Origin of the sequence: Polynucleobacter sp. HIN11, from assembly GCF_030297675.1 — a bacterium.
Taxonomy (GTDB): domain Bacteria; phylum Pseudomonadota; class Gammaproteobacteria; order Burkholderiales; family Burkholderiaceae; genus Polynucleobacter.
Genome location: NZ_AP028142.1, coordinates 1,200,633 through 1,258,303 on the forward strand (window position 1 = coordinate 1,200,633; position 57,671 = coordinate 1,258,303).

55 protein-coding genes and 3 tRNA genes (2 of these 58 cut by a window edge) are annotated in these 57,671 nt (G+C 49.2%); 21 read left to right on the forward strand and 37 right to left on the reverse strand.

What is annotated here, in order from left to right:
- The 3 genes from QUE60_RS06280 to acs form a co-directional block, all read right to left on the reverse strand.
- Positions 1-283: the 5' portion of a hypothetical protein gene (locus tag QUE60_RS06280; protein WP_286226432.1), read on the reverse strand. Its footprint begins 200 nt before the window's first position; the window shows 283 of its 483 coding nt (coding positions 1-283); its start codon is at positions 281-283; its stop codon lies beyond the left edge, outside the window.
- Positions 284-364: 81 nt separating this feature from the next.
- Positions 365-455, reverse strand: a tRNA-Ser gene (locus tag QUE60_RS06285).
- A 58-nt stretch (positions 456-513) separates the two neighbouring features.
- The gene (gene acs, locus QUE60_RS06290) at positions 514-2,487 is read right to left on the reverse strand and encodes an acetate--CoA ligase (protein WP_286226433.1); all 1,974 of its coding nucleotides are present in this window, start codon (positions 2,485-2,487) and stop codon (positions 514-516) included.
- A gap of 149 nt (positions 2,488-2,636) precedes the next feature.
- Between acs and QUE60_RS06295 the strand changes: the two genes are divergently transcribed.
- From QUE60_RS06295 to QUE60_RS06315, 5 genes are read left to right on the forward strand one after another with little or no spacing between them, the layout of a single operon-like run.
- Positions 2,637-4,160, forward strand: a complete 1,524-nt coding sequence (locus QUE60_RS06295; RefSeq protein ID WP_286226434.1) for a fumarate hydratase — start codon at positions 2,637-2,639, stop codon at positions 4,158-4,160.
- Between the two features lie 21 nt (positions 4,161-4,181).
- Complete coding sequence (gene murI / locus QUE60_RS06300; RefSeq protein ID WP_286226435.1) at positions 4,182-4,979, forward strand: glutamate racemase; 798 nt, start codon at positions 4,182-4,184, stop codon at positions 4,977-4,979.
- Between the two features lie 2 nt (positions 4,980-4,981).
- Positions 4,982-5,695 (forward strand): energy transducer TonB, encoded by a 714-nt coding sequence (locus QUE60_RS06305; RefSeq protein WP_286226437.1) that lies wholly within the window; start codon positions 4,982-4,984, stop codon positions 5,693-5,695.
- A 1-nt stretch (position 5,696) separates the two neighbouring features.
- Positions 5,697-6,389, forward strand: coding sequence for a MotA/TolQ/ExbB proton channel family protein (locus QUE60_RS06310; RefSeq protein WP_286226438.1), 693 nt, complete (start codon positions 5,697-5,699; stop codon positions 6,387-6,389).
- A gap of 2 nt (positions 6,390-6,391) precedes the next feature.
- Entirely contained in the window at positions 6,392-6,808 is a 417-nt protein-coding gene (locus QUE60_RS06315; protein ID WP_286226439.1) for an ExbD/TolR family protein, read from the forward strand.
- On the opposite strand, the gene QUE60_RS06320 is transcribed toward QUE60_RS06315, so the two are convergent.
- Entirely contained in the window at positions 6,805-7,401 is a 597-nt protein-coding gene (locus QUE60_RS06320) for a phospholipase D family nuclease (RefSeq protein WP_286226440.1), read from the reverse strand. The two genes, QUE60_RS06315 and QUE60_RS06320, sit on opposite strands and share 4 nt — an antisense overlap.
- A 164-nt stretch (positions 7,402-7,565) precedes the next feature.
- On the opposite strand from QUE60_RS06320, the gene QUE60_RS06325 reads away from it, so the two are divergent.
- Positions 7,566-8,249: a formylglycine-generating enzyme family protein gene (locus QUE60_RS06325; RefSeq protein ID WP_286226441.1), complete on the forward strand. Its 684-nt coding sequence runs from the start codon at positions 7,566-7,568 to the stop codon at positions 8,247-8,249.
- Between the two features lies 1 nt (position 8,250).
- Here QUE60_RS06325 and QUE60_RS06330 read toward each other — a convergent pair.
- Positions 8,251-8,340: transfer RNA gene (locus tag QUE60_RS06330), tRNA-Leu, on the reverse strand.
- 234 nt (positions 8,341-8,574) lie between these two features.
- Here QUE60_RS06330 and QUE60_RS06335 point away from each other — a divergent pair.
- From QUE60_RS06335 to QUE60_RS06360, 6 genes are all read left to right on the forward strand, one after another.
- Positions 8,575-9,720: a TRAP transporter substrate-binding protein gene (locus QUE60_RS06335; protein WP_286226442.1), complete on the forward strand. Its 1,146-nt coding sequence runs from the start codon at positions 8,575-8,577 to the stop codon at positions 9,718-9,720.
- A 109-nt stretch (positions 9,721-9,829) separates the two neighbouring features.
- Complete coding sequence (locus QUE60_RS06340) at positions 9,830-10,405, forward strand: TRAP transporter small permease subunit (protein ID WP_286226443.1); 576 nt, start codon at positions 9,830-9,832, stop codon at positions 10,403-10,405.
- 5 nt (positions 10,406-10,410) lie between these two features.
- On the forward strand, positions 10,411-12,336 hold the full coding sequence (locus QUE60_RS06345) for a TRAP transporter large permease (RefSeq protein WP_286226444.1): 1,926 nt from the start codon (positions 10,411-10,413) through the stop codon (positions 12,334-12,336).
- A gap of 57 nt (positions 12,337-12,393) precedes the next feature.
- Positions 12,394-14,868, forward strand: a complete 2,475-nt coding sequence (locus QUE60_RS06350) for a penicillin acylase family protein (RefSeq protein ID WP_286226445.1) — start codon at positions 12,394-12,396, stop codon at positions 14,866-14,868.
- Positions 14,869-14,916: 48 nt separating this feature from the next.
- Positions 14,917-15,321: a surface-adhesin E family protein gene (locus tag QUE60_RS06355; RefSeq protein WP_286226446.1), complete on the forward strand. Its 405-nt coding sequence runs from the start codon at positions 14,917-14,919 to the stop codon at positions 15,319-15,321.
- Positions 15,302-15,712: a hypothetical protein gene (locus tag QUE60_RS06360; RefSeq protein ID WP_286226447.1), complete on the forward strand. Its 411-nt coding sequence runs from the start codon at positions 15,302-15,304 to the stop codon at positions 15,710-15,712. Before QUE60_RS06355 ends, QUE60_RS06360 begins: the two co-directional genes overlap by 20 nt.
- Positions 15,713-15,716: 4 nt before the next feature.
- Here QUE60_RS06360 and QUE60_RS06365 read toward each other — a convergent pair.
- The 12 genes from QUE60_RS06365 to scpB form a co-directional block, all read right to left on the reverse strand.
- Positions 15,717-15,792: transfer RNA gene (locus QUE60_RS06365), tRNA-His, on the reverse strand.
- A 25-nt stretch (positions 15,793-15,817) separates the two neighbouring features.
- The gene (gene dusA, locus QUE60_RS06370) at positions 15,818-16,903 is read right to left on the reverse strand and encodes a tRNA dihydrouridine(20/20a) synthase DusA (protein WP_286226448.1); all 1,086 of its coding nucleotides are present in this window, start codon (positions 16,901-16,903) and stop codon (positions 15,818-15,820) included.
- 4 nt (positions 16,904-16,907) lie between these two features.
- Positions 16,908-17,324, reverse strand: a complete 417-nt coding sequence (locus QUE60_RS06375) for a type II toxin-antitoxin system VapC family toxin (protein ID WP_286226449.1) — start codon at positions 17,322-17,324, stop codon at positions 16,908-16,910.
- A complete protein-coding gene (locus QUE60_RS06380; RefSeq protein WP_286226450.1) occupies positions 17,324-17,575 on the reverse strand; it encodes a type II toxin-antitoxin system Phd/YefM family antitoxin in 252 nt (83 codons plus the stop codon). Before QUE60_RS06380 ends, QUE60_RS06375 begins: the two co-directional genes overlap by 1 nt.
- A gap of 65 nt (positions 17,576-17,640) precedes the next feature.
- Positions 17,641-19,464 (reverse strand): translational GTPase TypA, encoded by a 1,824-nt coding sequence (typA, locus tag QUE60_RS06385; protein WP_286227500.1) that lies wholly within the window; start codon positions 19,462-19,464, stop codon positions 17,641-17,643.
- A 23-nt stretch (positions 19,465-19,487) separates the two neighbouring features.
- Positions 19,488-20,411, reverse strand: coding sequence for a tRNA pseudouridine(55) synthase TruB (gene truB, locus QUE60_RS06390; RefSeq protein WP_286226451.1), 924 nt, complete (start codon positions 20,409-20,411; stop codon positions 19,488-19,490).
- A gap of 5 nt (positions 20,412-20,416) precedes the next feature.
- Positions 20,417-20,773 (reverse strand): 30S ribosome-binding factor RbfA, encoded by a 357-nt coding sequence (gene rbfA / locus QUE60_RS06395; RefSeq protein ID WP_286226452.1) that lies wholly within the window; start codon positions 20,771-20,773, stop codon positions 20,417-20,419.
- 5 nt (positions 20,774-20,778) lie between these two features.
- Complete coding sequence (gene infB, locus QUE60_RS06400) at positions 20,779-23,475, reverse strand: translation initiation factor IF-2 (RefSeq protein WP_286226453.1); 2,697 nt, start codon at positions 23,473-23,475, stop codon at positions 20,779-20,781.
- Between the two features lie 10 nt (positions 23,476-23,485).
- Positions 23,486-24,964 carry a transcription termination factor NusA gene (gene nusA, locus QUE60_RS06405; RefSeq protein WP_108508796.1) on the reverse strand — a complete coding sequence of 493 codons (1,479 nt, stop codon included), beginning with the start codon at positions 24,962-24,964 and terminating at the stop codon, positions 23,486-23,488.
- Positions 24,961-25,452 carry a ribosome maturation factor RimP gene (gene rimP / locus QUE60_RS06410; RefSeq protein ID WP_286223261.1) on the reverse strand — a complete coding sequence of 164 codons (492 nt, stop codon included), beginning with the start codon at positions 25,450-25,452 and terminating at the stop codon, positions 24,961-24,963. The genes nusA and rimP overlap by 4 nt, the downstream gene beginning before the upstream one ends.
- Before the next feature lie 174 nt (positions 25,453-25,626).
- Positions 25,627-27,282 carry a pseudouridine synthase gene (locus QUE60_RS06415; RefSeq protein WP_286226454.1) on the reverse strand — a complete coding sequence of 552 codons (1,656 nt, stop codon included), beginning with the start codon at positions 27,280-27,282 and terminating at the stop codon, positions 25,627-25,629.
- Positions 27,269-27,898: an SMC-Scp complex subunit ScpB gene (gene scpB / locus QUE60_RS06420; protein ID WP_286223263.1), complete on the reverse strand. Its 630-nt coding sequence runs from the start codon at positions 27,896-27,898 to the stop codon at positions 27,269-27,271. The genes QUE60_RS06415 and scpB overlap by 14 nt, the downstream gene beginning before the upstream one ends.
- A 199-nt stretch (positions 27,899-28,097) precedes the next feature.
- On the opposite strand from scpB, the gene QUE60_RS06425 reads away from it, so the two are divergent.
- A complete protein-coding gene (locus QUE60_RS06425; RefSeq protein ID WP_286226455.1) occupies positions 28,098-28,982 on the forward strand; it encodes a patatin-like phospholipase family protein in 885 nt (294 codons plus the stop codon).
- A 2-nt stretch (positions 28,983-28,984) separates the two neighbouring features.
- Here the strand turns inward: QUE60_RS06425 and QUE60_RS06430 are convergent, their stop codons facing one another.
- The 5 genes from QUE60_RS06430 to QUE60_RS06450 all read right to left on the reverse strand — a co-directional run bounded on the left by QUE60_RS06430 (position 28,985) and on the right by QUE60_RS06450 (position 35,279).
- Positions 28,985-29,638, reverse strand: coding sequence for a C40 family peptidase (locus QUE60_RS06430; RefSeq protein WP_286223265.1), 654 nt, complete (start codon positions 29,636-29,638; stop codon positions 28,985-28,987).
- A gap of 91 nt (positions 29,639-29,729) precedes the next feature.
- A complete protein-coding gene (locus QUE60_RS06435; protein ID WP_286226456.1) occupies positions 29,730-31,385 on the reverse strand; it encodes an ABC transporter ATP-binding protein in 1,656 nt (551 codons plus the stop codon).
- Positions 31,382-32,407, reverse strand: a complete 1,026-nt coding sequence (locus tag QUE60_RS06440) for an ABC transporter permease (protein ID WP_286226457.1) — start codon at positions 32,405-32,407, stop codon at positions 31,382-31,384. Before QUE60_RS06440 ends, QUE60_RS06435 begins: the two co-directional genes overlap by 4 nt.
- On the reverse strand, positions 32,404-33,465 hold the full coding sequence (locus QUE60_RS06445; RefSeq protein ID WP_286224750.1) for a microcin C ABC transporter permease YejB: 1,062 nt from the start codon (positions 33,463-33,465) through the stop codon (positions 32,404-32,406). The genes QUE60_RS06440 and QUE60_RS06445 overlap by 4 nt, the downstream gene beginning before the upstream one ends.
- 8 nt (positions 33,466-33,473) lie before the next feature.
- The gene (locus QUE60_RS06450; protein WP_286226458.1) at positions 33,474-35,279 is read right to left on the reverse strand and encodes an extracellular solute-binding protein; all 1,806 of its coding nucleotides are present in this window, start codon (positions 35,277-35,279) and stop codon (positions 33,474-33,476) included.
- 132 nt (positions 35,280-35,411) lie between these two features.
- On the opposite strand from QUE60_RS06450, the gene fabI reads away from it, so the two are divergent.
- The 6 genes from fabI (at position 35,412) to QUE60_RS06480 (ending at position 41,753) form a co-directional block, all read left to right on the forward strand.
- Positions 35,412-36,197, forward strand: a complete 786-nt coding sequence (gene fabI, locus QUE60_RS06455; protein ID WP_286225033.1) for an enoyl-ACP reductase FabI — start codon at positions 35,412-35,414, stop codon at positions 36,195-36,197.
- Between the two features lie 32 nt (positions 36,198-36,229).
- Positions 36,230-37,552 (forward strand): chromate efflux transporter, encoded by a 1,323-nt coding sequence (gene chrA, locus QUE60_RS06460; RefSeq protein ID WP_458574808.1) that lies wholly within the window; start codon positions 36,230-36,232, stop codon positions 37,550-37,552.
- Positions 37,553-37,596: 44 nt separating this feature from the next.
- A complete protein-coding gene (locus QUE60_RS06465; RefSeq protein WP_286223270.1) occupies positions 37,597-38,472 on the forward strand; it encodes an HTD2 family dehydratase in 876 nt (291 codons plus the stop codon).
- Between the two features lie 2 nt (positions 38,473-38,474).
- The gene (locus tag QUE60_RS06470) at positions 38,475-39,848 is read left to right on the forward strand and encodes an MmgE/PrpD family protein (protein WP_286226459.1); all 1,374 of its coding nucleotides are present in this window, start codon (positions 38,475-38,477) and stop codon (positions 39,846-39,848) included.
- An 11-nt stretch (positions 39,849-39,859) separates the two neighbouring features.
- Positions 39,860-40,705 carry an HpcH/HpaI aldolase/citrate lyase family protein gene (locus QUE60_RS06475; protein WP_286226460.1) on the forward strand — a complete coding sequence of 282 codons (846 nt, stop codon included), beginning with the start codon at positions 39,860-39,862 and terminating at the stop codon, positions 40,703-40,705.
- Positions 40,706-40,766: 61 nt separating this feature from the next.
- On the forward strand, positions 40,767-41,753 hold the full coding sequence (locus QUE60_RS06480) for a Bug family tripartite tricarboxylate transporter substrate binding protein (RefSeq protein ID WP_286223273.1): 987 nt from the start codon (positions 40,767-40,769) through the stop codon (positions 41,751-41,753).
- Between the two features lie 57 nt (positions 41,754-41,810).
- On the opposite strand, the gene QUE60_RS06485 is transcribed toward QUE60_RS06480, so the two are convergent.
- Genes QUE60_RS06485 through QUE60_RS06495 form a run of 3 tightly spaced genes read right to left on the reverse strand, consistent with a single transcriptional unit; the run spans position 41,811 to position 45,447 of the window.
- Positions 41,811-42,488, reverse strand: coding sequence for a hypothetical protein (locus tag QUE60_RS06485; RefSeq protein ID WP_286226461.1), 678 nt, complete (start codon positions 42,486-42,488; stop codon positions 41,811-41,813).
- Positions 42,485-43,759: an exo-alpha-sialidase gene (locus tag QUE60_RS06490; protein WP_286226462.1), complete on the reverse strand. Its 1,275-nt coding sequence runs from the start codon at positions 43,757-43,759 to the stop codon at positions 42,485-42,487. The genes QUE60_RS06485 and QUE60_RS06490 overlap by 4 nt, the downstream gene beginning before the upstream one ends.
- On the reverse strand, positions 43,750-45,447 hold the full coding sequence (locus QUE60_RS06495; protein ID WP_286226463.1) for an ArnT family glycosyltransferase: 1,698 nt from the start codon (positions 45,445-45,447) through the stop codon (positions 43,750-43,752). The genes QUE60_RS06490 and QUE60_RS06495 overlap by 10 nt, the downstream gene beginning before the upstream one ends.
- Positions 45,448-45,667: 220 nt before the next feature.
- Between QUE60_RS06495 and QUE60_RS06500 the strand changes: the two genes are divergently transcribed.
- Both QUE60_RS06500 and QUE60_RS06505 read left to right on the forward strand, forming a co-directional pair.
- Entirely contained in the window at positions 45,668-46,006 is a 339-nt protein-coding gene (locus QUE60_RS06500) for a c-type cytochrome (RefSeq protein WP_286226464.1), read from the forward strand.
- 14 nt (positions 46,007-46,020) lie between these two features.
- The gene (locus QUE60_RS06505; protein WP_286223278.1) at positions 46,021-47,298 is read left to right on the forward strand and encodes an NAD(P)/FAD-dependent oxidoreductase; all 1,278 of its coding nucleotides are present in this window, start codon (positions 46,021-46,023) and stop codon (positions 47,296-47,298) included.
- 48 nt (positions 47,299-47,346) lie between these two features.
- On the opposite strand, the gene QUE60_RS06510 is transcribed toward QUE60_RS06505, so the two are convergent.
- The 12 genes in view from QUE60_RS06510 to bchL are tightly spaced (at most 26 nt apart) and all read right to left on the reverse strand, a layout consistent with a single transcriptional unit that may run on beyond the window.
- Entirely contained in the window at positions 47,347-47,844 is a 498-nt protein-coding gene (locus QUE60_RS06510; RefSeq protein ID WP_286223279.1) for a TspO/MBR family protein, read from the reverse strand.
- Complete coding sequence (locus QUE60_RS06515) at positions 47,841-49,046, reverse strand: geranylgeranyl diphosphate reductase (RefSeq protein ID WP_286223280.1); 1,206 nt, start codon at positions 49,044-49,046, stop codon at positions 47,841-47,843. The genes QUE60_RS06510 and QUE60_RS06515 overlap by 4 nt, the downstream gene beginning before the upstream one ends.
- On the reverse strand, positions 49,043-50,401 hold the full coding sequence (locus tag QUE60_RS06520) for a BCD family MFS transporter (RefSeq protein WP_286223281.1): 1,359 nt from the start codon (positions 50,399-50,401) through the stop codon (positions 49,043-49,045). Before QUE60_RS06520 ends, QUE60_RS06515 begins: the two co-directional genes overlap by 4 nt.
- A gap of 1 nt (position 50,402) precedes the next feature.
- The gene (gene chlG, locus QUE60_RS06525) at positions 50,403-51,305 is read right to left on the reverse strand and encodes a chlorophyll synthase ChlG (RefSeq protein WP_286223282.1); all 903 of its coding nucleotides are present in this window, start codon (positions 51,303-51,305) and stop codon (positions 50,403-50,405) included.
- Positions 51,287-52,042, reverse strand: a complete 756-nt coding sequence (gene puhE, locus QUE60_RS06530; RefSeq protein ID WP_286226465.1) for a putative photosynthetic complex assembly protein PuhE — start codon at positions 52,040-52,042, stop codon at positions 51,287-51,289. The genes chlG and puhE overlap by 19 nt, the downstream gene beginning before the upstream one ends.
- A 12-nt stretch (positions 52,043-52,054) precedes the next feature.
- The gene (gene acsF, locus QUE60_RS06535) at positions 52,055-53,143 is read right to left on the reverse strand and encodes a magnesium-protoporphyrin IX monomethyl ester (oxidative) cyclase (RefSeq protein WP_286223284.1); all 1,089 of its coding nucleotides are present in this window, start codon (positions 53,141-53,143) and stop codon (positions 52,055-52,057) included.
- Between the two features lie 14 nt (positions 53,144-53,157).
- The gene (gene puhC / locus QUE60_RS06540) at positions 53,158-53,613 is read right to left on the reverse strand and encodes a photosynthetic complex assembly protein PuhC (protein ID WP_286226466.1); all 456 of its coding nucleotides are present in this window, start codon (positions 53,611-53,613) and stop codon (positions 53,158-53,160) included.
- Positions 53,610-54,305 carry a photosynthetic complex putative assembly protein PuhB gene (puhB, locus tag QUE60_RS06545; protein ID WP_286226467.1) on the reverse strand — a complete coding sequence of 232 codons (696 nt, stop codon included), beginning with the start codon at positions 54,303-54,305 and terminating at the stop codon, positions 53,610-53,612. Before puhB ends, puhC begins: the two co-directional genes overlap by 4 nt.
- Before the next feature lie 5 nt (positions 54,306-54,310).
- A complete protein-coding gene (gene puhA, locus QUE60_RS06550; protein ID WP_286225045.1) occupies positions 54,311-55,081 on the reverse strand; it encodes a photosynthetic reaction center subunit H in 771 nt (256 codons plus the stop codon).
- A 26-nt stretch (positions 55,082-55,107) separates the two neighbouring features.
- Positions 55,108-56,538: a BCD family MFS transporter gene (locus QUE60_RS06555; RefSeq protein WP_286226468.1), complete on the reverse strand. Its 1,431-nt coding sequence runs from the start codon at positions 56,536-56,538 to the stop codon at positions 55,108-55,110.
- A gap of 8 nt (positions 56,539-56,546) precedes the next feature.
- Complete coding sequence (gene bchM / locus QUE60_RS06560) at positions 56,547-57,245, reverse strand: magnesium protoporphyrin IX methyltransferase (RefSeq protein WP_286225047.1); 699 nt, start codon at positions 57,243-57,245, stop codon at positions 56,547-56,549.
- 13 nt (positions 57,246-57,258) lie between these two features.
- On the reverse strand, positions 57,259-57,671 hold the end of the coding sequence (bchL, locus tag QUE60_RS06565; protein ID WP_108508824.1) for a ferredoxin:protochlorophyllide reductase (ATP-dependent) iron-sulfur ATP-binding protein. Its footprint extends 493 nt past the window's final position; only the last 413 of its 906 coding nucleotides appear in the window; its start codon lies off the right edge, out of view; it ends in the stop codon at positions 57,259-57,261.

Consider the following 57,671-nt stretch of genomic DNA (forward strand, 5'->3'; position numbering starts at 1 on the left):
TCAACAAAACAACGACGCCTACGTAGACAATCGAGCGAGGCAGAATCTGCCCAATAAGCGGTTTATCACGCTTACTCTCGATCGGATACAGCATCTGGCCCATGAGCATGAATTTGGCGCACAAGAATGCTTTCACTAAAGCCAAACCAATATGAATATAGGGAAAGCCTTGTAAGCGCTCAACTGAGAAACTTAGAAATGCGAGCGAACAGAACCAGATTGAAAAATAAATGAACAAGATCAGTATTTTTTTGATCTCTTCACCAAGCCGGTTTTTGTTCACATGGGGATGCATACAGATAATTTAACTGAATGGCCTGAAAGCTGAAAGGTGGATCGGGTATAAAAAGCGCGTCATACCACTTGGCGGAGAGGGCGGGATTCGAACCCGCGGTAGGCTATTAACCTACACACGCTTTCCAGGCGTGCGACTTAAACCGCTCATCCACCTCTCCGAAACCGTTCATTATACGGTTCGAAGAGTAGCGGATGATTTCTGTTGCTTTTATGAGCTTACAGTGACTTCTTTAATTGCTCCAAGATCGCTGGATTCTCAAGCGTGGAGGTATCCTGCGTGATGTCCTCACCCTTGGCAATCACGCGTAAGAGTCTGCGCATAATCTTTCCAGAGCGGGTCTTTGGTAGGTTATCGCCAAAGCGCACATCCTTCGGTTTTGCAATCGGGCCAATCTCTTTGCCCACCCAATTGCGTAACTCGGTCGCAATCTTCTTGGCCTCCTCCCCCTCGGGCCTCTTGCCTTTGAGAACCACAAAAGCGCAAATCGCTTCACCGGTCATGTCATCAGGGCGCCCTACAACAGCAGCTTCTGCCACTAAAGGATTGGCAACCAGGGTGGATTCGATTTCCATGGTCCCCATGCGATGGCCTGAAACGTTGAGAACGTCATCGATACGGCCAGTGATGGTGAAGTAGCCCGTATCCTTATTCCGAATCGCGCCATCACCCGCCAAATAAAGTTTGCGCCCAAACTCGTCTGGAAAATACGCTTTGACAAAGCGGTCAGGGTCACCCCAAATCGTACGGATCATCGAGGGCCAAGGACGCTTCACAACCAAAATACCGCCCTGCCCATTTGGCATGTCGTTACCCGTTTCATCCACAATCGCAGCCATAATGCCGGGCAATGGTAAGGTGCAAGAGCCAGGAACCATGGGGGTTGCACCGGGCAGCGGGCTAATCATATGACCACCGGTTTCGGTTTGCCAGAAGGTATCGGCAATCGGACAACGTGAGCCACCAATGTTCTCGTAGTACCACATCCAGGCCTCTGGATTAATCGGCTCACCCACTGATCCCAACAGACGTAATGAGCTGAGATCGTAATTTTTGGGATGCACACCTGGGTCGGTATTGGACGCCTTGATTAAAGAACGAATCGCCGTAGGTGCCGTATAGAAAATCGTCGCTTTATGTTTTTGGATCATCTCCCAAAAACGCCCGGCATTCGGGAATGTAGGCACACCCTCAAACACGATTTGTGTTCCACCAACTGCTAATGGGCCGTAAGCAATGTAGGAGTGCCCAGTGACCCAACCAATATCCGCAGTACACCAAAAGATATCGCTTGGTTTGATGTCAAAGGTCCACTTCATCGTCAGGATGGTCCACAATAGATAACCACCGGTGGAGTGCTGCACACCCTTTGGCTTGCCGGTTGATCCTGAGGTGTACAAAATAAATAAAGGATGCTCAGCGCTCACCCACTCTGGATCACAAGTTTTTGCTTCATTGGCAGTTACTTCATGCATCCACGAATCAAGGCCGGCCTTGAAGGGAATATTGCCGCCCGTACGTTTGTAAATGATGACATTTTTAATGTTCTCGCAACCACCCAGTGATAGCGCTTCATCCACAATCGTTTTTAGAGGCAAGGCCTTACCGCCCCGCATTTGTTCATCGGCAGTAATCACTGCCACCGCTCCTGCATCAATGATGCGCTCTTGCAGGGATTTAGCAGAGAAGCCGCCAAACACAACGGAATGAGTTGCACCAATGCGAGCACAGGCTTGCATTGCGATCACGCCTTCGACTGACATTGGCATATAGATAATGACGCGATCACCCTTTTTAATCCCGCGCTTGCGCAAAGCATTTGCCAACTGACAAACACGATCGTGTAACTCTTGATAGGTAACCTTTGTTACCTTACCGTCATCCGACTCAAAAATGATGGCGGTTTTATTCGCATTGCCATTTTGCAAATTACGATCAAGGCAGTTGTATGAAGCATTGGTAGTACCATCTTCAAACCATTTATAAAAAGGCGCCTTAGACTCATCGAGCACTTTCGTGAACACTTGCTTCCAATAGAGATTTTCTTTAGCCAAGCGCCCCCAAAATCCCTCGTAATCTTTCTCTGCTTCAGCACATAGCTTTTTGTAAGCGTCCATTCCTGAAATGGCGGCGTTTTTTACAAAATCAGCGGGTGGATTAAAAATCCGGTTTTCTTGCATTAATGGTTCCATACGAATAACACCCTCTCTAAAAACTTATAGTGGCAACACAACAAACAATCGGTCTATCGTTTCATATGACGATAAGTGAATTAAGTCCTGATTTGCCCTATGGCAAACCCTTAAAATGCTTATTTCATTCCACTTATTGAAATATTTCTATGCCTACGATACGCCAAGACGACCTGATTCAGAGCATTGCGGACGCTTTCCAGTTTATTTCCTACTACCATCCTCGGGATTTCATCCAAGCCATGGGGCGTGCTTACGAACTTGAACAAGGCCCAGCGGCAAAAGATGCGATTGCCCAAATTTTGACTAATAGCAAAATGTGCGCAGAGGGTAAGCGACCAATTTGTCAGGACACCGGCATTGCGGTGGTCTTTCTAAAGGTAGGCATGAACATCAATTGGAGCGGCGCCACCATGAGTGTTGCTGACATGGTCAATGAGGGTGTGCGGCGTGCTTACATGAATCCCGATAATCCATTGCGTGGCTCGGTTCTCTTAGACCCCGCAGGCAAGCGCAAAAACTCAGGTGATAACACGCCCGCAGTGATCCATTATGAGATCGTGCCAGGCGACGAACTTGAGGTGATCTGCGCAGCCAAAGGTGGCGGCTCTGAGAACAAAGCAAAAATGGTGATGCTCAATCCATCCGATTCAATCGTCGAATGGGTAATGAAGACTGTTCCCACGATGGGAGCTGGATGGTGCCCTCCCGGCATTCTTGGAATCGGAATTGGTGGCACACCTGAGAAAGCGGCTTTACTTGCGAAAGAGTCGTTAATGGCGCCCATTGATATTCAAGAGCTGATTGCGCGCGGACCCAAGAATCGCATTGATGAGTTACGCCTTGAAATCTATGAAAAGGTCAATCAATTAGGGATCGGTGCTCAAGGCCTTGGTGGATTAGCAACCGTTCTCGATGTGAAGATCATGGACTACCCCACGCACGCTGCCTCTTTACCAGTAGCAATGATTCCGAACTGTGCAGCAACACGCCATGTTCATTTTCATCTTGATGGTAACGGTCCAGCTCATTTTGATATCCCATCTCTAAGCGACTGGCCTGCTGTTGCTTGGCAACCTGATACCAAGCAATCCAAACGAATCGATGTCAATGCTTTAACACCCGAGGAAGTGGCCAGCTGGAAACCAGGTCAGACACTATTGCTTAATGGCAAGATTCTCACCGGCCGTGATGCGGCCCACAAACGCATTGCCGACATGTTGGCTAAAGGCGAGTCTTTACCTGTTAGCTTTAAAAATCGGGTGATCTATTACGTCGGTCCTGTTGACCCCGTGCGTGGTGAGGCGGTAGGTCCAGCAGGACCAACAACGGCCACTCGGATGGATAAATTTACCGAGACGATGTTAGGACAAACCGGCTTAATCGCTATGATTGGCAAAGCCGAGCGCGGCCCTGTAGCAATCGAGTCCATTAAGAAGCATCGCTCCGCATATCTGATGGCAGTGGGTGGCGCAGCCTATCTAGTATCCAAAGCAATTGCGCATGCAAAGGTGGTTGCATTCCAAGATTTAGGCATGGAGGCCATTTACGAATTCGATGTAGTCGATATGCCAGTGACTGTGGCAGTTGACTCTCAAGGGATCTCCATGCATGAAACGGGGCCCAGAGAATGGCAAATGAAAATTGGCAAGATTCCAGTGAGCGTCGCTTAATAGACTGACTGGTAAGCAACCTTGGCAACGATCGGTGTATTTGATTCTGGGGTTGGCGGCTTATCCATTTTGGATGAGGCGCTCAAGCAACTACCCCGGCATCATTACATTTACCTAGCCGATTCTGCCAATGCGCCCTATGGAGAAAAATCCGCCTCTTGGATTGCCAAGCGCAGTTTGCAGATGTGTCGCTATTTGGTTGATCAAGGTTGCGATGCCATTGTGGTGGCATGTAATACCGCAACAGCAGAAGCGATTGCTCAAATCCGCTCCGAGCTTCAAATACCCATTATTGGTGTGGAGCCCGGCATCAAACCAGCAGCGATGCAATCCCAAAATGGTGTTGTGGGTGTGCTTGCAACTGAGGCAACCCTCAATAGCGACAAGTTCAATGCGCTCTTAGCTACATTACCAAGTCACTGTCGCTTTATTAAGCAAGCAGGCGCCGGCTTAGTGCCGCTCATTGAGGATGGACAAATTGAATCTCCAGCCATGCATACTCTATTGCAAACACATCTCAAAGGGATCGTGGAGGCACAAGCAGACACCTTGGTTCTGGGTTGTACGCATTACCCTTTTCTGAAAAACCAGATTAGGGAACTCATTGGTGCATCCATGACCATCGTCGACACCAGCGACGCCGTAGTACGTCAGTTGAGTCGACAGCTTCTGCAGCATGGCCTAGCTGAAGAAACAGGGCTTGCCTCATTAAAGTTGCTGAGTACTGCAAATGCGGATACATTAAAGGCCATGGCAGCGCGTTTATTGCAAACTCCTCTGTCACTCCGTAGCGTCGATAAACAATCATTGATGATTTGAGCATGGCCTCAAGTTCCGCACATTGGCACCTCCCCTTCTCACGGGATGAGCGCATCATCATTGCTCTGGTTATTCTGGCGCACTTGTCATTAGTCATTCCCTTTCAATTTGGTTTAAGTCCCAAGCCGCCGGATTATCAAAATGACGAACGGGTCATGGCAAATCTTCTAGCTCCAGAGGCGCCGCAAGCGCCGGCCAAAACTGCCGCACCCCCAGCCCCTAAGGTTCCAGTTGAGGCGCCCAAACCAACTCCCAAGCCGCAACCCAAAAAACTGGAGAAGACCGAGGCACCCGCACCAAGCCCAGCACCCGCACCAAAGGTAGCAGCTGCAGCAGAAACTCCGCCCACCAAGGCTGCCGATAGCTCCCAAACAGCAAATGTTGCACCCCCCACTTCAGGCGGCGGTGTTAGCGGCACCCCCATCCAAACGGATATTGGCAAATTGGTGGTGGTCTATCAACCCGACGCCGATCCCTATTACCCTTCATTCTCAAAGCGAGCGGGCGAGCAAGGCGAAGTGGTGGTTAGGCTCATCATTAGCGAGTCCGGTGAAGTGGAAGAAGCCCGACTACTGCAGTCTAGCTCCTATCCCAGGCTTGATCGAGCCGCAATGGAAATTGGCAAGCGCTATCGTTTTAAACCGTACACCATTAACGGCAGTCCCACTAAAATCTCAACCAATCTATTAATTAAATTCAACCTAAAGAGTCCCTAATATGAACAACGCGTTTGGCCTTCACCATCTCTGGACCCAAGGGGACTTTGTCACTCACTTTGTGGCTCTTTTACTTTTATTTATGTCGATCGTGACCTGGGTCATTTTGATCAGTCGACTATGGGGTTTGCGCAATATCAAACGCCTCAAAGGTGAACTAGATTCCTTTTGGCGAGCTCGCTCCTTTGATGAGGGACTCAATAGCTTGAGTAATCATGCGATCAATCCTTTCTTTATTGTTGCAAAGACTGGTAACGAAGCTTCGGCGCATCATCAGAACCAAAGTGCTAGTCATCGCGAACTCTTCCAGACCCTTAATTACTCCGAGTGGATGGCGCGCAGTTTAAAAAATGGGGTTGATGCCTCAACGGCTCAGTTACAAAAAGGATTAACTTTTTTAGCATCCACCGGTGCAACCGCACCATTTATTGGCTTGTTCGGGACAGTCTGGGGAATCTATCATGCCCTAATCGCCATTAGCAGCTCTGGGAGCGCACAGATCGATCAAGTCGCCGGTCCGATTGGTGAGGCACTCATCATGACCGCTTTTGGTCTTGCCGTTGCGATTCCAGCAGTGCTTGGCTACAACACGATCAATCGGACTAATCGCTTAGTGGTTGCAGATCTCAATCGCTTTGCCAACGATCTTTTAGCCTACTTTGTCACTGGTGCACGCGTTGCCCAGAAAGATTAATCATGTCCTTTAGCAATCCCTCAAATGATCAGCAAGAAGACGGCATGATGGCCGAGATCAATATGACGCCGATGGTGGACGTCATGCTGGTTTTGCTTATCATTTTTATGATCACCCTACCAGTCGTCCAGCAAGCGGTGAAGGTCGAACTTCCCAAGGCCAATAGTGTGCGTAATGAAGTAAAGCCAGAGTCGGTGCAACTAACCATTGATAGCAAAGGTCAAATCTTTTGGAATAGCACACCGATCGACCTGGCAACCTTTACCGCATATGCTGACAAGGCTGCCAAGAAAGATCCCCAACCCGAGATCAACTTACGGGCTGATAAATCCGTACGTTACGATGCGGTGGCTCAAGTACTTGCCGCGTCACGGCGTGCAGGTTTAACAAAATTAGGCTTCGTAACCGAGCCGGATTAATTAGGTTTAGCTGTCTTGCGCTCAGGCGGGGTGGTAATTGGATAACTGCGCTCCCAATGCGAGATAAAGTTTTTGTAATACTGCTGCGCTAAGGGGGTTGAGCGCAAAATGATCATGTTCTCGGCATTGCTTTTCTCGGCACTATTCGTGAAGTTATAACTCCCGGTTACGACAATCTCGCCATCGATAATCATCACCTTATGATGAAAAATACGGTGGGCTTTATTGCCTCGCACTGAGACGCCTCCTTTCAGCAATACCGGGATCACATCAAAGTTATTTGCTGCAGTTGGCCCATCCTGAATCACCTGCACTTCCACACCGCGTTTGGCTGCCCTAGCAAGCGCTTCTGCAATCTCTAGATAAGTAAAGCTATAGGTCATCACCTGAACGCTTTTCTTGGCGCCATCTAAATAACGAATTAATCCACGCGCCGCTCCCGTCGGAGGAGTAAAAAAGACTGCCAATACCTCTGCAGTCATGGGCGCATCCCCCTTTGCTAGCTCTCGAGTATTTTTAGCTGGCTCTGGATTCGCCCAAACCGTTTGGGCTAGGAAAAGCGTACTGAGAAGAAAGAGAATGTATTTTTTCATGAACTTGGCTGCTCAAAAATTCCGTTGTGCAAACGATTTGGAATTCAGCAAAAATGCTTGTTTATGACGATTGCGATTAACAAACTTATATGAATATTCTCACAATTAGAAAAATTTGCATATTTTCATTTCTGACATTGATTTTTCATGCGCACGCTCAGCCTGTGAAATCAACCATCCCGAGTCTTGAGGTCCATGGCATTCTTTGGGATCAGCATGAGATGACGATTGGCGAAGTCAAACGCTATGCCGCTGCAACCGGATTTCAAAGCGCAGCTGAGAAGGCCGGTGGTGGCACTTCATATGAATTGGGCTTTGTGAAAAAACCTGGCTGGACTTGGCGTACGCCTTATGGAGTAGTAGCTGGAGATAATGAACCCGCTGTTCACCTCAACGCCTTTGAGGCCCAAGCGATCTGCGAGTTTTTTGGCAAACGCTTACCCACCGATAGAGAATGGGTTGAGGCTGCCTTCTTAGAGCAACGTAAAGCCCCGCCGGCAGGTTTTCAGCGGGGGCAACGTTACCCCTACCCAAATGGCAGCACCCCGAAGGGCTCCCATTGCTTAAGTTCAGCCTGTGGAAACTATAAAGGCTTGGCCCCGGCAGGAAGTTTGCTCCGTGGCGACGGTCATGTGGCCGCCGGCGCTACCCAAGCAGGCGTCAATGGGCTCTTTGATATGGGTGGCAATGTATGGGAATGGACGTCAACTAAAGTTAACAATGAGCGCATTACCCGCGGGGCATCGTGGTGGTACGGACCAGAACAACAAATGGAGGGGAATGTGGCAACCAAGCCTGAGAACACAGTGGTGGTCTACATTGGATTTCGCTGCGTCCGAAATCCATAATTGGTGCCCGAGGCCGGAATCGAACCGGCACGCCCTTTTTATGAGCGGCAGATTTTAAATCTGCTGTGTCTACCGATTTCACCACTCGGGCAAACGCAATCCAACATTGTAATAAAAACTTTACGCATGGTGATGCGTTGCAACAATGATTGGCATATTGAATCGTATCACGAGCGGGGAACTGGCCCTCACCGCACAGCCTTTAAAAATAACCATGAAGCCATGCAAACAAAGGGTTTACCCCATATATGATTCTTACCAATAATCCTACAATTTCTTTCTGCTTTACATGCAGTATTTAATTGATATTAACCAGGAGATATGAATGTCCGAAACCAAAAAACAAGCACCACGCCGTAAATTTTTAAAAGGTGCAGCAGTCGGTAGTGCTGGAGCAGCAGCCCTTAGCTTCCCAATGATCTCTCAAGGTCAGGGAGCAACCCAAACCTTCCGCTTCCAATCCACTTGGCCTGCGAAAGATATTTTCCACGAGTATGCACTCGACTTCGCTAAGAAAGTAAATGACATGACTGGTGGCGAACTCAAGATTGAGGTTCTGCCTGCTGGTGCTGTTGTTCCTGCATTCGGTCTTCTCGATGCAGTATCAAAGGGTACATTAGATGGTGGTCACGGTGTGGTTGCTTATCACTATGGTAAGAACTCTGCACTAGCCCTATGGGGATCAGGACCCTCCTTTGGTATGGATGCGAACATGCTGCTTGCATGGCACAAATACGGCGGCGGCCAACAGTTCCTCGAGGAGCTCTACAAGACCGTGGGCGCAAACGTCAAGTCCTATGTCTACGGACCAATGCCTTCGCAACCTCTTGGTTGGTTCAAAAAGCCAATCACCAAAGCGGAAGATCTCAAAGGCCTCAAGTACCGTACCGTCGGTATTGCGATTGACATGTTCACCGCGATGGGCGCTTCCGTGAATGCCCTACCCGGTGGCGAAATTATTCCAGCGATGGATCGTGGCCTATTGGATGCTGCTGAGTTCAACAATGCCTCCTCTGACCGTCAATTAGGTTTCCCAGACGTTTCGAAGATCTGCATGTTGCAAAGCTACCATCAGAATGCCGAGCAATTTGAGATTCTCTTTAACGGCACCAAGTACAACGCCCTTCCAGCAAAACTTCGCGCCGTCCTCGACTATGCGGTAGATGCTGCATCTGCAGATATGTCATGGAAGGCTGTGGATCGCTACTCATCCGCTTACGAGGAAATGCAAACCAAGCAAGGTGTTAAGTTCTACAAGACCCCTGACTCGGTATTGCGTACCCAGTTGAAGGTATTTGATGATGTGGTTGCCAAGAAATCCGCTGAGAATCCACTCTTTAAGAAGATTGTCGACTCACAGCGCGCCTTTGCAAAACGCTCCGTTAAGTGGGATCTCGATACCACAACCGGTCGTCGCATGGCGTATGACCACTACTTTGGCCAGCCAGCAGCTCCTGCTAAAAAGGCCTAAGTCAGCATCAACTTAGCCGGTTTTTGTTAGAATACCGGCTTGCTGTAAACCAATGGGATGGTTAGCAAATAACCATCCCATTTCTTATATCTAAACCGTAGGTGTAGCCATGCAAAACCTTTTTTTAACCGTTGACAAAGTCTCAACATTTATTGGTCATTGCTTTTCTTGGCTGGTCGTTAGTTTGACTGCTCTGATTGGCTTTGAGGTATTTTCCCGATATGTACTGAATAGCCCCAATCCTTGGGCATTTGATGCCCAAATCATGATGTACGGCACCATGTTCATGATGGCGGGCGCTTATACCTTGGCAAAAAATGGGCACGTTCGTGGCGACATCTTGTACGGCTTTTTAAAGCCCCGCACTCAAGCGATTTTTGATCTCATTCTGTATATTGTGTTCTTCATTCCAGGCGTGATTGCTCTTGCCTACGCTGGTTATGGTTACGCTGCCGACTCGTGGCGAATTTTGGAACACTCATCTATTACTGCAGATGGCCCTCCCATCTACCCTTTTAAAACAATTATCCCGATCGCCGGTGTAGTACTTCTCATTCAGGGCATTATTGAAATCTTACGCTGTGTGGTTTGCATCAAAGAGGGTGAGTGGCCCTCGCGTGAGCAGGACGTTGAGGAAGTCGACGTTGATGCACTCAAAGCGATGGTTGGCAAGGATAAGGAATAATCATTATGCGTAAAGAACTTCTATTTGGCTTTTCGATCATGGCTTTGGTGGTCTTATTGACCATCGTTTTAATGCCATGGGGCAATATTCAGAGTGGGCATGTTGGCCTACTGATGCTCTCCCTCGTTGTGGTTGCAATCATGCTTGGCTTCCCTACCGCATTTACCTTAATGGGTATGGGCATGATCTTCACGTTTTTTGCTTACAGCTTTCAAAACCCTGATCTCGCTCTACAAAACACCTTATCCCTCATGGTGCAGCGTGCCTACGCGGTCATGACCAATGACGTTTTGATCTCCATCCCGCTCTTTGTGTTTATGGGTTATTTGGTTGAGCGTGCTAACCTCATTGAGAAGCTATTTAGATCACTTCACTTGGCTTTGGTTCGTGTTCCCGGCTCGCTTGCAGTCGCCACGATTTTTACCTGCGCTGTATTTGCAACAGCAACCGGTATTGTAGGTGCGGTGGTGACATTGATGGGTCTTTTAGCATTTCCCGCAATGTTAAAAGCGGGTTATGACACCCGCGTATCTGCTGGCTGTATTACAGCTGGTGGTTGCTTGGGTATTTTGATTCCGCCATCAGTTCTGTTAATTGTCTATGGCGCTACTGCAGGCGTATCGGTTGTACAACTGTATGCGGGCGCATTCTTCCCAGGAATCATGTTGGCCAGCTTATACATTGGTTATGTAATCCTTTTGGCTAAACTCAAACCAAATCTCATGCCGCCATTGGCTGAGTCTGAGCGCAAAGTACCGCTGCCAATGAGCTATACCGAGCTTGGCGAGAAGATTAGTCAAAAAGTGATCCCCGCTCTATTGCTTGGTCTTAAAGGTAAGCGCAATATCAATGTCAGCGGCAAAGAGATGCTGAAATCGCTGTTCATTGCCCTGATCCCACTCATCGTCTTTGTTGCTTTTACCGCTTCCATTTATCAAGTAGCCACTAAGCCCGTTGAAGTCATTAGCATGGATGTCATTCCGATGGGTGAGGCAGGTAGCGGTGGTGACTACTCGAGTGGCCCAAGCTCCACGGGCCTGAATGAACCCCCTGGCGCTGAGAAAGATACGTCCAGTAGCGGCCTATCTTTACCTCCCGGTGCTGAAGATGAAAAACCAGTAGCTCAGAGCTCAGGCCCTGCCGAGCCGGTTGCGGCAGCAGAACCGCCCAAACCCGTTGATGCGCCATTGTGGTTCTGGATCATGACCGGTATTTTGGGGGCTGTTTTGTTGATTTACTACGCCCTGTTGACCTGGGTTCGCCTTGAAATCTTCAAGATGCTCTTGAGCTCTTTCTTCCCACTCGCAGTTTTGATTTTGTTCGTATTGGGCTCCATCGTTTTTGGTCTGGCAACCCCAACCGAAGCAGCAGCAGTCGGCGCCATTGGCGGATTTATATTGGCGGCTGCTTATAAGCAGCTCAATATGACCGTGATTAAAGAGTCGGTCTTCCTAACGGCGAAGACGGGCGCGATGGTCTGTTGGCTCTTTGTGGGTTCCTCCATCTTCTCTGCTGCTTTTGCATTGCTTGGCGGTCAAGACTTAGTTGAAAAATGGGTGCTTTCCTTAGGTCTAAGCCCATTGCAGTTCTTGATTCTGTCGCAAGTCATTATTTTCTTATTAGGCTGGCCTTTGGAATGGACCGAGATCATCGTGATCTTCATGCCAATCTTTGTTCCATTACTTGATGACTTTGGCATTAATCCACTGTTCTTTGGTCTCTTGGTTGCCCTCAACCTACAAACCGCTTTCCTCTCGCCACCCGTTGCGATGTCAGCGTTTTACCTGAAGGGCGTTGCACCTCCCCATGTGACCTTAAATCAGATCTTCCTAGGGATGCTGCCATTTATGGGCATTCAAGTCATCGCACTTATTCTGCTGTATGTATTCCCAGAAATTGGCTTGTGGTTACCGCAGGTCCTTTATAAGTAATGTTCAAACTAATCAACCCCGCTTCGGCGGGGTTTTTTGTGATAGCTCAATGTTGACATGAAATCCTCAAGGCTTAATGCTTCCCTCAAAAAATTGGTACGTTATTTTCTATATGCAATTGGGATTGCCGTATTTTGCCTAATCGTTCTAATGGTGGTTTACTGGATTAGCGCTAAAACTAATTCCTCCGGGACCGTTATTAGTGCTGGCCTAGCTCAGGCGGTAAACATTCAGTTTGATGAGAACGACGTCCCACACATCAAAGCAAAATCGCAACGCGATGCGTATTACGCTCTGGGATTTATTCATGCTACCGAGCGCTCTTGGCAACTTGAGATTAGTCGGCGCTTGGCTTCAGGACGTCTCTCAGAAATTTTGGGTGAGCGCACGGTGTCGCTTGATCGCTTTATCCGCACCTTAGGCATTAAACAGGCAGCTGAAAAACAGTTCGAACGCTACCCTGCTGAATTCAAGCAATTGATTCAGGCTTATGCCGATGGGGTCAACGCTGGCAATCAATCACTGGGCTGGGCTTTGCCAATTGAGTATTTTTTGACCGGATCCAAACCTGGTTATTGGTCTGCTGCGGATAGCGTTGCTTGGTCATTAATGATGGCATTGGATCTGGGCGATAACTGGCAAAAAGAATTATTTCGCTTAGAGCTCTCTCAATATCTCAATACGGCTGATATTTGGCAGGTCATGCCGCCCTACCCGGGAACCAACCCAGTCACCTCCATGGATTTTGCTAAGCTGTATCGCGAGCATCAAGTTTTTAGACCTGCTCAATCCAAAGTTCAAACTTCGCGTGATGGCGAGTCTTACTTGTTAAAGCATGCTGATACTGTAGGGTGGCTAAGCGATCAACGAGAGGGCTTGGGCTCCAACAACTGGGTGCTCACTGGTAAGAAAACGATCTCTAGTAAACCTCTGCTGGCAAACGATCCGCATTTAGGTCTAAGTGCACCATCCACCTGGTACTTTGCACACCTAGAAGCCCCGGGCTTAAATGTAATTGGCGCGACTCTGCCAGGTATCCCAGCCATTGTTTTGGGAAGGACCGACAAAATTGCTTGGGGATTTACGAATACTGGACCCGACGTACAAGATCTTTATCTGGAAAAGATTGATCCTACCAATCCTAATCAATACATTGGCCCCGACGGTCCGATCTCCTTTTTGGCGCGCGAGGAGATTATCCAGATCAAAGATAAACCACCTCTACGATTTGTGGTGAAGCACAGTCGCCATGGCCCCATCATCTCGGATAGTCATGCACGCACTAGAAAAGTAATTGATACCGATCGTTATGCACTGGCCTTACGCTGGACTGCGTTAGATATCGAGAACAAAACTTTGATGGGTGGCATTCTGATGAATCGAGCCGATTCGGTTGACTCATTAAAAGTCGCCTTGCGTTACCACTATGCCCCAATGCAAACCGTAGCGATAGCAGATACTCAAGGTAATATTGCATTGCAAGTTGCTGGGATTGCGCCACGCAGGCAATTGCACCAGGGTCTATATGGAGTTGCACCGGCTCTAGGGTGGGAGCGCCAATATGATTGGGCGGCATATATACCGTTTGAGCAATTGCCCAGTTTTTCGAATCCAGGCTCAGAGTGGCTAGCAAGTGCCAATCAAGAAATTGTTTCTGCAACGAATCCCAACCCACTGACTGGGGACTGGGATCTCCCCTTTCGATACGATCGCATCGCAGCCATGATTGGGGCAAAAGACCAACATGATCGCGCTTCCATGCAAGCGATGCAAGGTGATGTGCTTTCTTTGGGAGCCCAACCTCTCCTACCTTTATTCAAGAATGCGCGTTCAGGTCATACCTTACAGTCAAGCATTCAATCGGCGATCGATGGTTTTAATGGAGGCATGAGTACCGATTCGATAGCCGCTTTGGTCTTCAATGCCTGGGTTGATCAATTGACACGAATCTTATTCTCTCGTTTGGGATATTCGTTTACCGAGGAATATGGTCGTCGCCATTTTCGGGGAGCGGTTATCAATCAAATCAGCAATCCCAATAGTCCGTGGTGCGATGTACACACTACCGCAGAACGAGAAAATTGCCAAGATGCCGCCAATCTTGCCTTGCAGCGCGCTTTAAATGATTTGAGTCAACGTTATGGAAAATCCACCAACGATTGGCGCTGGGGTAAAGCGCATCACGCCGTTTCCGAGCATCGCCCTTTCAAAAATATTCCCTTCTTGTCGGGACTCTTTAATGTCAGCGTCCCGTTTCCAGGAGATGCCTTTACGGTCAACGTTGGGCGCCCTGTGCTCAATAATTCCAAAGCGCCTTTTGCTGCCAATCATGCGCCAAGTCTGCGAGCAATCTATGACCTAAATGATCCAGAGCAATCGGTCTTCATGTTTCCGACGGGTCAGTCCGGCTGGGTTCAAAGTCAACGCTATCGCAATCTCAGCGATGCATGGGCAAATAATCAAGTCATCCCGTTGGCAATGAAGCCAAAACGGGTCCAGCGCGAATTAATCTTAAAGACCAAGTCGTTTTGAGTTGTTGCATTGACCCATTACAATCCTTACTAATTACAGAGGATTATCATGAAAATCATTCTTCAGCTTCTAAGCGTTTCGATCTTTGCTTTTTCTTCCAATTTTGCTTTAGCTGCCTGGGATGAACTGGGCAGCAATGAGTTCATCACGATTTTGATTGATAAATCTAGCATTAAGAAATCTGGGGATAAGGTACAAGTTCTATCAATGCTCGATCTGAAGAAGCCTGGGGTTGAACCTAAAACTAAATTGCCCGTCAACTCCATCATTGGTCTTAATGAATATCACTGCGGGCAAGTTCAATACCGCCCCTTAGAGGTCAAATTTATGTCGGGTAAGCGTGGCGGAGGTAAGGTGGTTGATGAAATCAAGACCCCCGATAGCAGTTTTGAGGCAATCGTAAGTGGTGATTGGCCGGCTGGAGTCTATAACCTTGCGTGTCGCGCAAACTAATCCATTCAAACGATCAATCGGTGACCAAGGGGCGCTCACCCTACTCTGTTTTTTTATTTTCTTAATTAGCCTCACTGGGTTACAAGGTTGTGCGGCTCCTCTCATGGCAGCCGCGAGTAGTGTTGGCACCGCTGCAGGATCTGCGGCTGCGGCAAGCCCCATGACCGCAGTTAGCGTGACCTCAACGGTAACCACAGGACGCTCACCTCTTGAACACGCCACGTCTGCAGCGACCAAAAAGGATTGCAGCTTCTTTAACGTGTTTAGTTCTAAACCAATTTGTGAAGAAATTGTGATCCCAACCGTTCAGGACCGCAGTGAACTGATTATCGGAGAGGCGGATCGCAATAAAGCGATTATTGAAGTCATTGACGTGAGACCGAGTCAGTAGCGAATGGGGTGAACGACGGGATTCGAACCCGCGACAACCAGAATCACAATCTGGGACTCTACCAACTGAGCTACGTCCACCATTGCTACATACCTATTATAACGACTATGCCCCCACGCTGATTGATGGGGGCTCAAATAGCGCCCAATCGCCTAGCTCCATACTGGCTTCCAAAAAGAAGGTTTCGATCGCATCTGGTGTTTTAACCTTTGACAAGGCATGATGATCGGATAAACGTTGACGCCACCGGCGCGACCCTGCGCGCCCGTGTGCTAAGCCCATGATGTGCCGAGTAATTGCTCCTAAGTAAAAGTCTTTACGATGTCCATTGCAATGGGCCAGCCAGGCTTGACTGTATGCAATTAAACCGATTTGAACTCGGTGCCAGTCGGCCTCACTAAACAGATAACCTACCGCATCACCATTGCTTTCGATGAGATCATCCCAGCCCAATAGCATCGCCGGAAAATGATAGGCAGCGCGACCTATCATAAAACCATCAAAATCAGACCAATGCTGCGCGATATCGTGATTGGATTCTAAGCCACCATTGAGTAATACGTTTAGATTTGGATAGTGCTTTTGTGCATCATGACGTATCTGCTTAGCAACCTCATAATGCAATGGGGGCTTACTACGATTTTCTTTAGGCGATAGGCCTTTTAGGATCGCATTGCGGGCATGAATGGTGACCTGTGAAGCGCCCGCAGCGGCCACTCCCAGCACAAAATCCAATACAAATTGGTAGTCACGCGGCGATTGGGCCGCATCCATTTGATCGAGCCCCAAACGATGCTTAACCGAAATCGGTAGATCGCTGGAAGCACGCATCGCACTCACGCACTGGGCTACGAGTTCAGGTTCGGCCATTAGGCATGCCCCAAATGCCCCCTTTTGGACCCGCTCGGAGGGGCAGCCACAATTGAGATCGATTTCATCGTAGCCCCATTGCTGGGCCAGTGCTGCACATTGGGCAAGCTCTGCAGGATCACTGCCGCCGAGTTGTAAAACGACCGGGTGCTCTTCCTGACTGAAATCCAAATGCCGTGCCTGGTCCCCATGCAAGAGCGCCCCCGTGGTCACCATCTCGGTATACAGTACGGCACGCTTGGTCAGCATTCGATGGAATGACCGGCAATGACGATCGGTCCACTCCATCATGGGAGCGATGGCTAAGCGCTTGGTACTCATGCAATTAGTCCCAAGGATTGATTAACTTCAACTTAGCTGGATCAAAATCGCTGGTATTGCGCGTAACCAGTGCCAGGCGATGCTCAATCGCGGTCGCTGCAATCATGGCATCCCGCTCCGAAGATGGATTGGGAACATGGAGATCAGCGCAGCGGAGTGCAATTGGAACATCAATTGGAATAATCCGATCAGCAAATACCGGGAGAATCATTTGCATCAGCCATTTTTTTAATAACTGGCCCTGCTTTTTATCTCGGCGCGCAACCGACAGAATGCCTTGTTCAATTTCTAGAATGCTGATCACCGAGAGAAACATCCGAGATGGGGCAATCGATTGTGCCCAATCATGAACCTGTGGATGAATTTTGGAGGTACCTGCTTTTCTGAGCTCAGAGATGACATTGGTGTCGAGAAGATACATTAGGAAAGATCGCTTGGCTTGGTAAAGCGTTTTATTTTCGCAGGCTCGAACTCGATCTCAGCCAATCCAGGCATACCCACAAGATCAAGGATGGTTTTTTGTTGACCAATCACCCGTTGGTAGTCTTCATAGCGCATCAAAACGTGCGATGGCTTGCCTCGATCCGTAATAAATACCGGGCCCGATTGACAGGCTTTTTTGGCACCGCTGCTGTCTTGATTAAATTCGCGGCTTGATAAGGTCTTGGGCATTTCATTCCCCACAATCCATTAAATGTAGCAATGTTACTACATTTTTCTTAAGGGGGATGAAAGGCTTACACCTCCTCGCGCGAGGCCTTCTTACGCTCATGCTCTTTCAGAAAGCGCTTGCGTAAGCGAATGCTCTTGGGGGTCACCTCCACCAACTCGTCATCGGCAATAAATTCCACCGCGTATTCCAGAGTAAGTTGCACGGGTGGAACGAGGCGTACTGCCTCATCGGTTCCAGAGGCACGCACGTTGGTGAGCTGCTTCCCTTTAATGGGATTGACGACCAAATCATTATCACGACTATGAATGCCAATAATCATGCCCTCATAGAGCGGGTCGCCCGGAGAGACAAACATACGGCCACGGTCTTGCAGCTTCCACAATGCATAGGCAACCGCATCCCCATCGTCTTGGCTAATTAATACACCATTGTGGCGCTCACCCAAAATACCATCTTTGACAGGGCCATACGAGTCAAAGTTATGGCTCATGAGTCCGTTACCACGGGTGAGAGTCATAAACTCCCCCTGAAATCCAATCAAACCTCGCGCTGGAACCCGATACTCAAGACGCGTACGTCCTTTACCATCGCTCACCATATCGAGCAGCTCGGCTTTACGTTTACCCAACTCTTCCATCACCCCACCCTGCGTCGAATCTTCCACATCCACCGTGAGGTTCTCGTAGGGCTCTAACTTCACGCCATTTTCTTCATGAAACACCACACGGGGTCGTGACACAGCTAACTCATAGCCCTCGCGTCGCATGTTCTCAACCAAAATGGTGAGATGGAGCTCGCCCCGACCCGATACTTCAAATACGGTATCGTCATCGGTGTCGCGCACCCGCAAAGCCATATTGGATTTGAGCTCGCGATCCAAGCGCTCCCGAATTTGCCGACTGGTCACAAACTTCCCTTCACGGCCAGCGAGAGGGCTGGTGTTCACCATGAAGTTCATGGTGAGGGTTGGCTCATCGATCTTGAGCATCGGCAAAGCATCGACCTGCTCAGGTGCGCAGATCGTCGTACCAATCGCCAAATCTTCAATACCATTCACCAAAACAATGTCACCCGCAATGGCTTCATCAACCACTTCGCGCTCAAGACCCTTGAACTTCAGCACTTGATTGATGCGACCCTTAAAGGGTGTGCCATCGGGACCATTGATGCAGACCACATCGATACCGGGTTTAATTTTGCCGCGCCGAATCCGACCTACACCAATTTTGCCCACATAGTTGCTGTAATCAATCGATGAAATCTGCAACTGCAATGGGGCATCGATTTCATCATCGCGCACTGGCACATGCGTTAGTACTGCATTAAAGAGTGGGCGCATATCACCAGAGCGTACATTCTCATCGGTGCCGGCATAGCCATTTAAGCCAGAGGCATAAATGACCGGGAAGTCCAACTGCTCTTCGGTTGCTCCTAATTTATCGAAGAGCTCAAAAGTTGCATTAATCACATAATCACAACGAGCTCCAGGGCGATCGACCTTATTGATCACAACGATCGGCTTTAAGCCCAAAGCAAGAGCTTTCTTGGTTACAAAACGGGTTTGGGGCATCGGCCCCTCAACCGCATCGACCAGTAGCAATACGCCGTCTACCATCGAAAGAACGCGCTCTACTTCGCCGCCAAAGTCTGCGTGCCCAGGAGTATCCACAATATTGATGTGCGTGCCCTCATACTCCACAGCGCAGTTTTTAGCCAAGATGGTGATACCACGCTCTTTCTCAAGATCATTAGAATCCATGATTCGTTCGGAGATTTTTTCATTCGAACGAAAGGTTCCAGATTGCCGTAAGAGTTGATCAACCAAAGTGGTTTTACCGTGGTCAACGTGGGCGATGATGGCGATATTACGAAGTGCGCGTTTGGTCATGAGTTGCTTTACAAAAAGATCAATTAGTTTTGGTTCAAAAGTCGTTGAGCGATAAATCGCCTTGGGTGTAACACTCCACTGCGCCAATCCGCTGTTCCAATAAAGTTTTGCGGTAAGGCTTGGCTGCGATAAATCCGGAATAAAGAATTAGCCCACTGACTAGCACGATTGAGTGCGCATGGCACGCGCTGACCCATTTCTAGACGTTTAGCTTGTTGGTCATCTACGGTCAACTCAGGCAGAGTTTGTAGCAAGGCATCCACTGGGAGCAATACCTTAGGGGTGTTTTCAAGGGTCTCCAGGGTGCAACCCTGCTCCAAACTGAGGTGGCCAACCTTGGTGCGTCGCAATGCGCTCAAATGAGCGCCACAGCCCAATGCGTTACCAATGTCTTGAGCCAAGACCCGAATATACGTTCCCTTGCTGCAATGGACTTCAATCTCTACGTGAGGCCAATGAATTGCGACGAGACGAATCGAGTAAATTGTAATTTTTCGGGGCTCACGCTCAATCTCCACGCCCGAACGCGCGTATTCATAAAGGGGCTTGCCATCGCGTTTTAAGGCGGAGTACATCGGTGGAATCTGCTCAATGTCACCCATGAATTTAGGCAAGATTGCCTCCAAGAGTGTTTTGGCCATCAAATCATCCACAACTTCAGCAGTCGATCGCTCTGCCAATATTTGCCCTTCAGCATCACCCGTATCAGTTTCGATGCCAAAGCGCAGGGTTGCGATATAGGTCTTATCAGCGTCCAAAAGATCTTGAGAGTACTTGGTAGCCTCACCCAAACAAATGGGCAATAAACCAGTCGCCATTGGGTCTAAGGTACCGGTATGACCAGCCTTTTCTGCCTGAAAAAAGCGCTTGATCGCAGTGACCGCACCTTGGGAACTCATGCCATTGGGTTTGTCTAGTAAGACCACCCCATCAATTCGTTGCGCCATCGCTATTAATTAGGCTTTGAGCCCAAGGCCTGATCAATTAATCGCGACATCTCTGCGCCTCGCTCTATCGAGGTATCAAACACAAAATGCAAAGTGGGTACGGTATGGGTGTGCATCCGCTTAAAGAGGAGGGAATGCAAATATCCGGCTTTTTCTTGGAGTGATCCCAGCGCATACTGTGAATCGCCACCCAAAACTGTGAAATACACCTTCGCATGCGCAAGATCAGGAGAAAGCTCCACCGCCTGAATAGTAATCAAACCATTCAAGGGATCACGCAATTCCCGGGGAATCAACTCTGCAAGGTCGCGCTGAATTTGATCCGCGAGACGCTGATGACGATGAGGACTGGTTTTGTGCATGATGATTAGAGGGTTCTTGCGACCTCAGTGACTTCAAAGATTTCAAGTTGATCACCCTCTTGGATGTCATTGTTGTTTTTCAAGGAAAGGCCGCACTCAAATCCACCTTTCACTTCTTTCACATCATCTTTGAAGCGCTTTAGGGAGTCGAGTTCACCGGTCCACACGACGACGTTATCGCGTAATAAGCGCACCCGTGAGTTACGACGGACGATTCCATCGAGCACCATACAACCCGCAATGGCACCAACCTTGGACACATGGAAGACCTGACGGATCTCAACTAATCCAGTAATTTCTTCCTTCTTATCTGGTGTCAACATGCCGCTTAAGGCTGCTTTCACTTCATCGACCGCGTCATAAATAATGTTGTGATAGCGAATATCCACGCCATTACTCTCGGCAAGCTTACGCGCTACTGCATCAGCCCTCGAATTAAAGCCAATAATCACGCCTTTTGAAGCAATCGCAAGATTGACATCGGTTTCGGTGATGCCACCAACGGCAGCATGCACGATTTGCACCTTCACCTCATCGGTAGATAGCTTTTGCAGTGACTGTGAGAGCGCCTCTTGGGAACCCTGCACATCGGCTTTAATAATGATCGGCAGAATCTTGGCTTCGACGGCACCCTCGCCCATGGTCTCCATCATGTTCTCTAACTTGACCGCCTGTTGCTTGGCCAACTTGACGTCTCGGAACTTGCCTTGACGGAATAGTGCAATCTCACGGGCCTTACGCTCGTCAGCAACCACCTGGAAAGACTCCCCAGCATCAGGCACTTCCGATAAACCTTGAATCTCAACCGGAATCGATGGCCCTGCTTCATTGGTTGATTTGCCGTTTTCATCCAACATCGCACGAATACGGCCATAGGACTGGCCAGCTAACAACATATCGCCACGCTTTAATGTGCCAGATTGAACCAGCACAGTGGCCACCGGACCACGACCTTTATCCAGGCGCGCTTCAATCACAATCCCCTGGGCAGGTGCTTCTTTAGGAGCCTTAAGCTCCAACACTTCGGCTTGCAACAATACGTTTTCAAGCAAGGTGTCGATACCTTCACCAGTTTTTGCTGACACTCCGATAAATGGTGAGTCACCACCGTACTCTTCAGGCACTACCTCTTCGCTCACCAATTCGGTTTTAACGCGATCGGGGTTGGCTTCGGGTTTATCGATCTTATTGATCGCTACCACTAGGGGCACATTGGCGGCTTTCGCATGATGAATCGCTTCACGCGTTTGCGGCATTACGCCATCATCGGCAGCCACCACTAAGATCACGATATCGGTCGCCTTTGCACCGCGCGCACGCATTGCTGTAAAGGCTTCATGACCTGGGGTATCCAAGAAGGTGATGACACCACGTGGGGTCTCGACGTGATAAGCGCCGATATGCTGTGTAATACCACCCGCTTCGCCTGCTGCCACTTTTGCAACTCGGATCTTATCTAAGAGCGATGTTTTGCCATGATCGACGTGACCCATCACAGTTACAACGGGTGGCCTTGGCATCAATGGGGCATCTTCAGCCGCCGCACCAAGATCAATTTCTGGATCGTCTAATTTAGCAGCATGGGCTTTATGACCCATCTCTTCCACGATGATCATTGCAGTGTCTTGATCCAGCACTTGGTTGATGGTCACCATCTGACCCATACCCATCAGTAATTTGATGACCTCAGCACCCTTGACTGACATTTTGTGGGCTAGATCCGCTACGGTAATGGTCTCAGGAATATGCACATCACGCACAATCGGCTCCGTGGGAACCTGGAAATTACTCGCAGGGTTATCGTCTTGATGCTGCTGTTTCTTACGACCGCCGCCTGTTCGCCAGCCACCGCCTAAGCCACCAGTAAGGTCGCCGCGTGTTTTTAGGCCAACCTTGCGCTTTGCACCCTCTTCTTGCCAGGTGGAGGAAGTCTCAGAAGACTTAATCAGCTTGCCGCCAACCTTAGTGGGCTTTTTCTTATCATCGCCGCCATCTGCTTTAACTGGCTTATGCAAAGTGCCTTTTTTAGCCTCTTCACTGGCGATCTCACTTGGAGCTTTTAGTACGCGCGCCGGGGCACTCATCATGTCCCGAATTGCCGACACCTCAGCCTCTGCCGCCGCGCGGCGTGATTGCAGTTCAGCCAACTCCTTTTTGGCCTGCTCTTTGCTAGCAGCCTCTTGCTCGGCCTCTACCTTGCTTGGCTTTTGCTCAGCTTCTATCTTCTTTTGCTTGGCCTCACTCGCCGCTTTCATTTCGGCTTCTTGTCGCGCCAAGAGTTCCGCTTGACGAGCAGCCTCCGCGGCACGCTTTTCTAACTCCTCATCGGAAAGAATAGGCTTGGTCTCAACTGCTGCAGTTGGCTTTGCCTCAGTCGGCTCATCTGCCTTACCAGCATCATCACGCTTAACTAAAACACGCTTTTTGCGCACCTCAACTTGCACGGTGCGGGTTCGCCCCGCTGAATCTGCTTGACGGATTTCGCTGGTCTCGCGCTTGGTAAGAGTGATCTTTTTACGCACACCAGGCTCAGCACTGCCGTGTGCTTTTTGAAGGTAAGCCAGTAACGCGGTCTTATCTTTATCGGTGATCTTGTCAGCCTCGGATTCCTTATCGATTCCAGCGGCCTTGAGTTGTTCCAATAAATCAGCGGGGCTGCGTTTGAGCTCCTCGGCTAATGCTTTTACAGTTGTTGTCGCCATGCGCTTCCCCTCATGCATTAAACCAATGTTCGCGCGCCTTCATAATGAGCGTTTTGGCTGCTGTTTCATCCATACCCGTCATCTCAACGAGCTCATCTACAGCCAATCCAGCCAGATCATCGCGCGTATGCACTTGGTTCTCGGCTAAGGTTGCAATATATTCGGTGGAGAGACCTTCAAGCGAGCGCAAATCTTGAGAGACCTCTTCAAGACGCTCTTCTTTTGCTAACTCCATGGTCAGCAAGGAATCGCGCGCACGAGTCCGTAACTCATTAACCGTGTCCTCATCAAATGCATCGATCTCAAGCATCTCAGAGAGCGGCACGTAGGCAACTTCCTCAAGAGAATTAAAGCCCTCTTCGATCAAAATATCAGCGACCTCTTGGTCCACATCGAGTTTGTCCATGAAGAGTTGGCGCACCGCCACGGATTCTTTTTCTGACTTCTCGGCAGACTCTTCTGGGGTCATGATGTTAATTTGCCAGCCGGTTAACTCGCTAGCTAAACGTACATTCTGACCACTACGACCAATTGCGATTGCTAAGTTTTCTTCATCAACCACCACATCCATCGCATGACGCTCTTCATCAACCACGATCGATGACACTTGTGCAGGCGCTAATGCACCAATCACAAATTGGGCTGGATCTTCAGACCATAGAACGATATCAACGGCCTCGCCCGCAACTTCATTACGCACTGCGGTTACACGAGTGCCACGCACACCAACGCAGGTTCCAATCGGATCAATGCGCTTATCATGGGTCACTACAGCAATCTTGGCTCGGATGCCAGGATCGCGAGCAGCGCCCTTAATTTCTAGTAAACGCTGCTCAATCTCGGGCACTTCGTTCTCAAACAACTTAATCAAGAAGTCAGGGCATGTTCTCGAGAGCTCAATTTGAGGACCACGTGCCTCACGATCCACTTTCAGGATATAAGCACGCACACGATCGCCAGAGCGTAAATTCTCTTTGGGGATCATTTGATCGCGACGCAGTAATGCCTCGACACGACCCGATTCCACGATCAGGCCATTTTTATCCGCCCGCTTGACGGTGCCGGTCATAATTTTTTCACCGCGCTCCAGATAGTCATTCAAAATCTGCTCACGCTCGGCGTCGCGAATGCGTTGCAAGATCACCTGCTTAGCGGCTTGGGCACCAATCCGGCCAAAGGCTAAGGATTCGATTTGCTCTTCGATGTAATCGCCCGTCTCAATATCGGAGATTTGCTCTTTGGCCTCAAATTGCAAAATTTCTTTATCGGGCTCCTGAAGACCAGCTTCATCAGGAACCACCAACCAGCGGCGGAAGGTCTCATACTCACCGCTGTTGCGATCAATGGAAACTCGAATATCAACATCCTCGGTGTACCGTTTTTTGGTTGCCGAGGCAAGCGCCAACTCAAGAGCTTCAAATACGATCTCACGATCAACATTTTTTTCACGGGCCAGGGCTTCTGCCAACATGAGAACTTCACGACTCATGATTTTCTTCCTTTGAAATCAATAACAGGGACCAAACGAGCTTTTTCTACTTCAGACAAACTAAATTCCAGTTCGGCTGGAGAGCCATCGCTCGCCTCAAATAACAAACTAAACTTTGCATCCGGTGTGTTGACAACCCCAGATATCAGGCCTTGCAACACCCCTTTAAAATTCTTTCGATTACCTACTGCAATTCGTAACTTCAGTTCAATTTCCAAACCTGCGAACCGAACAAAATCATCACCAGACTTAATCGGTCGATCTAAACCAGGTGACGAGACCTCGAGTCGCTCGTACGGCACGTTCTCAACCGCAAAGGTGTAGGTCAACTGATGACTCACTTTCTCGCAATCCTCAACGGTGATCATGCGCTCATAGTCGGGGTTCTCAATCGTGACCCGCAATAAACCACGGCCCTCACGCTCAATATCAACGAGCGAGTAGCCCAAATTACGCACCTCGGCAGAAATAATCTGCTGTTCTTTCACATCTTCCCCACAAATCAACCGCTGTTATAAAACTGCATTTACAACGCATTTGGCAAAAAAAAATGGGCTTACAAGCCCATATTCCTCATTACCAGAACAGGCCAGCCTACGTTGATGTCAACATCAGCCGGTGTATGTATGAATTATACCTGAATCAGAAAAATCACTGAGAAATCAGAAACTTTCACCTGAATTTCGGGGCTTGCGTGGGCCCTTGAACGGCTTACCCTTATTGGGTCGCCGCTGGCCCCCAGTGCTATTGCCCGCTGGGGCACTAAACCCACTGGCGTGATGAACTTTTTGACCCTTCGAGCGGGGTGAGCCCGATTTGCCTCCTCTGGAGTGCGAGGGTTTTTGCCCAAAGCCGCCGCGCCCTCCACCACCATTTGCACCTCGACCTTGACCAGGTAAGTGCGATACCCCATGCCCATGGTGGGTGGCTAGCGTGAGCGCCTCCTTGGATCCCCAATACGATACGGAGGTTTGCATGGGATCAGGCTGAAAATTCGGATCGCTCACTGGGTCCATTCGCGAGGATCGACCCTGAGACTGACCTTTATCTTTTGCCATATTCTGGGGCAGCTTCAGACCAGCCATCCGCATCAGTTGCGCCACGCTCTCCATCGGCACCTCTTCCCACTTCCCGCGACGCAAACGCGGTGGCAACATAAAAATACCGTAACGGGTTCGAATCAGACGTGACACCACATGACCAGTTGCCTCAAACATCCGACGCACTTCACGATTTCGCCCTTCGGTCAATGCAACTGAGTACCAACGATTCGCGCCATCACCACCGCCTTGACTCAAACGCAAGAAACGCGCCTGTCCATCATCAAGCGTGATACCTGTTTTTAATTGTTCGGCAGATTCCGCCGATAGCTCACCCAAAATACGCACCGCGTATTCACGCTCAACTCCATAACGTGGATGCATTAAGCGATTAGCAAGTTCTCCTGAGGTCGTGAAGAGTAACAATCCCTCGGTGTTGAAATCCAAACGGCCTACAGCAATCCAGCGGCCTTGGCGAGGTTTTGGTAAGCGATCAAACACGCTGGGGCGTCCTTCGGGGTCAGCCTGACTCACAATTTCTCCAGCGGGTTTGTGATACAGAATCACACGAGGGGGCTTCGTCGGGATCTTGCGATGCACGACCTTACCATTGATGCGAACAATATCGCTGGGGCCAACACGCTGCCCAATGTGGGCCGGCATGCTGTTCACTGAAACACGACCCTGAATAATCAGATCTTCCATCTCGCGTCGTGATCCCATGCCTGCATCTGCCAAGACTTTGTGAAGCTTAACCGTATCTTCATCATCCGCATCATCATCTAAACCATCGAGATCAGACCAGACCTCATCGCGCAAACTCAGGGGTAACTCATCAACGCTCGCAAATTGCAGACGCTCAAGATCACTTAAAGACTCAGGCTCCTCAGATTCCTCCTCGCCCGCCTTACCGGCACGCCGCTCAACACCAGCCTCATGCGATATCTCTGCAGGATCATCACGAACGGCCTCTACAGGCTCAGGGGCTTCAAGAGCAGCATCAAACTCCCCGGAGACCACAGCTGCAAATAAGGCCTCGGTCTCGGCGATTAACTCAGGAGAGGCTGATGCAGCTGCCTTCGGATTTTCATTTGCGGAACCTCCGGAGTGACGCTTATTTTTGTTGAACTTGCCTGGACGGGATTTGTTATTGAATTTATTAAACCGCCGCGGACCCCGATCTTTGCGTTGCTCACCACCCTCGTCTCGCGAAGTTGGGCCATCGGCTGTATCTGGGATGGCACTTACTTGGGAAGCATCGTTTTCAGGACTTGTCATTCTCAGAACTCTCAGTGGACGACTCAAGCGGAATAACGGTCTCCACCGTGGCATCGGCATCAAACTCAATTACGGCTTGTCCTAATGCTTCTGCGGATATGGAGCCATCCTCGAGCATTGGTAAGCTTTGCAAATCTTTTAGACCCAAATCGTCTAAAAATTGTTTGGTGGTGGCATAAAGGCCTGGTCGACCAATCGTCTCTTTATGACCAACCACTTCCACCCAGCCACGATCTTCCAACTGACGCATCACATTACTACTCACAACCACGCCACGCACTTCCTCAATTTCTCCTCGAGTGACAGGCTGACGATAGGCAATGATCGCTAAGGTCTCAAGCACTGCCCTTGAATACTTTGGTGGCTTTTCTGGGGTGAGACGATCCAAATACTCGCGCATCTGAAGGCGGCTCTGGAAACGCCAGCCCGTTGCAATGCTAACCAGCTCCATCCCCTTGTCTTGCCACTCTTTCTGAATTTCCAACAAAATATTCTGCAGGTCTGCATTAGCCAAAGGCGGATCCACAAAGAGTCGGCTTAGCTCATTCACCGTTAGTGGTTCTTGGGCGCAAATTAAGGCGGTCTCGATGACCCGCTTGTAGTGATCGTTATCCATATGTTGTATCAAACAGCTAGGCTGTTTAGAGGCTTATTCACAATCGTCAAAAAAGGTTGGGGTGTTTATGGACTGCGCCGGCATCACTCACAGCAATTCTTATTATGGGAAAAGGCCAGCGATCCAAGGAGGTCAAGTCGCTTGCGAAGCAATTTACACCTGTCACTCCATTATAGGGTAGGGTCAATACAATAGCCAAATGTCCTTATTTTCTCCAAATCGTCGCTTGTTTTTTCAAGGCTTAGGTCTTGCTGGAATCAGCACCCTCCCCGGGTGCAGCATGTTTCGTGACAGCCCTAAACCCCCAGTCATTGCACTGGTTCTTGGCTCTGGTGCTGCCAGGGGTTTTGCACATATTGGAGTAATTAAGGCCCTCGAGGCTCAAGGAATTCGTCCCAATCTCGTGGTAGGTTCAAGCGCAGGAAGCGTAATTGCCGCTCTATATGCCTCTGGTTATAGCGGACTGGAGCTCAATCGGATTGGGCTCAATTTAGATGAGGCAGCCCTTGCAGACTGGGCCTACCCCTTTGCCGGGCGCTTTGGTGGATTAATCAAAGGCGATGCATTGCAAAGCATGGTCAATCGCGAGGTCCAGAATCGATCCATCGAACAAATGACCCTGCCACTCGGAATTGTTGCCACGGAATTACAAACCGGTAAAGGCGTTCTCTTTCGTCGAGGCGATACCGGTCTAGCGGTGCGGGCATCCTGCGCTGTGCCCGGGGTCTTTCAGCCCGCACTGATTCAAGGACGTGAATATGTCGACGGCGGATTAGTCGCTCCCGTGCCCGTCCGTTATGCGCATGAGATGGGTGCCACTTTTGTGATTGCCGTCAATATTTCTTCCGATGCGAGCGCATTTAATGCCACGGGCACGCTTGGTTTATTGCAACAGACCATCAGCATCATGCAGCAGAGCATCAATCAATACGAGTTAGCAAAGGCAGATATTGTGATTACGCCTCAACTTAAGCAGATGGGAAGTGCTGACTTTAGAGCGCGTAACGCCGCTATCCTCGCTGGCGAGCTCGCCGCCCAAGAAAAAGTGGGTGAGATTAAAGAAAAGCTACGAGGATTGAAATAGGATTAAAGCTTACGTGGCTGAGCGCGTAACTTTTTTGCTTCCTGAATGAGGGCATTACGCTCAGCATTGCTTAACTCATCAGTTCCATCTAAGCGTCTCGCGCCATCAAAGCGCTTATCCCAATAGGCACTTGCTAAGTCATCAACTCGGACTGCTGAACCCTTTGATGGGGAGTGAATGAATTTGTTATCGCCCACATAAATACCAACGTGTGAAAAGGTGAGGCGCATCGTATTGAAGAACACCAAATCACCGGGCTCTAACTCCTCCCGAGAAATAGGCTTACCCACTTTACTCATTTGCGAGGACTTAGGTGGGAGCAAAAAACCCAATTTATCTTTAAACACAAATCGCACAAAGCCACTCGCGTCCAAACCGGATTGTGGCAAATCACCATTCCAGCGATATCGCACCCCAATTAATTGCATCGCCTCATTAATCAGGGCTTCGGTTTTGGTGGATACCGAATCCACCACCTGATGGGTAAAGCGTGCAAAGTAGGAAGAATTGCCCTCAATCCGAACTTCTGGTTTTGGGGCCTCTTTAGCTACTGTATCTGTAGCAGTGTTAGCACTGGCAATCGATACCAATCCACCCAAAACCATGGCGGTTAGGAATTGAAAAGGTAAACGGATCATGTGCTTACGAATAGGCATGAATGGATTCTAGCAAAACCGAACCAAAAGGGAAAGCAAGTTCATCCCGAATATTGATTCTTAAGTAATTGTTTTATATCGATTTTTATTTCTAGGTCAGCTCCGCCGCCTTAAATAATGCTTTGGTATAGGGCTCTTTGGGATCACGAACCATCGCCTCAGTCTCGCCATACTCCACCACTTCTCCAGAGCGCAACACCATGAGTTCATGTGACATTGCCCGGATCACCGCGAGATCATGACTAATGATGAGATAGGCAAGGTTGTACTTCTTTTGAAGTTCACTAAGCAACTTTAAGACCTGTTTTTGGATTGAAACATCCAAGGCCGAAGTGGGTTCGTCGAGTACCAGTATTTGTGGCTTCAGAATCAGTGCGCGCGCAATCGCAATTCGTTGGCGCTGCCCACCAGAAAACTCATGGGGATAGCGCTGGAGAGCGGAACGATCCAAACCAACTTCACGCAAGATCTCAACCACCCTGGTCTCCCGTTCGCCATAAGACAAATGCGGTTGATGAACACTCAAACCCTCGGACACAATCTCAAAAATAGTCATGCGTGGTGATAATGAACCAAAGGGGTCCTGAAAAATCACCTGCAAATGGGCGCGCATTGCACGACGCTCAATTGGAGTTAGCGTTGACCACGATTGATCCAAGACCGAGACATCACCCTCCACCTTGGCCCTTGTCTCTCCAAGCAATCCCAGAATGGCCATGGCCAAGGTTGTTTTCCCAGAACCAGATTCACCAATCACACCAATCGTTTGCCCTTGTTTGAGTTCAAGACTTAAGGGCTTGAGGACTTGATGGCGCTTCGCTTTACTAAACCAATCCCGCCAGCGCAAGCCACCACTAGCAAAATTGGATTGCGGGTAAGAGACACTTAATTGATGAGCGGTTAATAAAACGGGGGCCAATGGCACTACCGGTAGCAGTTCACGCTCAGGCTGACTGTTAACCAATTGCTCCGTGTAAGGATTCGTGGGGTGCGAGAAAACTTCATGCGTTGATCCAGCCTCCACCAGACACCCCTGATTTAAGACCCCTACCCGGTTTGCAAAATGCTTCACTAAATTGAGGTCATGCGTGATTAATAGAATCGCCATGCCACCCCGCTCTTTGGCCTCTTCTTGCAGATCGCGCAGTAAATCCAAAATCTGGAGACGCAAACTCACATCCAAAGCAGTGGTTGGCTCATCGGCAATCAACAAACGTGGTTTGCATGCCAACGCCATCGCAATCATGGCGCGTTGACGCTGACCGCCCGATAACTGATGGGGATAGGCATAAAAACGCTCTTCTGCTTGCGGGATCCCGGTTTTCTTCAGAAGCGTAATGGCAGTCTGGCGGCATTCCTCCAAAGGCATTAAGGGCTCATGCACCTGAACTGCTTCAACAATTTGATTGCCAATGGTAAACAAGGGATTGAGCGCGGTCATTGGCTCCTGAAAGATCATCGCAATCTCCCGCCCCCGAACCTCCCGAATACGCTCAATCGATAAATCTAATAGATTTTCTTCTGTGCCATCCTCGCGTTGCCAGAGAATCCGGCCCTGCAGACGAGCACCTTCTGGGGTGAGGCGCAGCGGCGCCAGTGCGGAGAGTGTTTTTCCGGAACCGGATTCACCAACCAAGGCAATGCGCTCACCTGGCGCAATGCTCAGATCGAGTTCACGAACTGCATACTTCTCTCGTCGCCCAGTACCAAATGAGATTGAGAGTTGCTCATAGCGCAATAAGCTCATACGCGCGCCCCTGTTAACGGGTTGCTCTTGCGAGAATCAAAGGCATCTCGCAATGCCTCGCCCATAAATGTTAATAAGAGCAAGGTGCCCCCGAGCACTACGAAGGTCGACACCGAAATCCACCAGGCATCAAGGTTTGCCTTACCCTGCGATAGCAACTCCCCCAAGCTAGGAGTTCCAGGAGGCACTCCCAATCCCAAGAAATCCAAACTCGTGAGTGACAGAATCGCCGCACTCATCCGGAACGGTAAAAAAGTAATGACAGGGGTTAAGCTATTTGGCAAGATATGCCGCCGCATAATCTGGGCATTTGTCAGTCCCAAGGCTTTGGCCGCACGCACATACTCAAGAGCGCGATTACGAAAGAACTCGGCACGCACGTAGTCGGATAAACCCATCCATCCAAATGCCGCTAACAAAATAATCAGTAAGAGCACGCTAGGGTTAAAGATCGAAGCAAAAATAATCAGCAGATATAACTCGGGCATCGCTGACCAAATCTCAATGATGCGTTGGGTAATGAGATCAAAGCGTCCCCCAAAAAATCCCATCAATGCGCCGGTGAGTACTCCAACCGCTACACCCACTGCAGTCAACGCGATGCCAAACAGAATGGATAAACGAAATCCATAGATGAGGCGTGCCAATACATCACGCCCCCGATCATCGGTACCTAACCAGTTCTCCGCCGAGGGTGCTGCTGGATTAGGCTCTTTGGCAAAGTAATTGAGGGTCTCAAAACTATAGGGGATGAGGGGGTAAATGGCCCAGTTCGATCCATCGGTAATATTCTTTTTAATATCCGGATCGAGATAATCGGTGCGCGTAGCAAAGTCGCCCCCAAAGACGGTCTCTGGATAATTTTTGACTAAGGGGAAATAGAACTTACCCTCGTAGCGCACCACTAAAGGTTTGTCATTCGCGATCAACTCTGCGCATAAACTCAAACCAAACAGGATCGAGAATATCCATAAGCTGACATAGCCCAAGCGATTCGCTTTAAAGCGCAGCCATTTACTCACGATCCACCCCCAGAGCCAAATTGGATACGGGGATCTACCAGCACATAGCAAAGATCAGAAATTAACTTTGTAATTAGGCCTATTAAGGTAAACAGATAGAGCGTGCCAAACACTACAGGGTAGTCTCTGCGCATCACTGCTTCATAGGAAAGTAAACCTAAGCCATCGAGAGAGAACAGGGTTTCAATTAAGAGTGAGCCAGCAAAGAAGGCGCCAATAAATGCGGCAGGAAATCCAGTGATCAGCGGAATTAAGGCATTCCGAAAGACATGCTTCCACAGCACCTTGTTCTCACTCACCCCTTTTGCTCGGGCGGTTAAGACATATTGCTTACGAATCTCTTCTAAAAAAGAATTTTTCGTAAGCATCGTAATCACTGCAAAGCTACCTAGCACGGACGCGGTGATGGGCAAGACCAAATGCCATAGATAATCCAACACTTTGCCAATCAAACTAAGCTCACTCCAGTTATCGGAGGTCAGGCCGCGCAGAGGAAAGATTTGCAGAAAACTTCCTCCGCCAAAGAGTACCAATAGCAATACCCCCAGGACAAATCCCGGGATCGCATAGCCCACCAAAATCATCGTGCTGGTGACGCGATCAAAACGCGTGCCATCGCGGACCGCTTTAGCAATCCCCAGGGGAATCGACACTAAATAACTGATAAAGAAAGTCCAAAGACCAATGCTGATCGAGACAGGTAGCTTTGAGATCACCAAATCCCAAACGCTTTTGTGTTGGTAGTAGCTTTGTCCCAAATCAAATTGCGCAAAGCGTTTGAGCATCATGAAGTAGCGCTCAAGCGGAGGTTTATCAAACCCATATAAGGCTTTGACTTGCTCAAGCCGTTCGGCATCCACCCCTTGACGTCCACGATAGGTCACGCCACCTCCCGAGGACTCACCACCGACCGCTGCATCGCCCTTACCCTTAAGTTCGAGCATCAGCTGCTCGACAGGCCCACCAGGAACAAATTGCACCACTGCAAAAGTCAGAGTTAAAACCCCAAGCAAGGTGGGGATCATGAGCAAAACCCGCTTAATGATGTAGATCAGAATCTCGGAGCTCATTTGCGCGCCTCCTGTAACCACCAGGTTGACAAAATCCATGATTCGGCTGAGTAATACAAGGGCGGATTGGGGTAGCCCATTTCTTTACGGTATGCAATGCGATGGGTTGGACTGTACCAATGCGGCACTACATAGTAGCTGTTCCACAGCACGCGGTCGAGTGAACGGGTTGCGGCTTGCAACTGCTCCCTCGTTTCAGCCCGCACAATCGCATCAATCAATGCATCCACGACCGGTGATTGCACGCCAATGACATTGTCTGAACCTCTCTCCTTGGCTGCCGCACTTCCATAGCGATCGTAGAGCTCGTTCCCTGGGCTCTGAGTGTCGGGAAAGCGAATGGTGGTCATATCAAAATCATAGTCATCCATCCGTTTTTGATGAAGTGCAAAGTCGCTAGTGCGAATATCTACCTTAATCCCTAACTTCTCCAGATTACGTACATACGCGGTCAGAATCCGCAGAAAGAACGGGCCATCTTCGACGATTTCAAATCGGAATACCTCCCCTTTTGCGTTACGAAGTGCGCCATCGCGATAGGTCCACCCAGCCTCTGCCAATAGCTCTTTCGCCTTGCGAAGATTGCTACGCAAACTACTGGGCGGTGTGGTACTCGGTGCTGGCGGCATTGCCCCAAACACCGCCTCGGGTACAAATTGAGGGTACTTCGCCTGTAAGGGTTTTAGGAGTTTGAGTTCAGCGGCGGTGGGCACGGTCTCACCCTCGTAGTTAGCACTCAAATCACTGTTCTGAAAATAACTTTCAATCCGACTGTATTGATCGTAGAAGAGTTGGCGATTGAGCCATTCGAAATCCAATGCATATCCAAGAGCTTTGCGAACTCGTACATCCTGAAAAATAGGACGACGCAAGTTCATCGCAAAACCCTGCATTCCAGCACCGTTGTGATTTGGAAATGCTTTTTTAATTAGGGTGCCATTATTAAATTTAGGGCCCACATAACTCTTCGCCCAATTTTTAGCGCGGTACTCCACAAGCGCATCAAACTCACCTGCTTTAAATGCCTCTAAGCGCACTGCATCATCGCTATACAGTTTGTAAACAATCCGATCAAAATTAAAGAATCCCACCCGCACATTCACCTTATTGCCCCAGTAGTTCGGGTTACGCTTGTAGATCATCGACTTACCTGCGCGATAGGACTCAATTAAGTAAGGGCCGCTACCAATTGGATGTTCAAAGGTAATCTTGTCAAAGGGAGTATGACTGCCGTCGGCTTTCTTGCCCCAGTTCTTAGAAAAAACAGGTATACCGCCGACCATCAAAGGTAACTCGCTATTGCGGGTCTTAAAGTCAAACCGAATCACGCGCTCCGATACCACCACCGCCTGTTTGACATCGGCGTAAATGGTGCGGTACTGCGGATTGGCAAGTTTACTCATGAGCGTATCAAAACTGTGTTTGACATCGTCAGCCAAAATCGGACTGCCATCGGAGAACTGCGCCTCGGGTCTTAAACGAAAGGTCACCGACATCTGATCTGGTGCTACTTTTATATCTTCGGCGATTAAGCCATAGACACTCGAGACCTCATCTGCACTGCTCACCGCCAATGACTCAAACATCAAAGCACCGATGCCAGGGGCAGTCACACCCCGCAAGGTGAAGGGGTTGAACTTATCAAAACTGGTGCGGCGGTCTGGATTGGGTAGCGTGAGTGTTCCACCGCGTGGCGCATTCGGATTGACATAGTCAAAATGGGCAAAACCATCGGCATATTTGGGTTTGCCATATTGCGCGATGCCCTGAGCGGCCTCAACTCCCAGAGGGAAAATGAGCATTGAGCACAGTAGCGTGATCAAAAGAGACCGCCAATGCGCCCCAAATTGGCTTGGTAATGATCGCAGGGGTAATTGGCTTAGCATATGCAACAATTGTAGATAGCAAATCAATTTTGAAGTAAAGGACTCATCATGGCTTATTTAAGCGGTAAACGCATCCTCATTACCGGACTCCTCTCCAACCGCTCAATCGCCTATGGCATTGCTAAGGCCTGCCACCGCGAGGGTGCAGAACTGGCATTTACATATGTGGGCGAACGCTTTAAGGACCGCATCACAGAATTTGCTAAAGAATTCAATAGCTCACTCATTTTTGACTGCGATGTGGGTAGCGACGAACAGATCCATGCTCTGTTTGAAGATCTTGGAAAATCCTGGCCCCAATTTGACGGCTTTGTGCACTCAATTGGATTTGCCCCCCGTGAGGCAATTGCTGGCGATTTTCTGGAGGGTTTGAGTCGGGAAGCATTCAAGATTGCACACGATATCTCAGCGTATAGCTTTCCAGCAATGGCAAAAGAAGCGCTCCCCATGTTAAGCCCGAATGCCGCCCTTCTTACCCTAACTTATTTAGGTTCAATGCGTAACGTTCCCAACTACAACACCATGGGGCTAGCCAAAGCATCCCTCGAGGCATCGGTTCGTTATTTAGCAGGCTCACTGGGACCCAAAGGTATTCGGGTCAATGGTATTTCAGCTGGTCCGATTAAAACTCTGGCCGCCTCGGGCATTAAAGGGTTTGGAAAAATTCTAGATGCCGTTGAAAAAACGGCTCCTCTGCGACGCAATGTGACAGTGGATGATGTTGGTAATGCAGCCTCATTCTTGCTATCTGATTTAGCCAGCGGTATTACCGCTGAGATTATTTATGTCGACAACGGCTTTAGCCAAGTGGTTGGTGGCATGGATGAGGTTTAGAAATCACTTCCTCAGATCAATCTCTGCCACAAATACCGCTAAGAGAGGCATTAGCGTACTGGCTCAAGCTCGGGTTTATTAGTTTTGGCGGGCCGACCGCTCAGATTGCCATGATGCATGATGAGCTTGTCGAGAAAAAACGTTGGATCTCCGAGCGTCGTTTTTTGCATGCCCTTAATTACTGCATGCTGCTACCTGGCCCAGAGGCTCAGCAATTAGCTACTTATTTAGGTTGGCTGATGCATCGAACCTGGGGTGGCATTCTGGCGGGCACCTTATTTATTCTGCCCTCGCTCTTGATTCTGATTGCGCTCTCATGGATTTATCTGGAGTTTGGTCAAACCCCTTTGATTGCTGCGCTGTTTGAGGGAATCAAACCGGCGGTGACCGCGATTGTGATCGTGGCGGTCATCCGCATTGCAAAACGCAGCATTCGTCACGCCATACTGGCCTGGCTTGCCTTCCTATCCTTTATCGCCATCTTTGTTTTTAATGTTCCATTCCCACTCATTATTGTGAGCGCAGGACTCTTTGGATTTTGGTTAGGTCAACGCCACCCATCCCTGTTTGCGCATCAGGCCCACACACCATCCCATTGCAGCGACTCTGGTATTCAAGCTCTCATTGGTGATCACACCCCTACTCCAGAGCATGCTCGCCATAATGCAAGTCGTCTTTATCGACATTTAAGCATTGGGGTTTTATTGTGGCTCATCCCACTAGTCGTTTTGATTCTGATTGAGGGTTGGAGATCGCTCTATCCACAATTGGCTTGGTTTTTTACCAAAGCAGCATTCCTAACCTTTGGGGGCGCGTATGCAGTCCTGCCTTACGTCTTTCAAGGTGCTGTAGAACATTACCAATGGTTAACAGCCCCACAAATGATGGATGGCTTGGCCTTGGGTGAGACCAAACCAGGGCCGCTCATCATGGTGGTTGCTTTTGTGGGCTTTCTGGCAGGGTTTGCTAATGACACGGTCTTGGGTGGCCTCGGTTTTTGGGGAGGAGTACTGGGGGCTTGCGTGGCGACCTGGTTTACTTTTTTGCCATCGTTCTTATTTATTTTTTTAGGTGCCCCTTTGATTGAATCAACCCACGGTAATTTACGCTTTACCGCACCACTGACCGCGATCAGCGCAGCGGTGGTTGGTGTGATTGCCAACCTTGGGGTGTTCTTTGCCTATCAGGTATTTTTTCCGAAGGGCTTCTCGGGTGGTTTATCGGTATTTGCACTTCTCATTTGTTTGGCGTCTTTAGTTCTGATGCTACGACTCCAATGGGGTGTCATTCGTACCTTAGGTCTAGCGGGACTTTTGGGTATTCTGTTTGCTGCCAATGGTGGGCTGTTTTCCTAGATATTGATCGATAAGCCTGATGCCAAACTTGGCATAATGGTGTCATGAGAATCGACGAAGCCACACTATCCCATCTCCAAGAGTGGATTGGTAAATCCGAGCGTTATCCAGATCAAGTGACCGCCGCACCTTACCGCGCTCTTTCTGCAACCCTCGACCGCAATGATCCCGAGCCAAAACCGGGTATCTTTTTGCCAGAGCTATGGCACTGGTTGTATTTTTTGCCACATCCTCAACAGTCCGAAATTGGTCCGGATGGTCATGCCAAGCGCGGAGGCTTCTTGCCACCCGTGCCACTGCCACGTCGCATGTGGGCCGGTGGTCGACTGCGTTGGGTGGGTGAACTGCAAATTGGTGATGCGATCGAGCGCGTATCCACGATTAAGTCGGTCACTCACAAATCAGGACGAACTGGTGATTTGCTGTTTGTCCTGGTTGAACATCAAATCTCCAATCAAAAAGGGCTTGCTTTAACTGAAGAGCATGACATTGTGTACCGAGCAGCCCCAAGTCCTGATGAGAAACCACCAGCTCCAACACCCGCCCCTCGCGATGCGCAGTGGACCAAGGTGATTAATCCCGATCCAGTTCTTTTGTTTCGTTACTCCGCACTCACCTTTAATGGACACCGTATTCATTACGACCGCAGTTATGTCACCCAAGAGGAAGGTTACCCAGGTTTGATCGTGCACGGCCCTTTGATCGCCACGCTCTTAGTGGATCTAGTTAGAGAGCATCACCCCAGCAGAAAGCTGCAATCCTTCGAGTTCAGAGCAATTCGTCCAACTTTTGACATCCATCGCATGAAAGTGAATGCCGCGTTAGATGGTGATGATCCGAGCGGTCAAACCTTGCGGGTCTGGGCAGAAGATCATGAGGGTTGGCTAACGATGCAAGCCAAAGCAGTATTGAGCAAATAGCGATGACAACTCATTACTCTGCTGAACTTGCGTGCTTTGCAAGCCAATTGCAATTTGAAGACATTCCCGAAGATGTCATTGCACGAGCGGAAGATTTATTAGTCGATTGGTTTGCTTCTGCGATTGGCGGCAAAGGTGCAAAACCAGTTGAGATCATTACGCAATTTGCCCAATCGATGGGACCAGTGTCACAACCTGCGGTTGCCGGATCTGCAGAAATCATTGTGTCGCGCTCGATGTCGAGTCCATTTCTGGCGTGCTTAGCCAATGCCGCAGCATCGCATGTCGTTGAACAAGACGATGTTCATAACGGCTCGGTCTTTCATCCAGGAACCATCGTATTTCCAGCGGCATTAGCGCTTGCGCAGGCCAAACAACTGAGTGGCCGTGAGTTCTTAACCGCTGCTGTGGTTGGCTACGAGGTCGGCATTAGAGTCGGTGAGTTCTTGGGCCGCTCCCACTACAAAATTTTTCATACTACGGGTACCGCTGGTACCTTAGCGGCTGCCGCAACTGTCGGTCGTTTGCTCAAATTGAGTCCGGAGCAAATGCTGCATGCCTTTGGTTCGGCTGGTACGCAATCGGCTGGCCTTTGGGAGTTCTTGCGTGATGCTGCGGATTCCAAGCAGCTGCATACTGCGCATGCCAGCGCCACTGGCCTGATGTCCGCCTACTTGGCACAAGCTGGATTTACTGGTGCCCAGAAAATACTCGAGGGCGTTCAAGGTCTTGCAGCAGGCACATCAACCGATGCCAATCCTGAAAAATTAATTGATCGACTAGGCTCGCGTTGGTGTTTGGCGGAGACCTCGTTCAAATATCATGCCTCGTGTCGTCATACTCATCCCGCAGCAGATGCTTTATTGCAAGTGATTCAGAAACACGCTGTGCAGATGAATGAGATTGACCGCATCGAGACCTTGGTCCATCAGGGCGCGATCGATGTTCTTGGACCCGCTAGTGAGGCAACTACCTTACATCAGTCCAAATTTTCAATGGGCACGGTTCTAGCGCTAATTTGTAAATATCAATTTGCCGGTCTCGATGAGTTCGCTAAACACTTTCATGATCCCGAGATTCGTGCCCTACGTAATCGGGTGAGTATGGTTTTAGATCCCGAGGTTGATCAAGCTTATCCGCAGCGCTGGATTGGTAAGGTCAAGGTCTATCTTAAAAATGGTCGTATTTATGAGGGTCGCGTCGATGAGCCTAAAGGTGATCCAGGCAATACGCTTTCGCGAGCGGAAATCCAAGAAAAAGCTCTACGTTTAGCTGCGTTTAGTGGTGGTGCTACCGAACCTGAAATGCGCAAAGCCATTGCATTGTTATTCGATATTCGTCGGGCAAGTGCTGTCCCGTTTATTTTTTCTAAATAAGGATTGCTGCCATGAACCTCCCCCACTTACCGCTAAGTGATGCATGTTGCTTCTTGTTTGTTCCAGCTAATCAACCGGAGCGCTACAGCAAAGCATTTGCCAGTGGAGCGCAAGGCGTCATCATTGATTTAGAAGATGCGGTTGGTCTAGACGACAAGCCCAAAGCGCGCGAACTACTCAAACAACATTGGTCATCGATTCCAGACTCTGATAAAGAGCGGCTGGTGGTCCGTTGTAATGCACCAGGTTCACCGTTTTATGCAGCGGATTTGGTATTACTCAAAGAGTTGCAAGCACCATGCCTGATGATCCCCAAAACGGAGACGCGCGATCATATCAATGGCGCTGCCGAAGAGCTCCCCAACACCGCATTCATTCCCATGATCGAGACCCCGCTGGGCCTACATCATTTGAATGACATCGCAAGTTCGCAGCAGGTATTACGGCTTGCGCTCGGCAACTTTGATATGCAAGTTGAGCTTGGCATCAGCTGCGATGAGAATGAAACGGAACTAGATACCGCCAGATTTATGATGACTTTGGCCTCTAAATTAGCGCAGATAGCCCCACCAATCGATGGGGTTACTCAATCGACGACCGATACAGCTCTTATTTTTGCACATGCACAAAAAGCTAGACGCTTTGGCTTTGGCGCCAAGTTATGCATTCATCCGAAGCAAATACCTGTTGTGAAACAAGCATTTACTCCCAATCCCCAAGAGATCGACTGGGCCCAACGGGTGATTGCAGCAGATCAAGCCTCTGGGGGGCAAGCCGCCAAGGTGGATGGCAAGATGATTGATCGGCCAGTTGTCATGTTAGCGCGCCGCATCCTAAGTTTGGCTGGTAATCCCTAGGTTTGCCGCCACAAAACCATGGCAAAATGGCGTTTGCTTTATCCCTAACGGAGACTTTTGAATGAACTTGAAAAAACCTTTGAATGCATTACTTGCTGCGGTGATGGGTGCTGGTGTGTTGTTAAGCGGCACTGCAAACGCACAAAAATACCCTGATAAACCAATTAGCCTCGTGGTCCCATTTGCTGCTGGTGGCCCAACCGACACCATTGCTCGTCTATTGGCAACCCAAATGAGTAAATCCTTGGGTCAATCGGTTGTTGTTGAAAACGTTCCTGGTGCAGGTGGTACTGTTGCTTCTGCAAAAGTTGCCAAATCCAAACCCGATGGTTACACCATTTATATCCATCACATGGGTATGGCTACTGCTCAAGCTCTATATGACAAGCTTCCCTATGACCCCCTCAAAGACTTTGAGTACATCGGTCAAGTTGCTGACGTACCAATGGTGCTCTTAGGTAGCAAAAACTTCCCACCTAACAACTTCAAAGAGCTTGAGGCCTACATTCGCGCTAATAAAGACAAGGTGACCATGGCTAATGCAGGTCCTGGCGCCGTATCTCAATTGTGCGGATTGATTTTTCAGAGCCGTTTGGGTGTGCGCGTGACAACCGTTCCTTACAAAGGTACAGGCCCAGCCTTGACTGACTTAGTTGGTGGTCAAGTTAACATTTTGTGCGACCAAACCACCCAAACCATTCCGTTCATTAAAGACGGCAAGGTGAAGGTCTATGGCGTAACCACTCCTAAGCGTCTTTCCGCCCTCCCCAATGTTCCAACCTTGGATGAACAAGGCATGAAAGGCTTTGATGTGAAGGTATGGCATGGTATTTATGCTCCCCTTGGCACACCAAAACCAGTTCTAGAGAAACTTAATGCTGCTCTCAAGAAGGCGTTGACCGATCCTGATCTGAAGGCTCGCTTGGATTCCTCGAACATTGATATCGTTCCCGTTGCGAAGCAAAACGGTGAGTCGCTGAAAGCTCACTTGGATGCCGAGATCAACCGTTGGGGTCCGATCATTCGTAAAGCCAACATTCCTGATTAATTTGTTGGACTTTCAATGATTCCAAGGCCGGTGCAAACCGGCCTTTTTATTTGGGCATTAGCCAAACATCCGACCGCGTTTGCGACGCGCCATCAGACTTGCATCGATGCCCCATCCATCCAGATCATTTTGTTTGGGTCTGCCCCAAATCACCCATCGAATACTTAATCCAATTGCCCAGGCAGCGAGAAACGGATCTAAGAGGTAATCCCATAAATTATTCGACTCATGCCAGTGAATGGACCAAGCAATCACGGCAATCGATAACATCAGAGCTTCCCAGGAGTGCTTGGCAAAGAAATAAATTGCGGCGATCAACAAAACAGTTCCTGCAAAAACGCTAGAGTGGTAACCCCAAGCGTAGGGGTCAAAAAAGGTAAGTCCCAAAGCAAATGGATAAAACAGGATAGCTATCACTGCAATCAGTATTGGGGTCACGCTTGCGATTCGAAATGCACTCCATCCACTCCATGTAAATAAGATTAGCAACAGACTCAAAATACTCAAATCGCCAGTCACGCCACGAATGTAAGCCGCAAACGGTAAGTTCCAAGGTGCACCAATTGCAGCGAATGGGGCCAATAAAACGAGTGATGCAATGGTGACAAAGAACAAGCCCGCAATCAAGCCATGAGCCTTATTGAGTATGGAGCGAACTAGATGTAAGCCAATAATGCTCGTCACAAGACTGATCTCGATGAGCGGCAGCTGATGAATGAGGGTAGCCAAGGTCATGGGGTTTGATCCGTTTCTGCTTTTACATGCTGGAGATACAACTGTAAGTTACCAGCATCCCAAAGAATCGACTTAATTCGCTTGCGATTCCAGGTATAGACCAGCAAGACTTGGCCTTGTTGATTCAGACTCATATAGGGATAGGAAAACTCTTCCTTGGGGTTGGTCATTGAGGCCGTCTCATCCTCAAGCACGGCAATCGTCTTCCATGGAGAGTAGTTGCTCTTAGCTGGCTGGCTGCTATCTGCTTGTGTCTGGCCGGACCATGACGCGGCGAGGACCAAGCGATGACGTCCGTGTTCTAAATCATTAAAGACTATCAAACGAGTTCGATCCGATAGCTCCACTCCAGTGATGGCTGCATTCGGATTGGGTAGACCCAAGTCAGGCGCTAACTCCCAACGCTCACCAGCGCTTGCGGTATAGCTCACCGGAATTTGCTTGGCGCCCGTTCGACGAGCTTGACGAAAATAAGCGCTCGCATGCTTGGCATCATCAATAAAGACAATGGGTTGCAAAGTGCCACGGCCCGAGGTCATGCGTCGTTTATCAAGCATTTGACCACTCGGATCAAGCCGCAATAACTCTCCGTATTTACCAATCCACTCGTGATAGACCGGCATTCCCATGGTGCCGTCGGCAAACAAAAATCCAGAACCCTTCACTAGGGTACTGAGGTTAATTAAGGGTGTAGTGATGAGACGTTTTGGGCCAGTCCAAGTCAATCCATCATCATCCGAATGCATCACACTGATGGAGCTACCAGCCCAACCGCCGATCGATACCGCTACCACATAAAGTTGTAATTGCCCATTGATATTGCGCATGGGCACAGGATTACCAAGCTTGGCAATGTATCGTCCGAGACTTGCTTGCGCGCCCTCTCGATCGAGGACCACGCTCGCTGGACCCCATTGCTTGTTTGTTGAATCCCACACCGCACTCTGAATCACCACATCGGCCGCGCCCTCTCGCGAACCAGCAAACCAAAACGCACGCCAGTTTCCGTCTTTTAATGGAATGACACTTGCCGCATGCACCGAGGGTCTTGTGGTATCAGGTAACCACTCCGCTAAGCCCTGCAATGTGGGTGCATTAACGATGGTCTTCGTTTTCGATGGGCTTGGAATGGACGATAGGATTGGATCGGTATTGGTTGACTCGCTAGGAACTTGAAAATCAGCCCAAGCCGGATGATCGTCCAACTGAAAATACGCCATTGCGATCGCAACCACTAAGAATACAAATGCCAACACCCGCATCATCGACATGCATCTTTCTCGGTGGAGGTATCTTTACCGATATTGAATGGGGCAAAAACGATGTACTCTTTCACAAAGAGATTGTCGCTCACTTGGCCCAACAGCATCGCCTTAATCTCATCAGACGAGTGTCGGGCACGCATCTCAAGGCGCTCACCAATCACCTCACAATCGGGGCATGGGGCAAACTTGTTATTCACCGGAGCCTGAACTGCAAAATAGGCATAGCGATTAGCCAACTGGGTAAGATTTTTAGCCTCGCTCGCGGGATAGCCCTTGATTTCAGCGCCTGGAATCAAAAAGCGATACTCCTCATCCTTAGCCCGAAAGTCGCAAGGGAACCACACCGTTTTACCCTGGAGTGCAGCAATGGTTTTGGCATCAAACCGCCCTGCCACGCCATCGAGCGGCATGATGCTGCTACTTAAACTCAGCATGGTCATAAAACAAGCCAGTAATGTTGCTGTCTTGGTAAACCGAGCCTGAACTAGCCCAGCTAGAACGATGCCGATTGCACCAAGTATTAAGAACCAATGCCATACGGGATAGGACCAAAGATGGATGTTCCAAGAGAGCCATGCTAAAGCCACCAAGACAATGCCCTGCAATACCAAGCCGATCCATAAGGTCCAGCGATTGAGTTGCTGCCAATGAATAGCCAGTAAGATCGCAATCGCTGGCATGATCGGTAGCAGATATCGGCCTGAGCGCTGACTTGGAAGAGAAAAGATAATGAAGAACACTGCAATCCAAATCCATAGTAACTTCTCTTCGGTGCTCATTGGCTTGCGATCACGGATTGCCAGATAAAAGAGGTTGAATACCGCGAATGTTAAAAATCCGGCATTAGCTACTCCCGTCACTAAGAGCATGCCTACACTATCACCACTCCAGACGAAGTCTTTTAAATAACTCGTATTTCTGGCTGCGAACTTACCTGCATTTTCACCAATGACGAACTCATTCCAGATCGCCAGCGGGTCCGGATCCAACACAAACCACAGTGCAAATAAGCCTAATGCAATCAGGCCAATCGAGATCACTTTAAGGAGGTCACGCTGAATGCATTCCATCACCCGACGATCGCGCCATTGCCAGTACCACAGGGATAATACGAGGCAGGCAGGAACAATGTAGGCCACCGATTTATAAAGCAATGCGCAACCAAAGGCAAAGCCTGTGATTAATGGGAATAAGAATCTAGAGTCAGCCAGTCTTTTGCCAACGATGAGTAACAGAAAAAATGGAAGGGAGAGCCAAAAGATCTCTGGGGGCTCGGCCAGGTAGGGGCGCCCATAGCGATAGGTATTAAAAAAGGCAAGCCAAATGATGCTGGCCAACACTCCAACCGAGCGATTTCTACTAATCGCTATTGCACTCAACCCAATTAGGAGGGCTGTGAGTGCGGTGTACACCAAACTGGGCCAGCGCAAATTAAATAGCGACCATGCATTGCCATGCTCGCTTGAGAGCATGCCCTGCCAGAACAACAATGGCGGCTTGGTATTTTTAATACCGATCATTTCTGATTGCAGCGGCAACCATGCATCGGATGCATTGGTCATGCGGACAATATGGGTATAAGGGTATTCATCGCCATTCTTGGGAGCAAAGCGACTATCAACCCCATACAGATAAGTAATGCATGCTAGAACGAGCCCAAACAGAATCGACGGAATAGAAATGGGCGTTTGCATAGTCGCTAGTTTATTAGTCTGGCGTATAGGCCTCTTCATTTCCCAATTAGATTTGCACAAAACCTAGGGAAAACCTTAATCCCAGGGGATTCCTTGGGTTATATCATTATGACTAATAAGTATTGAATTCGTGAGACATTCTTTTAAATATTGCCCATCAATCATTTAATATCACTAAAGCTTTTTGTTGTTCGCATTAAAACCAATGGAGATTATTAAAATGCACTTTCCATCTGCACGTCAGCTGAAGCTCATAGGGCTTAGCATTGGCACCACAGGTTTGCTGACCTTTAGCGGTATTGCCGCGAGTCAGACCAGTCCAGCTAATATCAATCAACTTTCCTTGGCAGCTACTTGTGCTAATTGCCACGGCACCAATGGCGTTGGCGTACCCAATGCAGGGATGCCACAAATTAATCATTTAACGCCCGATGCGATGTTCACCCAACTCAAGGCCTTCAAGAGCGGCGCCAGAACTGGCACCATCATGCATCAGTTGGCCAAAGGCTATACCGATGAGCAACTTCAAACCATTTCCAATGTACTTGGCAAAAAATAATTGAGGATAAAAAAATGGATCGTCGTCACTTTCTAGGTGTTAGTTCAGCTGCTTCTCTCGGCGTATTAGCCGGTTGCGCAAGCAGTCCTCCTGTCAATATCAGTAAAGCCAATGTGGTCGTGGTTGGGGGTGGCTATGGTGGAGCAACCGCTGCCAAGTATGTGCGGATGTTCTCAAACAATACCGCCCAAGTTACCTTAATTGAACCCAATCCTGAGTTCATTTCTTGCCCACTCTCCAATCTCGTGATTGGAGGCCATACCACCATCTCGAATATCTCAACCCCCTATGACAACTTGACGAAGCGTCACGGCATTAAGGTTGTGAAGGATATGGTGGCCGCCATTGATCCAAAGCAAAAGACTATTCGTCTTGCCTCCGGCGGCTCAATGAAGTATGACAAGCTAATCCTGTCACCTGGCATTGGTCTCATGATGGATACCATCAAAGGCTTAGATAAGGCCAACCAAGAAGGGGTTACGGTTCAGGCATGGAAAGCTGGTGCTGAAACCGTCCTGCTTCGCAAACAACTGGAGTCTATGAAAGATGGTGGCGTCTACGCAATCTCCATCCCAATGGCACCCTATCGCTGCCCTCCTGGGCCTTATGAGCGGGCCTGCCAAGTGGCCAGTTACTTTAAGCAATTTAAGCCCAAGTCCAAGGTATTGATCTTGGATGCGAATGATGATGTGACCTCCAAGGGCGGTCTATTTAAGAAAGCTTGGGCATCGATGTATCCCGGCATGATTGAATACCGCCCCAAGCACAACGTGGTTGAGGTTGATAGCAAAACAAGGACTCTCAAATTTGATGTACAAAACGATGTTAAGGCTGATGTATTGAATGTTCTACCCCTCATGCGTGCAGGTGATATTGCGGTGAAGACCGGCATTGCCAACTCGAATGCCCGTTGGGTCAATGTGAACTACATCAACTTTGAATCCACTGCCGCCAAAGATATTCATGTTCTTGGTGATTCGATTCAGATTGCGCCAGCAATGCCTAAATCAGGCCACATGGCGAACTCGCATGCGAAGGTTGCAGCAGCAGCTGTGGTTGCTGAGCTCGGCGGCTTTGAGATTAATCAAGCCCCTGTGCTCACCAACACCTGTTATAGCTTCGTCAATGCAGACGAGGTGGTCCACGTTGCTAGCGTCCACCAGTACGATGCTAAAGATAAGACCTTCAAGACTGTTCCTGGTTCTGGTGGCTTATCGTCCGAACCCACCAAACTTGAGGGTGTTTATGCCTGGGGTTGGGCTCGTAATATTTGGGCGGATAGCTTGGGTTAATAAGTACCCTGCCCCGAGAAAAGCCAAGCGCAATGCTTGGCTTTTTTATTAACCCCGACCAAATGGGCCGTTTAATTGAATCGTGGTCCAGTTCAAAAGCATGGCCACCGAGACCCAAGCCAAGTATGGCAATACTAAGAGGCTAGAGATCGGCGAATACGAACGGGTGGCCAGCACAATCGCTAATACAGAAAGCCATAAGCCAACCGCCTCAATCAGAGCCCAGTCGGGTCGTTCCATCCGAAAATACAACACGCTCCAGATGAAATTAAATAAGCCATTCACAATAAAGAGAATGACCAACATGCGAATGGTCTCTTGATTAGGAGCTCGGTGATAGGCCATCACAAAAGCGATGCCCGCAAGAATAAAGATGGTGGACCACATGGGACCAAATACCCAATCGGGCGGTTTCCAGGCGGGCTGCTGCAAACTTTTATACCACTCACCGATATCGGTAGCCCATGCTCCAGCCAATGCGAGCACTAAACCCCAAACAACAGCAAAAATGATCGGCTTATAGTGTGCAAACCACTCCGCACTCATACCTTAGCCATACCCAAAAGGTGGGCCATGTCTTTAAAGAAGATTTTGATGTGGGCCATGGGGTCTTTGCGGACTAATTTCTTATGCATGTACGACTCAAAAGTTAGACGTTGAACGTCTTTATCTTCGCACATTTTTACAAAACGCTCACGCCGCTTATCGTTGCCGTACCAAAAACGTTGCATGATCCCAAGTACCAAAAAGACGGTACCGTGCTCTTTCATGAAACGCTTACGTGCTTGGGCTAGTGCTTTGACATTTCCTGTCACCAATAACTCATGCACTGATTCTGCGGCTAGGCGGCCACCCACCATGGCGTAATAGATCCCCTCTCCGGAGGCGGGAGCAACGACTCCAGCGGCATCGCCAGCTAAAATCACATCCCGATTGTTATCCCATTTTTTAAGTGGCTTCATCGGTAACGGTGCACCTTCATGACGAAGAAGCTCAGTGTTCTCTAAATTGGTCAATTTCTTTAATTGGCCAACGGCACCCCGCAATGAAAACCCTTTGTCCGCACTGCCGGTGCCAATGCTCATGGTATTGCCATGAGGAAAGATCCAACCATAGAAGTCAGGAGATAGTGTCCCTTGATAAAACACATCGCAACGCGATCCGTCATAACCTTGAGGAGGTGCCTCAGGTACCCGAACAATCTCATGGTAGGCAAACACATAGTCCACATCTTTGGCCCCAGGGATAGCTTGACGCCCTACTCCTGATTTCGCACCATCGGCACCAATAATCGCCTTCGCTCGGACTGCGCCAGTCTTCTCTGGCTCAGACCGATTCGTTGAGTGAATCCGATAGTGAACAATTGCAGTGCCATCGGTATCGCGTGTGATCTTCTCAAAAATACCAGTGCGACGCGTAGCGCCATCATTGGCTGCTCGGACTCGAAGCCATTCATCGAATTGATCGCGATCGACCATTCCCACAAAGCCACCCTCAATCGGAATATCCACTTGATTATTTTTGGGCGAGATCATGCGGGCCGAGCGGGCTTTAGCCACCAATAACTCATCGGGAATCTCAAAGTCTTTAATCAGACGGGGTGGGATTGCACCACCACAGGGTTTGATACGCCCTGCACGATCAAGTAGTAAGACCGTATGCCCCATTTTGGCAAGATCGCCCGCAGCAGTCGCCCCCGCGGGCCCGCCACCAACGACCACTGCATCAAAGGTTTCTAGGGTACTCATGATGATCCTCCATGGGAAATAAGCTGACGAGGGATTGATGATTCAATCGACTGGGACTTGGTAATTCGTTCAATGGGTCGGATATAAAAGGACAAGATGGCAGCAGCCATAAATAAAATGGCTTCAATGAAAAACACACTCGCGTAGGCGGTCACTGGGTCGCCTAATAAATAACGCGCAAGATCACTCGCTCCAGTTCCTAAAATGCCACCCAGACCAAAGGCAATCGCTTGCGCTGCGCCCCAAACTCCCATTCGCACACCTTCGCGACGCTCCTTGCCCATGCCAGCAAATTGCATCATGGAGCCAATCGCAGCGATTGAAAACGCACCGTTGGATACGCCCAATATAAATACCGTGCTAAAGAATGGCCAACCTGGACCCACTAATCCAGACATCACCAAACTCAACATGGCGAGTGACGAGGCGATACAACCGCCTACCGTCCACATCCGCAAGGACGATAAGTTGGGATTCTTACTTCTACTCGTAACAAATCCACACAAAAGCATCCCGCAAAGCACGCCTGCATGCTGAAGGCCTGATAGGCTTGTCGTTTCTCCAGGCGTTAAACCAAACGCAGTACCTGCAAATGGCTCTAAGATCAAATCTTGCGAGCTATATGCCAACATCGAAATGAAGACGAATACGGTAAAGCGGCGCACTCGGGACTCTTGCCATACTTCGGCTAAGGCCTCTTTAAAGCGCAGCTTGGGTTCATTAGCGTTTTGTGCCGCTTGCGCCAATGATTTAGGCTCAAGCCCATGCAGCGCAATGAAGCTGATGACTAAGGCTAAACACGACACCCCAAGCGACACCATGATGAGGCGTTCAAAGGAAAATGGGTCGAGCAGTTTTCCGCTAATTCCAGCGGTCATGGCAAAGCCAAAGATCATCATCAGCCAAACACAACTTGCGGCCGCAGCTTTGCGTTTCTCATCCACGCGTTTTGCCAGGAGTACCAGTAAGGCAGTACCGCTTGCACTCACTCCCAAGCCAATCATCATGAAAGCAATAAAAGCAAGACCAATACCCCAACTGACATCACGACTCATGAGAGCGACAGCACTTGCTGCTAACACACCCCCACTCGCCAGAACCAACATCCCACCCTGAATCCAGGGCGTTGAACGACCGCTGCGATCCGACCCAAAACCCATACGGGGTCGGATAAATTGCACCAGATAGTGCATCGCGACTAGCAATCCAGGTAATAAAGCAGGAAGCGCGAGTTCAATGACCATCACTCGGTTCAAAACCGATGTGGTTAATACCACCACCGCACCCAAGGAGGCTTGCACCAGACCTAAGCGAGCGATTCCAAACCAATTGAGGGTGGTCGTATGTGACGTCATCTTATCGACCTACTGCAAAGGCACTGACCATCATGCCGCTCACAAATAATGGGACACCAAAACCGCTTAGGAATAAAGCGCGCTTTACGGGGTCCCCCAAGAAATACTTCATCATGAGCAATTGCGCAATGATTAAGACCAGGATCGCCAATGCATGAAATGAACTGCCATGCCAATACAAGAATCCAACCACTAGATATTGCGGGATGATCATCATCAAGCAGGCATTCCAAGCCGCTCCGTTGATACCCAATTGCACTGGTAATGAACGCACACCCATTTGGCGATCACCCTCAATCGACTTAAAGTCATTTAAGGTCATGATGCCGTGTGCGCCAATGCTATAAAGCAAGGCTAAGATGATCGATGCGGTTGAGGGAAACACGTCCCCCAACATCACCGCGGAACCGGTGAACCATGCAAGACCTTCATACGATAAGCCGCAAGCTGCATTGCCCCACCAACCATTTTGTTTGAGGCGTAACGGTGGCGCACTATAAGCCCAAGCTAAGAATAGGCCAATTAAGGTAGCAACAAATGCCCAAGGACTTATCCACCAACCCACTAGAAGCGATAATCCAGTCCAAAGAATGGCAATGTACAGACCCCAACGTCCAGGCATACGGCCCGATGGAATCGGACGATTGGGCTCATTAATCGCATCCACATGTCGATCAAACCAGTCATTGATCGCCTGACTAGTGGCACACACCATCGGACCAGCTAGCAATACACCAGCGAGTAATATCTGCCAACGCTCGGTGATGGCGACACCAGTTGCAATCACTCCGCAGGCAAATGCCCACATGGGTGGAAACCATGTAATGGGCTTGAGCAACTCAAGAATTGCAAATGGAGTTGGCCAAGACCGTTGCGAAGTTTGGTTTAAGACCGAAGTCCCCATTTCCATAATCCGTCAGTTGAAAATGGTAGGACCATCATGATGTGCTCCAAGATGGCAAGCGATAGTAAGGTCGCCAAAATGGTCGAGGACGCAATTTGATACGGGTTGGCATTGATGGCAAACGCATGCTGCCAAAGTGGTAAGGCCACTAAACCTGCCAAGAGGATCGAAATCGGTAATAAGGGGTTCATAGACCGCTTGGTAAAGTAGCTATGCATGTATTGCAAATGCACGGGCAAGAACTTCTCATTTAGATTCAACACACCTAAAAACACATTGAGCTTGGCGCTTTGCCGCATCGCCCAGAGGATGAGAAAGGTCCATAAACCGACTAAATTACTGCCACCCCATGTAGCGACCGCAACAGCAATTCCGAGAATGATGAGAGCCAACTCATGATGTGAGATGGTCTGAAACGCATAAATCGCTTTACGTACACCCCTGCAATCGGGCGGGCATGGGATGCGCCTGGAGCCGGTGACATACCCTAATAAGAATCCAATCTCTTGCCAAGCCCAAACCAATAAAGCGCATGTAAATCCGCAATATGCTCCAGCCACTGTATTGAGATTAGCACTAGTCTTTAGGCCTACTAAAGCAAACAGCAAAACCATACCGCTCATCCAAAAGGTCGCCTGATGGGTCGAACGCGGACGTTGATTGAGTAACAAAATGATTCCGGTGCCAAACCACCATAAGAAGATGGTGTAGAGCATCGGAAAGAGAAAGCTACTCACGCTCATCGATTATTACCAGCTGGGGACCAAGCGGACATTACGGGGTAACTCGTGGTTGTGCACGGGTAAGAAATATGCACGGGCAAAGACTAGGCCAGCACGCACCCCTAAGAGCGGCACCATCACTTTTGCTATGAAACCTCCGCGGGCTTTATAGACATCCATTTTTTGGAATAAGGCCAGCATGCGGTTCATGCACTCATAAAAACGGGGGTCATCTAAGTTCAGAGAGATGGGGAATACCTGCTTAGTAATTTCATTGGTAATCCGCAAGACCTTTTTGTCATAGTCAGTGGGTGAGATTTGCATTGCTTTGTACAACTGTGGTCGTGAATGATCACGGACATACATCGTGCTGTAGACCGCTAAGCAGAAGAACCGAATCCAATACTTATTGAGCCCCGTTAATAAATGGGGGTTGGCGCGCATAATTAATGCAAACGCTTCGCCATGGCGAAACTCGTCGTTACACCATCTCTCAAACCACAAGAAGATCGGATGAAAACGGAGTTCTGGTTTTTTCTCAAGCTCTCGAAAGATCGTAATGTACCTGGCATACCCAATCTTCTCCGAAAGGTAGGTCGCATAGTAAATAAATTTGGGCTTGAAATACGTGTATTTTTTAGCCTTCGCTAAGAAACCAAGATCAATTCCGATATCAAAATCTTTTAACCACTGATTAATAAAGCCTGCATGGCGCGACTCATCACGAGCCATATAACCGTAGAGTAACTTCATATCCTCGTTCTTGACCTTACGCTTGATCTCGGCATACAAAATGCATCCTGAGAACTCCGAGGTAATGGAGCTAATTAAGAAATCAACAAACTCGTCATAGAGCTCCGGATCCACATTGGAATAGTTCTTGCTCATATCAGCAGGCCGCTGAAAGTGATCAGAATTAATATCGGCTGCAAACTCAGCCATTAGAACATTCCACTCCGAGCGCAATGCATCAATATTAGTCCGATCCACTTCGGCAAAGTCAGTAGTGTAAAAACGCGGACTCAACATGGCATCTTGCAATGCCTTCTTCGTTGAATCATTAATTTGCGGGGTCGCCGGAATCTGGTCTCGTAATAGGCTTTCTGCGGATTCCATCTAGTTCTCCAATATCAACGTTGTTGGGTTTGATTTGCATCCGTCCGAAGAAGGCGTGCAAAATGCTGTGAATTAATAACCCCAAAAGATTCCAAATCAATCATGCGTCCGGTGCTGGGGTCGGCAAGGGTTAAGCGCCCATCTTGACGGGCAATTAACTCAAAAGGTGGCTCGCTACCGATCTCGCGACGCTTGCGCTCTTGCGCCAAGGTCCGTAATGCTCCGCGCACAAAGCCAGCCTCCCCAATAATCACATCAACTTGCTGCTTCGATTGATAGTCGACTACCGCAATTGAGCCATCGGGACGATCTTCAAATCGGAGTTGCTTAATCATTTTTGCTGGCGCATCGGGATAGCGCGCGATCTGTTGAGACTGCGTAATCACCCAAGCAATGAACACAGCAAATACTCCAAGTGCGAGCACCAGAACCGTTGTTTTACTGAGAGGGGGTGACGATGAGCGGCTCATGTGCGCGATTGAGATACCTTTGCGATTGCCATGCCCTGTCCATAAGAACTTGCGGACGACTCGGGCTGAATGATGGGTTGGGGACGTAACTCAACTTGATTCATGGTTGCCCAGGTATCTGCAAATAACTTAGCTACCTTGGCACCGTCCGGTACGCATCGCATCATGGGCTCGGGATGCGCAAACTTCCAAGCGCGGGCATGGGGCCATAAATGCAAGAATGGGATTTTGTCATCCGCATTGAGTTTGATGGGAATATCCGCACTACCATCTGGATAAATGTGGACACCTGCTTGAGCCAAACGCTTGAGGGGTAAGTTAAATGTAATCGTCAGCACAATTCCAATGCGCATCACTAGACGTCGATTGGTTAAGGTGTACATCGTTGCATTCACCGACCAATAGGTGAGCAAGGCCAACAAGGTCAATGCGCACAGAGACAGTCCCAGAGCCCAGGCAAAGCCAGGCCATTCCTCAGCCCATCCGCCCGTAGAGCGACTAATCGCAATAATCTTGAGAACCACCATGGCAGAAAAGTAAAGTGCAAACCATTGCAAATGAGCCGCATGAAGTGCAAATGATTTGAGGTCTGGCTTTCCTTGCCAAAGAATGCGTTCGTCCTGAGGCAGAGGCTCGGGCAATCCGGGCTGCGCCTCGAACTCATGCTCTGGGGATTGGTAGATGGTGCTCATTCCAATTACACCAGTGGCTCACTGCGCTCAGGAGTAGCGTACAAGGTACCTGCCCCAAAGTACGCCATAATTTTTTCCTCTTCGAGCAAGGTGATTTGCTCCATGCTCTTGGTCGCGGGTACTTTGGCAAAGTGCTTACCTAGGACTGCTTTCACAGATACCTGATTGCGACCAACCCGAGCAAAGTTCATGGGCAATAGCACACGACGTGCACCTGCTTCAGGGGTGGTCTCAAGCTCCAGATACCGAATCATCATCTCGAGGCGATCAACCCAAATCTCTTTAATGGTGCCGCCACGTACGCCATCGGCACCCACTACATTGAGACCACGCGGATCAATGTCTTGTCTGGCTACACTGAAGTCACCCAATAAGCGCATTGGGACAATGCGCGGGCCGCCTTCTGGCATGTGATCGGGCACATCAGCGCGATTGGCATATGCGCCTGGGCCAATACCATCGAGCATTGGGTTGCCGGTTGGCTCAATCGGTGCGCCATTCATCCCGTTTGCTGGTCTAGCAGCCAAACGTTCTAAGGGCTCATCTCGTGGCACCGTGACATCGCCACCAAATTGGGTCTTAAAGGTTTTTGGCTTAGGCATCGCTGCAATGCCTTCGGCACGACGCACCTTGCCGGCTTGATCGTACTCAAGCGGAAATCCCTCACGCTTACTCTCAATGGTGAGGTAATAAATGAGGATGGCGAAGAAAACCCAAAATGCATACAGGGCTAATTGCGCGACATCCACGTATTGTGTAATTGCTCCAGTTCCCATAACGTACTCCCCTCTTTAACAATGAATTAGCTTGGAAACTCTGCTAATCCAAACTTCGAATCTGACAGCGATGGCTTTGGACGTTTCAATACAACCAAAGGCCCAATCGCAACTAAGGTTGCAAACAACAAAAACAGTTCAATGTGATAGACAAAGCTGTACCCTGTTCCCGGTGAGACCAAAACGGATCCGAGTGACCCAGATGCTGCTAAGGTCGAGACCACATCCCGAATCACCCCGCCGAGTCCAATTGCTAGACCAGCTGCAGTAGCGCTCACCGCACCCCACGCACCAATGACCAAACCATTCATACCCAAGGAATCAAAACTCATGGCGGTTGCGAGAGTGCTAACTGCAAACAATCCCCCACCAAAACCAATCAAGAATGCGCCGACTCGAAATAAATTAGGCGCCAGTAATGGCTCAGAGAAGATGACGCAAGTAAAGGCAAAGATCCCGCAGAGCGCCCCAATCGCAGCTAAGCGATGCGAATCAATCCGACGATTTAAGACCTTGGCTGCCAACATAAATGCCAATAAGGCTCCAATCGAGGTCAAGCCGGTTAACAAGGTGGTAGCGCTCACTGATAAGTGAAGTACTTCCGCTCCATAAGGCTCCAAAATGATGTCTTGCATGCTAAAGGCTGCAGTTCCCATCCCTAGCGCAACCAGGAATCGAATCACCTTGTCTTGCTTGGCAAATCGGCTCCAAGACTCTTTAAAGCGAGTGATTGGCTCTTGATTGAGCTGCTCCTTAGTCTTTGGTTGGCGTGCCTCTTGTTTCCACAGCGCCATCAGATTCAGTACCATCGTTAGGGCTGCGGCGCCCTGCACCACTTGAATCAAACGCAGTGGTGAGAAGTTCGTTAGCAATAGTCCAAATATCACACTACTAAAGACCATACCGATTAGAAACATCACATACATAAGGGCTACCACCCGTGGACGGGATTCTGTCGTTGCTAAATCGGAGGCGAGCGCTAAGCCGGCGGTTTGGGTAATTTGCATCCCAGCGCCCACTAATAAAAATGCCAGCGCTGCGGCAATGTAACTAAACCAATGAGGCCAATTGGAATCCCCTGACAATAGAATCAGAGAGAATGGCATGATGGCGAGACCGCCAAACTGCAACCAACTACCCAACCAAATGTAAGGAACGCGCTTCCAGCCCAAAAAGGAGCGGTGGTGATCACTCTTAAATCCCACTAAAGCACGAAACGGGGAAAACAATAAAGGTAGCGCCACCATCAGCGCAACCAGGCTCGCGGGTACACCCATTTCAACAATCATCACGCGATTGAGGGTACCAATCAGCATCACAGTCGCCATCCCCACCGATACTTGAAACAATGCCAACCGTAGCCATTTACTTAAAGGCAAATCCTTGGTTGCCACATCAGAAAATGGCATAAACCGTGGCGAGATTCGTCGCCAGGCCGAGAATAGATTAAGGTTCATCACTCGCATCATCGACTTAGCACCATCGCCTGCGAAATATAAAACCCGCGTGCAATCTTTTGGGTCGCATCAATCTTCCAGGTACTCAGATCAGGCTCGCGTGTAATTAACTTCGCCAGCGTTTGCTCAGCAACTGGCTCAATAAAAGGTGCACGATCACCGCGTGGAAATAAACGTCCAACGGCAATCATGGTGGATAAAAATGGGTTCTTAGGCGCAAAAGTAAATGCAATCCGTTGCCGCGTCCGTTGCGCAAGCCCCGCTAGTGCCTTCGTAATATCGCGGCGATGGTAATGAATCATGGAGTCCATACAAACCACGTGATCAAAATCTCCCAAGGCCGGATCTAACATATCGCCTGCAAAGAACTCGATTGACCCCCGACCCAAATCGGTCGGTAAGCGCTCGCGTGCTAGATCAATCAAGGTTGGTGAGATATCGGTAGCCATCACTTGCGCGCCACGCTTGGCTAACTCGACCGCGAGTGCACCAGTCCCGCAACCCGCATCCAGAACCCGCTGTCCATGGAGATCATTAGGCAGGTAGCCTAAAAGGACATTACGCATCTCATCGCGCCCTGCCCGTACCGTTTTACGAATACCACTTACCGGTGCAGTGGACGTTAATTTTGCCCAAGCGTCAAAGGCAGTTCGATCAAAGTACTGCTGCAACTGACTGCGTTTTTCGAGATACGAATGCTCTTGCATGCTGATGCCTTAATTAATCAAATCCCAAGAGATCAAAAATGTCACGATCCTTCATGGGTACTGCTGGCAGGGGATCTGCGCCCGCCCAGAGGGCTGCCGCTAAACGGAGATACTCTTGCTGTACTTTGTCGAGCTCTGGCGATTGCTCCATCTCAAAGAGCGTTGATTTCTTTAAGCGACTGCGACGGATCACGTCAAGATCTGGAAAATGCGCCATCGTTTTGAGGCCCACTTTTTCATTGAACTTATCAATCTGATCGGTACCAGCGCTGCGATTAGCAATCACGCCGCCTAAACGCACGTTATAGTTTTTGGCCTTAGCTCCAATCGCTTGCACAATGCGATTCATCGCAAAGATCGAATCAAAATCATTAGCGGTCACAATCAGTGCACGATCCGCATGTTGCAAGGGTGCTGCAAAGCCAC

Coding starts and splice junctions, on each gene's coding strand:
- QUE60_RS06305 (WP_286226437.1), top strand. CDS start 4,982: ATGGCCTCAAGTTCCGCACATTGGCACCTCCCCTTCTCACGGGATGAG.
- QUE60_RS06425 (WP_286226455.1), top strand. CDS start 28,098: ATGTCCTTATTTTCTCCAAATCGTCGCTTGTTTTTTCAAGGCTTAGGT.
- QUE60_RS06320 (WP_286226440.1), bottom strand. CDS start 7,401: ATGAAAAAATACATTCTCTTTCTTCTCAGTACGCTTTTCCTAGCCCAA.
- QUE60_RS06350 (WP_286226445.1), top strand. CDS start 12,394: ATGAAATCCTCAAGGCTTAATGCTTCCCTCAAAAAATTGGTACGTTAT.
- rbfA (WP_286226452.1), bottom strand. CDS start 20,773: ATGCACAAAACCAGTCCTCATCGTCATCAGCGTCTCGCGGATCAAATT.
- typA (WP_286227500.1), bottom strand. CDS start 19,464: ATGACCAAACGCGCACTTCGTAATATCGCCATCATCGCCCACGTTGAC.
- QUE60_RS06510 (WP_286223279.1), bottom strand. CDS start 47,844: ATGAGTGCGGAGTGGTTTGCACACTATAAGCCGATCATTTTTGCTGTT.
- QUE60_RS06515 (WP_286223280.1), bottom strand. CDS start 49,046: ATGAGTACCCTAGAAACCTTTGATGCAGTGGTCGTTGGTGGCGGGCCC.
- QUE60_RS06415 (WP_286226454.1), bottom strand. CDS start 27,282: ATGACAAGTCCTGAAAACGATGCTTCCCAAGTAAGTGCCATCCCAGAT.
- QUE60_RS06505 (WP_286223278.1), top strand. CDS start 46,021: ATGGATCGTCGTCACTTTCTAGGTGTTAGTTCAGCTGCTTCTCTCGGC.
- chlG (WP_286223282.1), bottom strand. CDS start 51,305: ATGGGGACTTCGGTCTTAAACCAAACTTCGCAACGGTCTTGGCCAACT.
- QUE60_RS06470 (WP_286226459.1), top strand. CDS start 38,475: ATGACAACTCATTACTCTGCTGAACTTGCGTGCTTTGCAAGCCAATTG.
- QUE60_RS06490 (WP_286226462.1), bottom strand. CDS start 43,759: ATGTCGATGATGCGGGTGTTGGCATTTGTATTCTTAGTGGTTGCGATC.
- scpB (WP_286223263.1), bottom strand. CDS start 27,898: ATGGATAACGATCACTACAAGCGGGTCATCGAGACCGCCTTAATTTGC.
- QUE60_RS06435 (WP_286226456.1), bottom strand. CDS start 31,385: ATGAGCTTATTGCGCTATGAGCAACTCTCAATCTCATTTGGTACTGGG.
- dusA (WP_286226448.1), bottom strand. CDS start 16,903: ATGAGTACCAAGCGCTTAGCCATCGCTCCCATGATGGAGTGGACCGAT.
- QUE60_RS06375 (WP_286226449.1), bottom strand. CDS start 17,324: ATGTATCTTCTCGACACCAATGTCATCTCTGAGCTCAGAAAAGCAGGT.
- acs (WP_286226433.1), bottom strand. CDS start 2,487: ATGGAACCATTAATGCAAGAAAACCGGATTTTTAATCCACCCGCTGAT.
- QUE60_RS06450 (WP_286226458.1), bottom strand. CDS start 35,279: ATGCTCATTTTCCCTCTGGGAGTTGAGGCCGCTCAGGGCATCGCGCAA.
- QUE60_RS06475 (WP_286226460.1), top strand. CDS start 39,860: ATGAACCTCCCCCACTTACCGCTAAGTGATGCATGTTGCTTCTTGTTT.
- infB (WP_286226453.1), bottom strand. CDS start 23,475: ATGGCGACAACAACTGTAAAAGCATTAGCCGAGGAGCTCAAACGCAGC.
- bchM (WP_286225047.1), bottom strand. CDS start 57,245: ATGCAAGAGCATTCGTATCTCGAAAAACGCAGTCAGTTGCAGCAGTAC.
- puhA (WP_286225045.1), bottom strand. CDS start 55,081: ATGGGAACTGGAGCAATTACACAATACGTGGATGTCGCGCAATTAGCC.
- QUE60_RS06430 (WP_286223265.1), bottom strand. CDS start 29,638: ATGCCTATTCGTAAGCACATGATCCGTTTACCTTTTCAATTCCTAACC.
- QUE60_RS06500 (WP_286226464.1), top strand. CDS start 45,668: ATGCACTTTCCATCTGCACGTCAGCTGAAGCTCATAGGGCTTAGCATT.
- QUE60_RS06315 (WP_286226439.1), top strand. CDS start 6,392: ATGTCCTTTAGCAATCCCTCAAATGATCAGCAAGAAGACGGCATGATG.
- puhC (WP_286226466.1), bottom strand. CDS start 53,613: ATGAGCCGCTCATCGTCACCCCCTCTCAGTAAAACAACGGTTCTGGTG.
- QUE60_RS06355 (WP_286226446.1), top strand. CDS start 14,917: ATGAAAATCATTCTTCAGCTTCTAAGCGTTTCGATCTTTGCTTTTTCT.
- acsF (WP_286223284.1), bottom strand. CDS start 53,143: ATGGAATCCGCAGAAAGCCTATTACGAGACCAGATTCCGGCGACCCCG.
- QUE60_RS06485 (WP_286226461.1), bottom strand. CDS start 42,488: ATGACCTTGGCTACCCTCATTCATCAGCTGCCGCTCATCGAGATCAGT.
- fabI (WP_286225033.1), top strand. CDS start 35,412: ATGGCTTATTTAAGCGGTAAACGCATCCTCATTACCGGACTCCTCTCC.
- QUE60_RS06340 (WP_286226443.1), top strand. CDS start 9,830: ATGCAAAACCTTTTTTTAACCGTTGACAAAGTCTCAACATTTATTGGT.
- QUE60_RS06295 (WP_286226434.1), top strand. CDS start 2,637: ATGCCTACGATACGCCAAGACGACCTGATTCAGAGCATTGCGGACGCT.
- QUE60_RS06310 (WP_286226438.1), top strand. CDS start 5,697: ATGAACAACGCGTTTGGCCTTCACCATCTCTGGACCCAAGGGGACTTT.
- QUE60_RS06465 (WP_286223270.1), top strand. CDS start 37,597: ATGAGAATCGACGAAGCCACACTATCCCATCTCCAAGAGTGGATTGGT.
- puhB (WP_286226467.1), bottom strand. CDS start 54,305: ATGAGCACCATCTACCAATCCCCAGAGCATGAGTTCGAGGCGCAGCCC.
- QUE60_RS06480 (WP_286223273.1), top strand. CDS start 40,767: ATGAACTTGAAAAAACCTTTGAATGCATTACTTGCTGCGGTGATGGGT.
- truB (WP_286226451.1), bottom strand. CDS start 20,411: ATGGCGCAACGAATTGATGGGGTGGTCTTACTAGACAAACCCAATGGC.
- QUE60_RS06345 (WP_286226444.1), top strand. CDS start 10,411: ATGCGTAAAGAACTTCTATTTGGCTTTTCGATCATGGCTTTGGTGGTC.
- QUE60_RS06380 (WP_286226450.1), bottom strand. CDS start 17,575: ATGCCCAAGACCTTATCAAGCCGCGAATTTAATCAAGACAGCAGCGGT.
- QUE60_RS06495 (WP_286226463.1), bottom strand. CDS start 45,447: ATGCAAACGCCCATTTCTATTCCGTCGATTCTGTTTGGGCTCGTTCTA.
- QUE60_RS06555 (WP_286226468.1), bottom strand. CDS start 56,538: ATGAACCTTAATCTATTCTCGGCCTGGCGACGAATCTCGCCACGGTTT.
- nusA (WP_108508796.1), bottom strand. CDS start 24,964: ATGAGTCGTGAAGTTCTCATGTTGGCAGAAGCCCTGGCCCGTGAAAAA.
- QUE60_RS06520 (WP_286223281.1), bottom strand. CDS start 50,401: ATGACGTCACATACGACCACCCTCAATTGGTTTGGAATCGCTCGCTTA.
- QUE60_RS06335 (WP_286226442.1), top strand. CDS start 8,575: ATGTCCGAAACCAAAAAACAAGCACCACGCCGTAAATTTTTAAAAGGT.